General features: G+C 65.6%; 45 protein-coding genes, 1 tRNA gene and 1 other RNA gene (2 of these 47 cut by a window edge). 15 read left to right on the plus strand and 32 right to left on the minus strand.

What is annotated here, in order from left to right; translation table 11 throughout:
• The 3 genes in view from CEY11_RS11245 to CEY11_RS26165 are tightly spaced (at most 11 nt apart) and all read left to right on the plus strand, a layout consistent with a single transcriptional unit that may run on beyond the window.
• Positions 1 to 2,070, plus strand: the 3' portion of a protein-coding gene (locus CEY11_RS11245) for a TonB-dependent receptor (protein WP_158215284.1). The gene continues 336 nt to the left of window position 1, outside the view; the window shows 2,070 of its 2,406 coding nt (coding positions 337–2,406); the start codon falls outside the window, past its left edge; its stop codon occupies positions 2,068 to 2,070.
• Between the two features lie 11 nt (positions 2,071 to 2,081).
• Positions 2,082 to 3,212, plus strand: coding sequence for a PepSY-associated TM helix domain-containing protein (locus CEY11_RS11250; protein WP_088603486.1), 1,131 nt, complete (start codon positions 2,082 to 2,084; stop codon positions 3,210 to 3,212).
• Complete coding sequence (locus CEY11_RS26165; protein ID WP_456297773.1) at positions 3,140 to 3,412, plus strand: HVO_A0114 family putative DNA-binding protein; 273 nt, start codon at positions 3,140 to 3,142, stop codon at positions 3,410 to 3,412. The genes CEY11_RS11250 and CEY11_RS26165 overlap by 73 nt, the downstream gene beginning before the upstream one ends.
• Before the next feature lie 62 nt (positions 3,413 to 3,474).
• Here CEY11_RS26165 and CEY11_RS11255 read toward each other — a convergent pair.
• A tRNA-Pro gene (locus tag CEY11_RS11255) sits at positions 3,475 to 3,551 on the minus strand.
• 161 nt (positions 3,552 to 3,712) lie between these two features.
• Between CEY11_RS11255 and CEY11_RS11260 the strand changes: the two genes are divergently transcribed.
• Positions 3,713 to 5,101: a lyase family protein gene (locus CEY11_RS11260; RefSeq protein WP_088603487.1), complete on the plus strand. Its 1,389-nt coding sequence runs from the start codon at positions 3,713 to 3,715 to the stop codon at positions 5,099 to 5,101.
• Here the strand turns inward: CEY11_RS11260 and CEY11_RS11265 are convergent.
• Positions 5,064 to 6,020, minus strand: coding sequence for a LysR family transcriptional regulator (locus CEY11_RS11265; RefSeq protein ID WP_088603488.1), 957 nt, complete (start codon positions 6,018 to 6,020; stop codon positions 5,064 to 5,066). The two genes, CEY11_RS11260 and CEY11_RS11265, sit on opposite strands and share 38 nt — an antisense overlap.
• 273 nt (positions 6,021 to 6,293) lie before the next feature.
• Between CEY11_RS11265 and CEY11_RS11270 the strand changes: the two genes are divergently transcribed.
• The 3 genes from CEY11_RS11270 (at position 6,294) to CEY11_RS11280 (ending at position 8,701) form a co-directional block, all read left to right on the plus strand.
• On the plus strand, positions 6,294 to 7,115 hold the full coding sequence (locus CEY11_RS11270) for an ABC transporter substrate-binding protein (protein ID WP_088603489.1): 822 nt from the start codon (positions 6,294 to 6,296) through the stop codon (positions 7,113 to 7,115).
• A 46-nt stretch (positions 7,116 to 7,161) separates the two neighbouring features.
• Positions 7,162 to 7,896 (plus strand): amino acid ABC transporter permease, encoded by a 735-nt coding sequence (locus tag CEY11_RS11275; protein WP_088603490.1) that lies wholly within the window; start codon positions 7,162 to 7,164, stop codon positions 7,894 to 7,896.
• A gap of 124 nt (positions 7,897 to 8,020) precedes the next feature.
• Positions 8,021 to 8,701 carry an amino acid ABC transporter ATP-binding protein gene (locus tag CEY11_RS11280; RefSeq protein WP_233154853.1) on the plus strand — a complete coding sequence of 227 codons (681 nt, stop codon included), beginning with the start codon at positions 8,021 to 8,023 and terminating at the stop codon, positions 8,699 to 8,701.
• A gap of 23 nt (positions 8,702 to 8,724) precedes the next feature.
• Here the strand turns inward: CEY11_RS11280 and CEY11_RS11285 are convergent, their stop codons facing one another.
• From CEY11_RS11285 to CEY11_RS11300, 4 genes are all read right to left on the minus strand, one after another.
• Positions 8,725 to 9,702 carry a Bug family tripartite tricarboxylate transporter substrate binding protein gene (locus CEY11_RS11285; RefSeq protein ID WP_088603492.1) on the minus strand — a complete coding sequence of 326 codons (978 nt, stop codon included), beginning with the start codon at positions 9,700 to 9,702 and terminating at the stop codon, positions 8,725 to 8,727.
• Positions 9,703 to 9,766: 64 nt separating this feature from the next.
• A complete protein-coding gene (gene leuD, locus CEY11_RS11290; RefSeq protein WP_088603493.1) occupies positions 9,767 to 10,387 on the minus strand; it encodes a 3-isopropylmalate dehydratase small subunit in 621 nt (206 codons plus the stop codon).
• Entirely contained in the window at positions 10,387 to 11,793 is a 1,407-nt protein-coding gene (leuC, locus tag CEY11_RS11295) for a 3-isopropylmalate dehydratase large subunit (RefSeq protein WP_088603494.1), read from the minus strand. Before leuC ends, leuD begins: the two co-directional genes overlap by 1 nt.
• A 1-nt stretch (position 11,794) precedes the next feature.
• The gene (locus CEY11_RS11300; RefSeq protein WP_088603495.1) at positions 11,795 to 13,057 is read right to left on the minus strand and encodes an aldolase/citrate lyase family protein; all 1,263 of its coding nucleotides are present in this window, start codon (positions 13,055 to 13,057) and stop codon (positions 11,795 to 11,797) included.
• A 146-nt stretch (positions 13,058 to 13,203) separates the two neighbouring features.
• Here CEY11_RS11300 and CEY11_RS11305 point away from each other — a divergent pair, with 146 nt between their 5' ends.
• The 4 genes from CEY11_RS11305 (at position 13,204) to CEY11_RS11320 (ending at position 18,302) form a co-directional block, all read left to right on the plus strand.
• Positions 13,204 to 13,608, plus strand: coding sequence for an Hsp20/alpha crystallin family protein (locus tag CEY11_RS11305; protein WP_088603496.1), 405 nt, complete (start codon positions 13,204 to 13,206; stop codon positions 13,606 to 13,608).
• Positions 13,609 to 13,628: 20 nt separating this feature from the next.
• A complete protein-coding gene (gene lon, locus CEY11_RS11310) occupies positions 13,629 to 16,040 on the plus strand; it encodes an endopeptidase La (RefSeq protein ID WP_088603497.1) in 2,412 nt (803 codons plus the stop codon).
• A 217-nt stretch (positions 16,041 to 16,257) separates the two neighbouring features.
• Positions 16,258 to 17,253 (plus strand): Bug family tripartite tricarboxylate transporter substrate binding protein, encoded by a 996-nt coding sequence (locus CEY11_RS11315; RefSeq protein WP_158215286.1) that lies wholly within the window; start codon positions 16,258 to 16,260, stop codon positions 17,251 to 17,253.
• Positions 17,254 to 17,405: 152 nt separating this feature from the next.
• Positions 17,406 to 18,302, plus strand: coding sequence for a LysR family transcriptional regulator (locus CEY11_RS11320; protein ID WP_088603656.1), 897 nt, complete (start codon positions 17,406 to 17,408; stop codon positions 18,300 to 18,302).
• A gap of 93 nt (positions 18,303 to 18,395) precedes the next feature.
• On the opposite strand, the gene CEY11_RS11325 is transcribed toward CEY11_RS11320, so the two are convergent.
• Positions 18,396 to 20,522 carry an acetate--CoA ligase family protein gene (locus CEY11_RS11325; protein ID WP_088603499.1) on the minus strand — a complete coding sequence of 709 codons (2,127 nt, stop codon included), beginning with the start codon at positions 20,520 to 20,522 and terminating at the stop codon, positions 18,396 to 18,398.
• 79 nt (positions 20,523 to 20,601) lie between these two features.
• Positions 20,602 to 21,942 (minus strand): MmgE/PrpD family protein, encoded by a 1,341-nt coding sequence (locus CEY11_RS11330; protein WP_088603500.1) that lies wholly within the window; start codon positions 21,940 to 21,942, stop codon positions 20,602 to 20,604.
• A gap of 338 nt (positions 21,943 to 22,280) precedes the next feature.
• Between CEY11_RS11330 and CEY11_RS11335 the strand changes: the two genes are divergently transcribed.
• Complete coding sequence (locus CEY11_RS11335) at positions 22,281 to 22,691, plus strand: DoxX family protein (protein ID WP_088603501.1); 411 nt, start codon at positions 22,281 to 22,283, stop codon at positions 22,689 to 22,691.
• Positions 22,692 to 22,817: 126 nt separating this feature from the next.
• Here the strand turns inward: CEY11_RS11335 and pstB are convergent, their stop codons facing one another.
• The 5 genes from pstB to ppk1 all read right to left on the minus strand — a co-directional run bounded on the left by pstB (position 22,818) and on the right by ppk1 (position 28,853).
• Positions 22,818 to 23,624, minus strand: a complete 807-nt coding sequence (gene pstB, locus CEY11_RS11340; RefSeq protein ID WP_088603502.1) for a phosphate ABC transporter ATP-binding protein PstB — start codon at positions 23,622 to 23,624, stop codon at positions 22,818 to 22,820.
• Complete coding sequence (gene pstA, locus CEY11_RS11345) at positions 23,617 to 24,486, minus strand: phosphate ABC transporter permease PstA (protein ID WP_088603503.1); 870 nt, start codon at positions 24,484 to 24,486, stop codon at positions 23,617 to 23,619. The genes pstB and pstA overlap by 8 nt, the downstream gene beginning before the upstream one ends.
• Positions 24,486 to 25,496 carry a phosphate ABC transporter permease subunit PstC gene (gene pstC / locus CEY11_RS11350; protein WP_198958884.1) on the minus strand — a complete coding sequence of 337 codons (1,011 nt, stop codon included), beginning with the start codon at positions 25,494 to 25,496 and terminating at the stop codon, positions 24,486 to 24,488. Before pstC ends, pstA begins: the two co-directional genes overlap by 1 nt.
• 142 nt (positions 25,497 to 25,638) lie before the next feature.
• Positions 25,639 to 26,655 carry a phosphate ABC transporter substrate-binding protein PstS gene (gene pstS, locus CEY11_RS11355; RefSeq protein ID WP_088603504.1) on the minus strand — a complete coding sequence of 339 codons (1,017 nt, stop codon included), beginning with the start codon at positions 26,653 to 26,655 and terminating at the stop codon, positions 25,639 to 25,641.
• Positions 26,656 to 26,774: 119 nt separating this feature from the next.
• Positions 26,775 to 28,853 carry a polyphosphate kinase 1 gene (gene ppk1 / locus CEY11_RS11360; RefSeq protein WP_088603505.1) on the minus strand — a complete coding sequence of 693 codons (2,079 nt, stop codon included), beginning with the start codon at positions 28,851 to 28,853 and terminating at the stop codon, positions 26,775 to 26,777.
• Positions 28,854 to 29,081: 228 nt separating this feature from the next.
• Between ppk1 and ppx the strand changes: the two genes are divergently transcribed.
• Entirely contained in the window at positions 29,082 to 30,569 is a 1,488-nt protein-coding gene (gene ppx, locus CEY11_RS11365; protein ID WP_088603506.1) for an exopolyphosphatase, read from the plus strand.
• A gap of 103 nt (positions 30,570 to 30,672) precedes the next feature.
• Here the strand turns inward: ppx and CEY11_RS11370 are convergent, their stop codons facing one another.
• From CEY11_RS11370 to CEY11_RS11390, 5 genes are all read right to left on the minus strand, one after another.
• On the minus strand, positions 30,673 to 31,476 hold the full coding sequence (locus tag CEY11_RS11370) for a GNAT family N-acetyltransferase (RefSeq protein WP_088603507.1): 804 nt from the start codon (positions 31,474 to 31,476) through the stop codon (positions 30,673 to 30,675).
• Positions 31,477 to 31,542: 66 nt separating this feature from the next.
• On the minus strand, positions 31,543 to 32,895 hold the full coding sequence (gene glmM, locus CEY11_RS11375; RefSeq protein ID WP_088603508.1) for a phosphoglucosamine mutase: 1,353 nt from the start codon (positions 32,893 to 32,895) through the stop codon (positions 31,543 to 31,545).
• Positions 32,892 to 33,731, minus strand: a complete 840-nt coding sequence (folP, locus tag CEY11_RS11380) for a dihydropteroate synthase (RefSeq protein ID WP_088603509.1) — start codon at positions 33,729 to 33,731, stop codon at positions 32,892 to 32,894. Before folP ends, glmM begins: the two co-directional genes overlap by 4 nt.
• Positions 33,732 to 33,747: 16 nt before the next feature.
• The gene (gene ftsH, locus CEY11_RS11385; RefSeq protein ID WP_088603510.1) at positions 33,748 to 35,652 is read right to left on the minus strand and encodes an ATP-dependent zinc metalloprotease FtsH; all 1,905 of its coding nucleotides are present in this window, start codon (positions 35,650 to 35,652) and stop codon (positions 33,748 to 33,750) included.
• 167 nt (positions 35,653 to 35,819) lie between these two features.
• The gene (locus CEY11_RS11390) at positions 35,820 to 36,491 is read right to left on the minus strand and encodes an RlmE family RNA methyltransferase (protein ID WP_088603511.1); all 672 of its coding nucleotides are present in this window, start codon (positions 36,489 to 36,491) and stop codon (positions 35,820 to 35,822) included.
• A gap of 19 nt (positions 36,492 to 36,510) precedes the next feature.
• On the opposite strand from CEY11_RS11390, the gene CEY11_RS11395 reads away from it, so the two are divergent.
• Positions 36,511 to 37,095: a YhbY family RNA-binding protein gene (locus CEY11_RS11395; RefSeq protein ID WP_088603512.1), complete on the plus strand. Its 585-nt coding sequence runs from the start codon at positions 36,511 to 36,513 to the stop codon at positions 37,093 to 37,095.
• Positions 37,096 to 37,309: 214 nt separating this feature from the next.
• Here CEY11_RS11395 and greA read toward each other — a convergent pair whose 3' ends face one another.
• The 5 genes from greA to carA form a co-directional block, all read right to left on the minus strand.
• Positions 37,310 to 37,786, minus strand: a complete 477-nt coding sequence (greA, locus tag CEY11_RS11400; RefSeq protein WP_088603513.1) for a transcription elongation factor GreA — start codon at positions 37,784 to 37,786, stop codon at positions 37,310 to 37,312.
• Between the two features lie 532 nt (positions 37,787 to 38,318).
• Positions 38,319 to 39,650 (minus strand): solute carrier family 23 protein, encoded by a 1,332-nt coding sequence (locus CEY11_RS11405; RefSeq protein ID WP_088603514.1) that lies wholly within the window; start codon positions 39,648 to 39,650, stop codon positions 38,319 to 38,321.
• A 103-nt stretch (positions 39,651 to 39,753) separates the two neighbouring features.
• The gene (locus CEY11_RS11410) at positions 39,754 to 40,563 is read right to left on the minus strand and encodes an SDR family oxidoreductase (protein WP_088603658.1); all 810 of its coding nucleotides are present in this window, start codon (positions 40,561 to 40,563) and stop codon (positions 39,754 to 39,756) included.
• Between the two features lie 88 nt (positions 40,564 to 40,651).
• Positions 40,652 to 43,897 carry a carbamoyl-phosphate synthase large subunit gene (gene carB, locus CEY11_RS11415; protein ID WP_088603515.1) on the minus strand — a complete coding sequence of 1,082 codons (3,246 nt, stop codon included), beginning with the start codon at positions 43,895 to 43,897 and terminating at the stop codon, positions 40,652 to 40,654.
• Between the two features lie 12 nt (positions 43,898 to 43,909).
• Complete coding sequence (gene carA / locus CEY11_RS11420; protein WP_408608114.1) at positions 43,910 to 45,067, minus strand: glutamine-hydrolyzing carbamoyl-phosphate synthase small subunit; 1,158 nt, start codon at positions 45,065 to 45,067, stop codon at positions 43,910 to 43,912.
• Positions 45,068 to 45,381: 314 nt separating this feature from the next.
• Between carA and tal the strand changes: the two genes are divergently transcribed.
• A complete protein-coding gene (tal, locus tag CEY11_RS11425; protein WP_088603517.1) occupies positions 45,382 to 46,344 on the plus strand; it encodes a transaldolase in 963 nt (320 codons plus the stop codon).
• Positions 46,345 to 46,511: 167 nt separating this feature from the next.
• Here tal and CEY11_RS11430 read toward each other — a convergent pair whose 3' ends face one another.
• From CEY11_RS11430 to CEY11_RS11470, 9 genes are all read right to left on the minus strand, one after another.
• Positions 46,512 to 47,306: an ABC transporter permease gene (locus CEY11_RS11430; protein WP_088603518.1), complete on the minus strand. Its 795-nt coding sequence runs from the start codon at positions 47,304 to 47,306 to the stop codon at positions 46,512 to 46,514.
• 5 nt (positions 47,307 to 47,311) lie between these two features.
• Positions 47,312 to 48,118, minus strand: coding sequence for an ABC transporter ATP-binding protein (locus tag CEY11_RS11435; protein WP_088603519.1), 807 nt, complete (start codon positions 48,116 to 48,118; stop codon positions 47,312 to 47,314).
• Complete coding sequence (locus tag CEY11_RS11440) at positions 48,111 to 49,151, minus strand: ABC transporter substrate-binding protein (protein WP_088603520.1); 1,041 nt, start codon at positions 49,149 to 49,151, stop codon at positions 48,111 to 48,113. Before CEY11_RS11440 ends, CEY11_RS11435 begins: the two co-directional genes overlap by 8 nt.
• A 268-nt stretch (positions 49,152 to 49,419) precedes the next feature.
• Positions 49,420 to 50,028 (minus strand): recombination mediator RecR, encoded by a 609-nt coding sequence (gene recR, locus CEY11_RS11445; protein WP_088603521.1) that lies wholly within the window; start codon positions 50,026 to 50,028, stop codon positions 49,420 to 49,422.
• Entirely contained in the window at positions 50,028 to 50,354 is a 327-nt protein-coding gene (locus CEY11_RS11450; RefSeq protein ID WP_088603522.1) for a YbaB/EbfC family nucleoid-associated protein, read from the minus strand. The genes recR and CEY11_RS11450 overlap by 1 nt, the downstream gene beginning before the upstream one ends.
• Before the next feature lie 175 nt (positions 50,355 to 50,529).
• Positions 50,530 to 52,929, minus strand: a complete 2,400-nt coding sequence (dnaX, locus tag CEY11_RS11455) for a DNA polymerase III subunit gamma/tau (RefSeq protein ID WP_088603523.1) — start codon at positions 52,927 to 52,929, stop codon at positions 50,530 to 50,532.
• A 163-nt stretch (positions 52,930 to 53,092) separates the two neighbouring features.
• Positions 53,093 to 53,190: signal recognition particle sRNA small type (gene ffs / locus CEY11_RS11460), an RNA gene on the minus strand.
• Between the two features lie 69 nt (positions 53,191 to 53,259).
• Positions 53,260 to 56,781 carry a UvrD-helicase domain-containing protein gene (locus CEY11_RS11465; protein WP_088603524.1) on the minus strand — a complete coding sequence of 1,174 codons (3,522 nt, stop codon included), beginning with the start codon at positions 56,779 to 56,781 and terminating at the stop codon, positions 53,260 to 53,262.
• A protein-coding gene (locus CEY11_RS11470) for a PD-(D/E)XK nuclease family protein (protein WP_233154837.1) crosses the window boundary here: on the minus strand, positions 56,762 to 57,671 show its end. The gene runs 1,934 nt beyond the window's last position; the window shows 910 of its 2,844 coding nt (coding positions 1,935–2,844); its start codon lies off the right edge, out of view — the gene reads right to left on this strand; its stop codon occupies positions 56,762 to 56,764. The genes CEY11_RS11465 and CEY11_RS11470 overlap by 20 nt, the downstream gene beginning before the upstream one ends.

The following is a 57,671-nucleotide window of genomic DNA, read 5'->3' on the forward strand; positions in this document are numbered from 1 at the left end:
AATGGCAGAAATGTATCGCTGCGCAAAGCGCTGCAGCCTCAAGGAGCAGTGACCTTACCGGAGATACGCGTGAAGGGGCGGCACGACGGCGACACCTATTCGGCCGGCCAGTTGGCCCGATCCGCCAGTCTGGGCGCCCTGGGCAATACCGACATCATGGACGCGCCTTTCAGCGTCGTCAGCTACACCGAGTCGATGATCAATGATGCCCAGGCCCGTACGATCGGCGAAGTTCTGACCAACGACTCCTCGGTTCGTACCACCGGGCAGGCCAACGGCGTTTCCGAGTCGTTCTCGATCCGTGGCTTTCCCATCAACGAGGGCAATATCGGGGACGTGATGTTCGACGGCCTCTATGGCATCGCGCCCAACTACACCAGCTCGGCCATCTACGCGGAACGCGTCGAACTCATCAAGGGGCCCACGGCCCTTCTGAATGGCATCGCACCCAACGGCAGCATCGGCGGCAGCCTGAATATCGTCCCCAAGCGGGCCGCCGACAAGCCGCTTACCCGGCTCACCCTCGACTACGAGTCGAAATCGCAGTTCGGCGCGCTCTTCGACGTCGGCCGCCGCTTCGGTGAAGACCACGCATGGGGCATACGGGTCAACGGCCAATACCAGCAAGGCGACACGGCGCGCGACCACCAGTCGGCAAAGAGCCCCGTCGGTTCGGTGGCGCTGGATTATCGCGGCGACAAGCTGCGCGCCTCGCTGGACTATATCGATCAACGCTTCGACGTGGATGCACCGGTGCGCCAGCCTTCGCTGGCCGCCGGCGCGGCTCTGCCGGCGGCTCCGAACCCCAGCCGCAACCTGGATCAAAGCTGGGAATATTCGCGCATCCACGACCAGGCGGTCTTACTGCGCGGCTCATACGAATTCAACCCGGCATTGACCGCCTACGCGGCGGCCGGCGTCTCGGAGGAAAATCTCGAGGGCTTCTACGGCAACCCCGTCATCACGTCCGGAGCCGGCGACGTGCAGATCCAGCCTGCGCGCATCGGCTTCAAGCTGAAGAAAGAGACGGCGGAAGTCGGCCTGCGCGGCACCTTTTCCACGGGCAGCATCGACCACTCGTGGTCCCTGGCAGCCAACCGCTACCACGACCATTTCGACGTCGGCTTCAGCTTCTCGCCCACGACCTTCAACTCCAATCTTTATTCGCCCGCAAACACGCCCGCCGTCTCGCTCGCGAACCCCGAGCCGGCGCCCTATTCCAGAAGCACGCTCGAAGGTGTGGCGCTGACCGACACCATGTCCTTCCTGCACGACCGGGTGCTGCTCACGGCTGGTGTACGCCACCAGAACGTGCGCTCGGAATCGCCCTCGGCTCACACCGTCTACGACGAGAGCGCGGTAACGCCCATGGCCGGCATTGTGTTCAAGGTGGCCAAGCCCGTCTCGCTCTACGCCAACTACATCCAGGGCCTGGCCATCGGCGACACGGCTCCCACCTCGGCGATCAACGCGGGAGAGGTCTTCGCGCCCTATAAGTCCGAACAGTACGAAGTCGGCGTGAAGTACGAGGGCCAGGGCTGGATGGCCTCTGCCGCGGCCTTCCAGATCAGCAAGCCCAGCGGCCAACTGGACGCCAATGGCTACTACCGCCCCAACGCCGAACAGCGCAACCGGGGCCTGGAACTGAACGCGGTCGGCGCGATCACGCGCGGGCTGCGCACCAACTTCGGGATCACGCTGATCGACCCCGAGCTGACCAAAGGCAGCGCCGCGATCGTCGGCAACGATGCGCCGGGCGTTCCCCACCTGCAGGCCGTCCTGGGCTTGGAGTGGGACGTGCCGGCCCTGTCCGGTTTGACGCTCAGCGGCCGTCTCGTCCATTCGGGGCCACAGTACGCCGACCAGGCCAACACGCAGCGCCTGCCAGCCTGGAACCGGCTCGACCTCGGCGCCAAGTACGCCACTCGGCTGTTCGGCAAGCATGTCGTCTACCGTGCCTCGATCAGCAACGTCACCGACCGGCGCTACTGGTCTTCCGTGACCAGTTGGGGCGGCCTGGCGATCGGCGAACCGCGCACGGTGCGGCTGTCCATGCAGATGGACTTCTAAGGCAGCGCGCCATGCGATCCGGAACGCTGCGGGTGTGGAAACAGATTCACCGCTGGGCCAGCATCGTGTGCACGCTGTTCATGCTGATGCTGTGCGTGACGGGGCTGCCGCTGATCTTCAGTCACGAAATCAACGACTGGACGCTGCCGCAGCGCCCCGCTTTGCACGAGGGAGCCCCGGCCCCCAAGGTCGCGACAATCATCGAACGGGCGACTCGGGCGCGGCCCGGCGAACGCGTCAACTACGCCTATTTCGACGATACGGAACCCATGGTTCTGGTGGCGACGGCGCCGCGGGCCGACTCGCCGCCCGACGACACCTACTACCAGCTCTTCGATTTGCGCGACGGCTTCTACTATGACCGGCCCCAGCCGACCGAAGGCCTGATGTACCTCATTACCAAACTGCACGTCGAGTTGTTCGCCGGCATGAAAGGCATGCTGTTCCTGGGCGCCATGGCCGCCCTGCTGGTAATCGCCATCGTCAGCGGCGTGATGCTGTATGCGCCTTTCATGCGCAACCTGTCCTTCGGCACGGTCAGGACGGCGCGGTCGCGCCGGGCCTACTGGCTGGATCTGCACAACCTGCTCGGCATAGTGACCGCAGTATGGCTGGCCATCGTCGGGCTGACGGGCGCCATCAACACATTGGCCATGCCCATCGAGATGGTCTGGCAGGCGACGGAGCTGTCGCAAATGGCCAAGGCGCCTCCCCAGGCCCCGGACGCGCCGCAGGTGCCCGTCGACACCGTCCTCGCATCCATCGCCACGGCCACCCCCGGAAAGCGCGTACGAACCTTGGCATTTCCGGGCACCCCATTCGCCAGCCGACACCATTTCGGCGTCTACCTCATCGGCAACAGCGCCGTGACCAGCAGGCTGCTGACGCCGGCGTTAGTGGACGGCGGCACGGGAAGGCTGGTCTCGATGCGCGAAATGCCGCTGTACGCAAAGGCGCTGTTCATCTCGCAGCCGCTGCATTTCGGGGACTACGGCGGCATGCCGCTGAAGATCCTGTGGGCCGTGCTGGATCTGATCACCATCGCGGTGCTGGGCAGCGGCCTGTATCTGTGGCTGGGCAAGCCGCGCGGCCGGCGTGGCGCCAAAGCCGAAAAACCGCCGGCCCGCGTCGCTGGGAGCTGATCGCCGCGTTGCGCGAGGCAGGGCCCATGTCGATTTCAGCCCTGGCGAAGTTGCTGGGTCGCGACGACAAGAACGTGCATGGCGATGTGGCAGCCCTCACGGAATGGATGGCCATAGAAAAAGACGAACATGGCCTGATCTACGCGCCATTCTCCGACATCGCGGTGGATGTGCATCTGCCGCAACGGCGGGTGGCCTGAAATTCAGGCTACGGAAGGGAACAAGGGCTTGCAACGGTTACGTTGCAAGCCCTTGATGTTATTGGTCGGGGCGGCGGGATTCGAACTCGCGACCCTCTGCTCCCAAAGCAGATGCGCTACCAGGCTGCGCTACGCCCCGAAAAGAAGCAGCATCATAGCAGATCAAGCAGTGCCGATCCGGCACCGCGCACGAGCCCCGCCGCCAGGTCTTCGGCCCGTCTTCAAGCACCATTCGAAAAAACGGAACAGTTGTTGATCTCTTTCTAAGCCTCGGAACAGTCGCGCAAGTTACGATGCGCCATGAACTATCTGCCAGGAGGCTTGAGGGTGCGCGATCTGCCGGAAAACATCGACGAGCTGTTCACGTCCGAGAGCCTGTGGCAATCGTGGCTGGACGTCGAAGCGGCGCTGGCTCTGGCGCAGGGCGAGCTGGGCATGATACCGGCGCACTGCGCCGCGCGCATCGCCGCACAGTGCCGCCTGGCGGGTTTCGACCTGCCGGCGCTCAAGGCCGACATCGCGCTTACCATGGCACCGGTGCTGTCGCTGACCCACGCGCTGGCCGGGCTGTGCGGGCCCGAGGCGGGCGGCTACGTGCACTGGGGCGCCACCACGCAGAACGTCATGATGACGGGCCGGCTGTTGCAGCTGCGCAAGGCGCACGCGCTACTGCTGCGGCGCCTGGCCCAGGTACTGGAAGCGCTGGGCGACCTGGCCTCGCGCGGCGCAGGCCAGGTAACGGTGGGCCGTACCAACCGCAAGCATGCACTGCCCATCACCTTCGGCTTCAAGGCAGCCACCTGGATCGACGAGATGCTGCGCTGCGTGCAGCGCCTGCGCGAGGTGGAGCCGCGCACCTTCCGCCTGGTATTCGGCGGCGCCATAGGCGCCATGCAATCCTTCGGCGCACAGGGGCCAGCCCTGGCGCGGAACCTGGCCGCCAGGCTCGGGCTGCGCGATTCGCTGGTGCACTCACGCAATACGCTGGACTCCATGAGCGAATACGTGCTGGCGCTGGCGCTATTCGGCATGGCCTGCTCGCGCATCGGCAAAGAGCTCTACATCTTGATGACCGAAGAGATCGACGAGGTCGAGGAAGCCCTGGGGCCAGGGGTGATCGGCAGCAGCACGATGCCGCAAAAGAACAACCCCAAGCACGTGGTCGCCCTGCTGGCCCGCGCGGCGCGCCTGCGAGCCATGGCCGCCCCTGCGCTGGAAGCCGGGCAGCCCAGCCATGAAGGCGACGCCGCCAGCAACCAGCTGATCGCCGAACTCGTCGACCAGTCGGCCATACTGGCCTACGATCTGGCACGGCGACTGGACTGGCTGCTGCGCAATCTGCGCCTGAAGCCGGAAAACATGCTGCGCAACCTGAAGCTTTCGGCCGACGTGGTGGCCTCGGAAAACCTGATGCTGCTACTGGCACAGGGCATGGGGCGCCAGGCCGCGCACGATCTGGTGCACGAGCTGATCGCGCGCCACAAGCAGGCCGGCACTCCCGTGCTGGAGCTGCTGCTGCGCCACCCCGCCGTGGCGGGCCGTTACGACGCCGAGCAGCTGCGGCACGCCCTGGATCCCGCCCACTACACGGGGCTCAGCACTGAAATCGCCCTGGCCGCAACAGACCAGGCGCGGCACGACGCGGCCGCCATCAGGGATGCATTTCCGCAAGCGCCGTGCCCGGCTTGAGTATGCGCAGGTCATTCCTGGCGCCGGTGCGCGCCAGCGCACGCAGGTGCTCGCGCAGACACTTCAGGAACAAATCGGCTAGGGGCGACCTGCCCTGTACCGGATAGATGCAGCCGTAAGTCACCCAGCGTTCGGGCACCAGCGGACGCAGCGCCAGCTCGGCGTCGGGCACCGGGTGCAGGCAGGCCCGGTCTATCAGTGAAATGCCGTTGCCCTCGCGCACCAGTTGCTGCACCAGGATCGTGGAGGTCGATTCGATCGCGATGTGCGGCGTGATGCCGGCCGAGGCGTAGATCTCGTCCAGCCGCCGGCGCCACAGCTGGTTGCCCTGCAAGGTCACCACGGGCTCTTGTGCAAGCTGCGCAGCGGCAATGCTGGATTCGGCCGCCAGCGCATGGTTGCGCGGCAGCAGCACCCCGACACGCGCCTGGAACACCGGCTCGGCATCGAGTTCGACGATCGCATTGGTGACCGGCAGCGAAATCAGCCCCAGGCTGAAGCGCCGGCGCGCCACCTTGTTCTCGATGTCGAAGCGCCCTTCGACATGAATGCGGCACTCGAAGCCCGGATGGGCGCGGCGCATGCGGCTGATCGCCGGCACAGCCAGGCTTGCCCCCAGCGGCGGCGAGGTCACGAAGGTGAATTTTTCCGTGGTGCGGTGCCGTATGTCCGCAGCGATCTGCTGCATTTCATCGATGCCGCCCAGCACCTGCTCGACTTCCTGATAGAACATTTCGCCTTCCAGCGTCAGCACCAGCTTGCGCCGGTTGCGGCTGAACAGCGTAATTTTCAACTCGGCCTCGAGCAGGCCGATGAGCCGGCTGGCGGCCGATTGACTCATGTGCATGCGCTCGGCCGCGGCGGCCAGCGAGCCCTGCAGCACGATGGAACGGAATACGCGCAGCGCTTTGATGTTCATGGACGGTCTCCGCGCCGGCTATCGGGCCGGGCCACCGCTTTGGCCTTGGCCTTGGCTCTGGCTCTGGCTCTGGCTCTGGCTCTGGCTCTGGCTCTGGCTCTGGCTCTGGCTCTGGCTCTGGCTCTGGCTCTGCAATTGTTGCATTTTTTCGAAGGAAATATAGCTTTATTCTAATAAACGCGCATCATGGCGATGATACGATTTCTTCGACTCTTGGGAAAGCACTGATTTTGCTCCCGAACTTCACTATTCCGACAATAAAGGAGACTCGCCATGTCGCTCTCACGCTATAGCAAATTCCTGGCCACAGCCTTTGTATCGACACTCGCCATATCGTTCAGTGGCAGCGCAAGCGCCGGCGCAGATGCAAACCCCCTGCAAACCGTGGAGCCAGGGCAGATCATCTATGCCTTCCGTGCCGACGACAAGCCAGTTTCCTTCATCAAGGACAACAAACCCGCAGGCTTCATGGTCGACCTGACCACCGAAATCGCCAAAAGAATCAAGCTGAAGCCGCAATATGTCGCCACCGATTTCTCCAGCATGGTGCCTTCCGTCAGCGGCCATCGCTACGACTCGGCCGCCTTTGCCGTGCTGGTGACGCCGGCGCGAGAAAAAGTGGTGAACTTCACGACGCCCGTGAATTTTGCGCAGGCGCGACTGGTATCGCTGAAGAAGGCCCCGCTCAACACAGTCAAGAGCGCGGCAGGCAAGACGGTGGCCATTACCGTGGGCAGCGCCCTGATACCGGTACTGCAGAAAATCGAACCGGCCATTACTGTCAGGACGTTCCCGAACATCGCGGCCAGCACCGCGGCGCTCAAGACCGAGCAGGTCAGCGGCCTGTTCACCGGCTTCGAGGCTTCCTCGGGCCTGCTCAAGCGCAACCCCGATTTCATGGCCAGCGAATCCGTCATGAGCGGCAAGGGCGCACTGCCCGTGGCCAAGGACAGGCCGGCATTGCTCAAGGCCATGAATACCGCTTTCGCAGGAATCATTTCCGACGGCACCTACATGAAGCTCTACAGCAAGTGGTACCCCAACGAGGGCGAGCCTGCCGGCATGGCCCAGGAATACCCGAACTTCAAGAAGTAATCCGCGACTTCTCACGATCATCATATAGCGTCTGGGTGGGCTGACCATGCAAGGGCTAAACAATGTACTCGCAACTTTTTTCGACGTACACCTCATCGCCGAAACACTGCCGGACTTGCTGCGTATCGGCTTGCCGAACACCCTGATCCTGTCGGTGATCGGCACGTTCTTTTCCTGCGTCATTGGCCTGTTCTGCTCGTTCGGCCTGATGTCGAAGCGTTTCCTGGTGCGGCTGCCGTTTCGCATCTACGTCGACATCTTCCGCGGCGCGCCGCACATACTGAGCATCTTTCTGATCGGCGCCGGCCTGCCCATGGCGGGCCTGATGGTTTTCGGCCACTGGACATACGGCTACGCCGGCTTGGCCGTGGGGGTGGTGGAAGGCGCCTATATGGCCGAGATCTTCCGCTCCGGGTTCCAGGATGTCGACAAAGGGGTGGTCGAAGCCGCGCGCAGCCTGGGAATCTCGCTGTGGAAGACAACGCGGCTGGTGGTCATCCCCATCGGCATCCGCACAGTGCTGCCGGCGCTTACCGGCCAGTCCATCATCATCATCCGCAGCACCGCGCTGGTATACCTGCTGGGCCTGACCATAGGCCAGCGCGAGCTTTTTTCCATCGGGCACGACGGCACCATCAACAGCGCCAATTTCTCGCCGCTGGTGGCATCGGGCATCGTCTATCTGTTGATCACCATACCCCTGACGTACATCGTGAACGCCTGGGAGAGGCGGCTGCACAACGGCCCCAAGATTCGACTCGGCGCGGCTGAAGGAGGCTAAGGCGCGAATGTCTACTGCCACTGCAAATATAGTTGCCGAAGAACTGCTGCCGGCCGCGCAGGCCGCCGGCCATCCGCAGCCCGCGATCGTTTACTCGCACATCGAGAAAAGCTTCGGGCGCACCATGGTGCTGGAAGACATCAGCCTGAGCGTCGACGCAGCAGAAACCATTTGCCTGCTCGGCCCCTCGGGGTCGGGGAAATCGACGCTCTTGCGCTGCACCAACCTGCTCGAGGTGCCCGATCACGGCCAGATCAGCATCCACGGCCAGGTCATCACCGACCGGGGCGCCGATGTCGACGGCATCAGAACCCGGGTCGGCATGGTGTTCCAGAGATTCAACCTCTTCCCCCACTGCAGCGTCCTGGACAATGTCACCATGGCCTTGCGGGCCGTGCGCAACAAGCGCCGCGACGAGGCCGTGGCCATTGCGCGCGCCAAGCTCGAACTGGTCGGCCTGGATCACCTGCGCGACCGGCGCCCCGCGCAGCTATCGGGCGGCCAGCAGCAGCGCGTGGCCATCGCGCGCGCCCTGGCCATGAGCCCCGAGGTCATGCTGTTCGACGAAGCCACCTCGGCGCTGGATCCGGAACTGGTGGGCGAAGTGCTGGACGTGATGCGCGACCTCGCCAAACAGGGCATGACGATGGTGGTCGTCACGCACCAGATGCGTTTCGCAAGAGAGGTGGCCAGCCGCGTGGTGTTTCTCGATCACGGGCACCTGCTGGAAATCGCGCCGCCCGAAGAGTTCTTCGAAAACCCGCGCAGCGACAGGCTGAAACTGTTCTTGAAGCGAGTGCTGTAGCGGCAGCAAAGGCCCGCGCCGCGTCAGTCCGGCCGCACGTGGGCTTCCTTGATGACTTCCGTCCATTTTTTGATTTCGCTTTGCAGGAACGTACTGAATGCCTGGGGCGTGGTACCGGCAATTTCCAGGCCCTGGTGACGGAAGCTCTCGCGCACCTCGGGCATTTGCAGCACTTTGATAATGTCGTCGTGCATCTGCTGCACGATCGCATGCGGTGTGCCTGCGGGCATCAGGATCCCGGCCCAGTTATCCGCTCCGAACCCGGGTACGGTCTGTGCAATGGGCGGAGTATTGGGCAGCGAGCTCAGGGCGTGATCGCTTGCCACTCCGAGAGCGCGCAGCCTGCCGTTCTCTATGAAAGGCAAGCCCGACACAATGCCGGTAAACATCAGCGAAGTCTCGCCGCTGATCACACTGGTCAGCCCCGCGGCCGAGGTTCTATAGGGCACATGCACCAGCTTGATGCCCGCCAGCATGTTGAGCAGTTCCAATGCGAGATGCGGCGTGGATCCGTTGCCCGAAGAGGCGGCATTGATTTCCCCGGGCTTGCTCTTGGCCAGCCGGATCAGATCCGCCATATTCTTCACCGGCAATTTGGGATTGACTACCAATACATATGGGTTGTATGCGACCAAGCTTACCGGCGCGAAATCCTTGGCGGGATCGTAGGGGACATTCTTGAACAAAGCCCGCGTGGTTGCCAGGTTGCCGTTCGAGGCGGCCAGCATGGTGTAGCCGTCCGGTGCGGCCTTGGCCACCGCACCCGCGCCGATCATGCCCGCCGCGCCGGGCATGTTTTCAACGATGACTTGTTGGTGGGTGACCTTGGATAAATTGACGGCAATAATGCGCGCCATTGTGTCGAGCGAGCCGCCGGCGCCTGTCGGGGCAATCAGCCGGATAGGCTTTTGCATGGGATAGGGTTGCGCGCCGGCCTGCCCGTGCACCAGCACGAATGCCATGACCGCATAAAGCACCTGTCTGTATCGAAAAAGACCCATGATGTCTCCGTATGTTTTATTCGTGTACTAATCACTGGATTCCACAGATTTCATGCTGCGCGAATCAGCGGTCGGGATGCAGCCAGCTCATTTGTTCCCGGTAGCGCCGCTCGAACGCTTCGATCAGGCCCACCCGCTGCAGAGTCAGAGCGATGTCGCTCAAGCCCTCCAGCAGGCAATGCTTGGCGAAACTATCCACGTCGAAGCGATATTTCCGGCCCACGGTATCGGTGATGGCCTGATCGGGAAGATCGATCGAAAGCCGGGCTCCTACTTGCGTGTGCAGCTGCTGGCGCAGATTCGCGGTTGACTCCGCGTCCAGGCGTATGGGAAGAATGCCGTTTTTCAGGCAATTGTTGAAAAACACGTCTCCGAAGCTGACCGCAATAATGGCTCGCACTCCGAAGTCGTAATGCGCGTAGACCGCGCCCAGGCGAGACGAGCCACAGCCGTAATTGTGCGAGGCGACGAAAATCTGCGCCTGCCGATATTCGGGCCGATTCAGGACGAAGTCGGGCCTCGGCTCGTCTTGCGCGCTGAAACGAAGATCATGCAGCAAATACTGGCCGTACGCCCTGCCCTCACGCGGCTTGCGCATAAAACGCGCCGGCAGGATCTGATCCGTATTCACGTCGTCCATGTCGATCGGCGCAGCCACTGCAGTGAGACAACTGAATTTTTCCATTATGTCTCCAGCCATTCGCGTACGTCGGTGAGGCGGCCGGCCAGCGCCGCGGCAGCCGCCATCTCGGGCCCCAGCAAATGAGTACGGCTGCCCGGCCCTTGGCGCCCGCGAAAATTGCGATTCGAGGTAGATGCGCAACGCATGCCCTCGGGCACGCTGTCTCCATTCATACCGACGCACATCGAACAGCTCGCCTCCCCCCAAGTGAAGCCGGCTTCGCGGAAGATGCGATCCAGGCCTTCGGCCTCGGCATTCCGTTTGACCTGCTGCGATCCGGGAGAAACCAGGGCCGGCACGACGGCACGCCTGCCCCGAATCACGCTGGCCGCGGCACGTAGATCTGCCAGGCGGCCATTGGTACAGGAACCGATGAACACCTGGTCTACGGCAATGTCCTGCATGCGCGTGCCGGGACGAAGGCCCATGTACTGCAGCGAGCGCTCCATCGAGTTGCGGCGCTGCTCGTCAGACTCGTCTTGCGGGTCGGGCACGCGAGCTTCGATCGAAACCGCGTCCGCCGGCGTATTGCCCCACGTCACCATGGGGGTGAGGGTGCCTGCGTCCAGCACGTGTTCTTTGTCGAATAGGGCGCCCGGGTCGGTGGGCAGGGTGCGCCAGTAGGCTGTCGCGCGATCCATTTCCTCGCCCTCGCGCGGGCCGTATGGCCGGTTGCGCAGGTACTCGTACGTTTTCTCGTCCGGCCCGATGATGCCCAGCCTGGCACCGGCCTCGACCGACATATTGCAAACCGTCATGCGCTCTTCGATCGACATTGCGCGTATGGCCGGGCCATCGTATTCGACCGCGTGCTGCAGAGCCCCGCTGTGTCCGACCTGGGCGATGATGGCCAGGATTACATCCTTGGCCGACACGCCGCGGGGGCGCGTGCCCTTTACCCATACACGCATCTTGCGCGGCTTGCGTTGCCAAACCGTCTGGGTCGCCAACGCATGCGCCAGCTCGCCGCCGATGCTGAAGGCCAAGGCGCCAACCGCACTCTGCGTCGAAGTATGGGAATCGCCGCACAACACAATAAGACCGGGCTGCGTCATGCCTTGTTCGGGCCCGACCAGATGCTGGATGCCGCGCGCGGGGTGTTCCAGGCCGAAGAGCTCGACGCCGAACTCGCCGGTATTGCGTTCCAGCGTGCGTATCATGTTGCGCCGGTCGTCGCCCATCACGTCCTGCAGACGCGGGCCGCTCGTCGACGCGTAATGGTCGGCGACGCCCTTGACCTGCCCTGGCCGCCGGATGCCTACGCCTTCCTGGCGAAGAATATTGAAAGCATGAATCGAGCCTTCGCTGCACAATAGCCAATCGACATACAGAAGGCTTTGGCCGCCCTCTTCCTCAATGATGGTGTGCGACTGCCAGATCTTTTCGAATAATGTACGGGGCGTATCCATATCAGGATCCCTTGCCGTAGCGCACCGCGCTGATGCCGTATTTTCGTTGCAGCTCGATCATTTCGGGCAGCTTGAGCAGCTCGTGGCGCTCGTCATAGCCAGAGATATTTTTAAGGACTTCTTCAAGCGAGCCCGTGGATTTCAGCTCGCGCAGCACATTCTGCATGGCGGCAATGGCGGCGCGCATGATGAAGTTCGGATAAATGACCAGACGAAAGCCCAAGGCCTCGATTTCGGCTGCGGTAAGAAACGGCGTCTTGCCGCTTCCACCCATGTTGTACAAAGCCGGTACGCCAAAACGCTGCGGCACCTGCGCGAGCTGCTCGACTGTGCGCAGCTCTTCCACGAAGATCACATCGGCGCCGGCTTCGACATAGCGTGCAGCACGCTCTAAGGCGGCGTCATAGCCTTCCACCGAATACGCGTCGGTGCGGGCAATAATCATGAAATCGGAATCATGGCGCGCATCGACCGCCGCCTTGATTTTGTTTTCCATTTCTTCGGCCGGAATCAGCGCCTTGCCGGCAAAGTGCCCGCAGCGCTTGGGCCATTCCTGGTCTTCAATGTGGATCGCGGCAACGCCCGCGCGCTCGTAGGCGCGCACCGTACGCATCACGTTCAAGGGGTTGCCGTAGCCAGTATCGGCGTCGGCGATCAAAGGAATTTCGGCCGCGTCGGCAATACGTTCGGCGTTGTCGACCATTTCCGTCATCGTGAGCAGGCCCACATCCGGCAGGCCGATACGCACGGCTGCCGTGCCGCTACCCGTCATATAAAGGGCCTCATAGCCCTCTTTGGCAACAACCCGCGCGGCCATCGCATCGGCAACGCCGGGTGCCATTGTCAATTTCGAGCGCGCAACAATACTCCGCAACCTGGTGGTAGCTCTTTCCATCTCTCCTCCGTCGGCCCGCGAGCCACCGTGGAGAGGTGGCCTGAGATCTTTTGCCGATTTTAGCGTGGAATATTTCCGTTCAACCACGAAATTCCATCCAATGGAATTAGTTCTAATTAGAACAGAATCAGGCTTCTTTACCCCACCCAACCTCAACCCTTTCCCGTGTCTTTTTGCCGCAGCAGCGATCTTCTGCCACGCTTCCGTCACCCGAGGATGAGAAAAATCGCCGTTCACACCCATGGAGCCGGTGAGATCACTGGTTCCCACGGATATGACATCCACTCCCTCCGTAGCGGCGATCTCTTCGATATTGGCCAAGCCTTCTTCCGACTCGATCATGACCGTCAACATCAGCGGCTTGTTCAACGCAGCACCCAATGGCTCAGCAGGCGGCGCCCCGCCAATATGAATGCTGATATCGCCACGCCAACCGGGACATTGCCGGCTATGCCGGGAACGGAGATGCCACGCGTATAATGAATCGCACAGGTTCGGAAACAAGGACGCGATTCATGACTTTTCGCAAGCCATCCGACACGATGTGGGTCGATGCCGTCACACTGCTTGAACGGGCCGATCGCCTGCATCGGCAATTCTTTCACCTACGCCCCGACCCGGCCTCCGGCCCTGCCTGGGAACCGCCCATCGATGTATTCGAAACCGGCCTGCACCTGCATGTGCAGGTGGCCCTGCCCGGAGTCGACCCCGCGCATGTCAAGGTCGTGATCGACGGCGACGCCCTGCTGGTGGTGGGAGAACGCCCCCTGCCCGCGGCGCCCGGGTCGCGCATCCGGCGCATCGAGATTCCTTACGGCCGCTTCGAGCGGCGCATAGCGCTGCCTGCCGGCCAGTTCGAGATCCGCGAGTCGCAGCTTGCCAACGGCTGCCTGCAGCTGGATCTATTAAGACTGAGCTGACGCAGAAGGGATGAACCGCCATGGACAGTCAAACACCCAAAGCCGAATCCCGCGCCGAATCTCCCAGCCCTCCCGCCGCCGAGGGCGACAAGCCCACGCAGGCCGAAGCCCTGCCATTGCCGGCGGGCGCGCTCATCATCATTCCGGTACGCGGCCTGGTGCTGTTTCCGGGCCTGGCTGCGCCTATTGCGATCGAACACGAGGGCGCCATGCTGGCCGCCCAAGAGGCCGCGCGCGCCGGCCGGCAGGTGGGCATACTGCTGCAGAAAAACACGCAGGCCGAAGCCCCCTCCCCCGCGGATCTGTACCAGATCGGCACGGTAGCCAATATATTGCGCTATGTCACGACGCCTGACGGCACGCACCACATCATCTGCCAGGGCGAACAGCGCTTCCGGGCCGCCGAATTCCTCGAGGGCTATCCCTACTTGGTGGCCCAGGTAGAACGCCACCCCGAACCGCAAGGCAGCGGCCCCGACATCGAGGCCCGCATGCTGCAGCTCAAGGCGCGCGCCGCCGAAATCCTGCAGTTGCTGCCGCAGGCGCCGGCGGAACTGGGCGCCACGCTGCAGAACATCGCCTCGCCCGCCCTGCTGGCCGACTTCGTCGCCGGACTGATGGATCTGAAGCCCGAAGACAAGCAGAAAATACTCGAAACCTTCGATCTGCAGGCGCGCCTGGACAAGGTGCTCGATCAGGTGGTGCACTTTCTGGAAGTGCTGCGCATCAGCCACGACATAGACCAGCGCACCAAAGAACGCTTCGAAGACCGGCAGCGCGAAGTGCTGCTGCGCGAGCAACTCAAGACCATCCAGAACCAGCTCGGCGAAACCGAGGGCAACGGCGCCGAGATTGCCGAGGTCGAGGCGCGCATCGCCAAGGCCGGCATGCCGCCGGATGTGGAAACGCACGCACGCAAGGAACTGAAGCGGCTGCAGCACATGTCTGACGGCTCGGCCGAATACTCCATGCTGCGCACCTACCTGGACTGGCTCACCGAACTGCCGTGGTCGACACAGACCGAAGACAGCATAGACATCGCCCACGCCCGCGCCATTCTGGACGAAGACCACTACGGCCTGGAAAAGATCAAGCGCCGCATCCTGGAATACCTGGCGGTGCGCAAGCTCAACCCCAAGGGCAAAAGCCCCATACTGTGCTTCGTCGGGCCGCCGGGGGTGGGCAAGACCTCGCTGGGCCAGAGCATCGCCCGCGCCACCGGCCGCAAATTCGCCCGCGTCAGCCTGGGCGGGGTACACGACGAGGCCGAGATCCGCGGCCACCGCCGCACATACATAGGTGCGCTGCCCGGCAACATCATCCAGGCCCTGCACAAGGCCGGGGCGCGCAACTGCGTGATGATGCTCGACGAAGTCGACAAGCTGGGTTCGGGCATACAGGGCGACCCGGCCTCGGCGCTGCTGGAAGTGCTCGACCCCGAACAAAATTCGAGTTTCCGCGACAACTACCTGGGCGTGCCCTTCGACCTGTCGCAGGTATTCTTCATCTGCACCGCCAATATGCTCGACACCGTGCCGGGGCCCCTGCGCGACCGCATGGAAATCATTGCCCTCACCGGCTATACCGAACAGGAAAAGCAGCAGATAGCGCGACGCTACCTGGTCGGGCGCCAGCTCGAGGCCAACGGGCTCACGGCGCAGCAGTGCGAGATCACCGACGCCGCGATACAGGCCATTATCCATGGCTACACGCGCGAGGCCGGGGTGCGCAATCTCGAACGCGAAATCGGCAGTGCCTTGCGCCATGCGGCAATGCAAATCGCCGAGGGCTCGGCGCAGCACGTGCGCATCGACGTCGGCGACCTGCAGGCCAGCCTCGGCCCCGAGAAATACGAAAGCGAGCTGGCGATGCGCACCAGCATGCCGGGCGTGGCCACGGGCCTGGCCTGGACGCCGGTGGGCGGCGACATACTGTTCATCGAGGCCAGCCGCACGCCGGGCAATGGCAGGCTGATGCTCACCGGCCAGCTGGGCGATGTCATGAAGGAAAGCGCCCAGGCCGCGCTGACGCTGCTCAAGGCGCACGCCGCCGAATTCCAGGTCGACCAGCAGATGTTCGAGCACAGCGACATACATGTGCACGTGCCGGCCGGCGCAGTACCCAAGGACGGCCCCAGCGCCGGCGTGGCGATGTTCGTGGCGCTGGCCTCCATGGCCCGCAACCAGCCCGTGCGGCACGATTGCGCCATGACAGGCGAGATCAGCCTGCGCGGCCTGGTGCTGCCCGTGGGAGGCATCAAGGAAAAAGTGCTAGCCGCCATGCAGGCCGGCATCAAGACCGTGCTGCTGCCCGCGCGCAACCGCAAAGACCTCGAAGACATCCCCGAGCAGGCGCGCGCGTCGCTGCAATTCGTCTGGCTCGAGAAAGTGGCCGATGCCATTGCCGTCGTGTTCGACCAGACGCCCGGCTGACCGGCGGCACGCGCTGAATCCCCTTCCCATGCGCAGCGCCAGGCGCTGGCGGCGTGGCGCGTGCCCGCAAGACGGCTAGCGCTGACACGCGCGGCGCGCCGTTCAGCTTGTCGCTCGTTTTCTATATTTGGAAACCATAGGTTCAGTATTTATAAAAACCATGCCGGCCGCCGGTTCTAGACTGGGAACCCTGATCAACACACAGGAGACGGACAGCATGCGTATCCCCACGCACAGTATCACGAATGTACTATTTGCCAGCCTGCTGGCCATCGCCGGCGCGGCGCTGCCCGCAGCCGGCCAAGCCGCGGACTACCCGACATCCAGGCCGATCAACATTCTGGTGGGCTTTCCGGCAGGCGGGCCATCCGATCACGCCGCCCGCATCCTGGCCGCCGGCCTGGAGAAAGTCTGGCCCCAGGCCAAGTTCATCGTCATGAACCAGGGCGGCGCCAATGGCACCATTGCCATCAACAATGTGGCGCACGCCGCCCCCGACGGCTATACCTTGCTGCTGGGTACCCAAAGCATGGTCAATATCCAGTACCTGCACAAGAAAGTACCTTACGACACGGCCAAGGATCTGGTGCCTGTCGCGATGCTGCTGAAGATGCCCAACGTGCTGGTGGTCGGCCCGTCGGTCAAGGCCAAGAACTATGCCGAATTCATGCAGCAGGTCAAGGCGGCGCCGGACAAGTACACCGTGTTTTCTTCCGGCATCGGATCCGATCCGCACCTGGCCGCAGAAGAATTCATGGAAAAGACCGGCTATAAAATGCTGCACGTACCCTACAAAGGCGGCGCCGCCGGCCTGATGGATATGCTGGCGGGCCGTGTCGACTGCTCGTTTGCCACGCTGGGCACGGTGCAGGGCCAGTTGCAAAAAGGCAAGGTGCGCGCGTTCGCGGTGGGTAGCGAGAAGCCCTATCCGCTGCTGCCCGGCGTGCCGACCTTCGAGCAACTGGGGGTGAAAGGCTTTGCCCCCTCTGCGTGGTATGGCGTGCTGGCTCCCAAGGGCACGCCGGCCGCGATCGTCGACAAGCTGAACAAGGCCATCACTCAGGCCATGAACTCCAAAGAAGGGGTCGACCAGCTCGCCTCCATGGGCGCGGAACCGACGCGCCTGACGCCCGAGGAATACAACAAGGTCTATCAGCAGGACATCGTCGAAAGCGGCAAGCTGATCAAGGGCCTGGGCATACAGCCAAGCTGATACCCGCAGGCAGGCGGGGCCTGGAAGTCTTGCCCATGCGGCAGACATAGCCCTACAAGCCCCCGCTCCGTCAGAATCTTCCCAGACTGCTTATACTTATGGAATTCATGTACAGCCGGCCGCGCAGCCGCGGCCGTCGCCACGTAATTCCAATGAAAAAACTGGACACCGCCGCGCTCGAGATTTTCGTCGCCGCCGTCGAAGAGCAAAGCCTGTCGAAAGCCGGCGAACGCGAGAACCTCGTCACCTCGGCCATCAGCAAGCGCATCAGCGATCTCGAAAAACATCTCGGCAAGCGCTTGCTGGAACGCCACGGCCGGGGGGTGGAGCCTACCGCCGTAGGCGACATGCTGTACCAGCGCGCCAAGCTCATATTGCGCAACCTGCACCAAACCGAAGAAGCCGTCGCCGCCTATGCCAGCGACGGTACGCCGCGCATCCGCCTGCTGGCCAACCCTTCCACCAGCCTGCAGTTCCTGCCCGGGCCGATCGCCTCGTTTCTCGCGGCGCGGCGCAACACCAGCATAGACCTGCTTGAAAGCCACAGCTACGACATACCGCGCCTGATCGCCTCGGGCGGCGGCGATATCGGCATCTACCACGCCGAACAGCCCGCTACCGGCGTCATTTCGTACCAATACAAGAAAGACCGCGTGGGGCTGGTGGTGCCCAATGGCCATCCGCTCAGCCATTACGATCAGCTCCATTTCGAAGAAGCGCTCGACTATGACCTGCTGGGCTACTTCCCGCGCCACTCGCTGGAACAGTTCCTGTCGTACATAGGCCCCGGCCTGTCCCGGCCGCCCAATGTGAAGCTGCAGGTGTCGAACTTCGAGACCCGCTGCAACATGGTGCGCGAGGGCCTGGGAATTGCGGTGGTGCCGGAACGCATCGCAGCCAATTATCTGGGCCCCATGGGGCTGACGCTGATCAAGCTGCTGGACGACTGGGCCGTACGCCAGTTCTACATCTGCATATCGCCCACATCAGGCGGCAACGGCCACGCGGGGAAGCTGCTGGAACACCTGCTGCACGAAATGCAGGAATAAGCGCGGGATTGGCCTTTCGGCCAGACCCGCGATCCCGTCTTAATGATCATGCCTCGATTCGAGGCTCTGCTCATAGGGCAAACAGGCTCGCGGCTATGCCGCCGGCTGTACGCCCTCCGCGACGCCGCCAGCCTCTTCGCGCCACACTGCCACCGCGTCCACGGCCACCACCGCGTCGCGCTGCACGAACAGCGGATTGATCTCGGCCTCGGCCACGGGCTGGCCGGGCAGGCAGGCCAGGCGGGAAAAAGCCGCCACGGCGTCGGCCAGGGGGCCGAGTTCGGCCTGCGGCAGGCCACGATAGCCGCGCACCAGCTGGATGTGGCGTACCTCGTTGATCATTTCCATGGCTTGCTCGCGGCTTACCGGCGCCAGGCGCAAGGCGTAATCGGGCATCAGCTCGGCGGTCACGCCGCCGGCGCCCAGCAGTACCGTCGGGCCGACCAGCGGGTCGTGGCGATAGCCCAGTATCAGCTCGATCAGGCCCCGCTCCATGGCCTGCACCAGGAAGCCTTCCAGGCGCGCCTGCGGGCAGGCCCGGGCCACGTCCCCGGACATGCTTTCCATCGCCGCGGACAAGGCCTCGGCATCGGCCAGGCCGATACGCACGCCGCCTGCATCGGTCTTGTGCAGGATGTCGCGCGACACCACTTTCACGGCCACGGGATAAGCCACGTCATGCGCCTGCCCCGCCTGCCGCAGCCACTGCGAGCGCGCCATGGGCATGCCCAGGGCACGGAACAGCAGGCCGGCCTCGGCCTCGTTCAGCGGGCCGTGGCGCGGCAGCTCGTCGGGCAGGGACACGGCCGCCTGCGAGCCGCAGGAAATCGGTTCGTCGGGCGACTCGAAGAACGCCGCCAGCGCATCGGCGCAAGATTCGGGCGTACGGAAAGCCGCGATGCCATGGCCCAGCAGGATGGACAGCGACTCGCCGGCCTCGGGAGCGAGGAATGCCGCCAGCGGCCGCCCGGGCGGCTTGGCGCATTCGAGTATGGGGCGTACCGCCAGTTGCGGGTGGAACTGCGCCGACGAGCCCACCACGCTCAATACGGCATCGCACCAGTCGGCCTGCAGCAACTGTTCGAGCAGATCCAGGTACTGCGCGCTGCTGGCGGCCAGGGTCAGGTCGATGACGGGTGTGCTGCGTATGTTCAGGCCGCGGCCGGCCATGTGCGTGACGAATTCCGCGGGCGGCGCCACGGCGGTGAAGCCGCGCAGGCCCAGGTTGTCGACCACTGTTGCGGCCCCGCCGCCGGTGGTGGTGATGACCGCGATGCGCCGCAAGTTCGCGGCCCCGCGCCGGGGCCGTGCGGCGGCATAGGCGCGCGCCAGCGGCGCCAGTTCCAGCAGCGCCTCCAGCACATTGACGCGCATGACGCCATGGGCCGAGAAAAACGCGCCGATGGCCCCGTCGTTGCCCGCCATGGCGCCTGTATGCGATTGCGACAAGGCGTCGCCCTGCTCGGAGCGCCCCAGCTTGTAGGCGATTACCGGCTTGCCGGCCGCGCGCGCACGATCCAGTGCCGTGCCCAGGGTCTGCGCGTCGCGCAAGGTTTCCAGGAACAACAGGATCACCCGGGTATCCGGGTCGTCCACCAGGCTGTCCACCACCTCGCCCACGGAAATATCGCTCTCGTTGCCCACCGACACCGACTTGGCGAAGCCGAAGCCGCGCGCCGCGGCGCGCGACAGCAGCGAACCCATCATGGAGCCGCTCTGCGAGACCAGGCTGATGTCGCCGCGCGGCAGCACGTCCATCTCGAACACTGCATTGACCGACACCACGCCGCCGGTGTGCGCATTGGCGGTACCGATGCTGTTGGGGCCGAGCACGCGCAGGCCGTCGCGGCGCGCCTGCTCGATCAGCTCGCGCTGCGCCTGCGCGCCCTGCTGGCCGATCTCGGCGAAGCCGTCCGAATAGATCGAGGCCACGGGCACGCCCTTGCGAGCACAGTCGGCCAGCACTTGCGGGACGTGCCGGGCTGCCGTCATGACGAAGGCATGGTCGATCGGCTCGGGAATGTCCAGAACGGACGGGTATACGGTCTCGTCGCCGACGCTGCCGCCGCGCGCATTGACCAGGTACACCCGGCCCTGGAAGCCATGCTTGCGCATGAAGCGCATCGGCCTGGCACTGTTCTTGCTGAGATCGGTGGAAGCGCCTATCAGCGCAACAGAGCGCGGCGACAACAAGGCAGCCGATACGTTGGGACTAAGCATGAAACCATCCAATATTGTTTCGATGAGGGTATGTGCGGCTCGGGCAGGAGGCGGGAAGTGCGGCGCGCGGGCGCGCCTGTCAGCCCAGCGCCAATTCGCGCACGGGCAAGCGCTCGAGCGCGCGCACCTGCTCATTGAGGCGCTGCGCAGCCTCGGCCCCCAGCACCGGCGCGACCAGCTCGCGATACTTGGCCTCGAGTTCGGCATCGCTCAAGGGACACTGCGGATCCCCCTTGCGGTATGGGAACAACTGTTCATGCTCGGCGCCCGACGCGGTCTCGATGCGCACGCGCGCCCCGCGGCCGGCGGGAAATGCCGCCGTCAGGGCCGGATCGGCATGCAGCTCGATCTTGGCCATGAGTTCGCGCAGGGCGGCGTCGCCCAAATGATCCGGCCCGAAGGCGTCGAGCCGTACCGAACCGTACAACAGGCCATGCGCCACGACATAGGGCAGGCTGAACTTGGCCTCGAATACCGTGGTCGGCGAGAAATTGCCAGTGACGTCCAGCGCCACCTGATAGGTATCCACACGGATCTTGCGCATGTCGCGCGGCGCCAGGCCATGCTCGTCGCGCACCGCCAGCGCGGCGTCGATGGCGGCGAAAGTATGGCCGCAGCAGGCGTAGTTCTTCTGGGTGATGCGGGTGATGTTGTATTCCGTGCCCAGGCCCTCCAGGGCCCGGCTCCAGTTTGCCCCGTCCGACAGGGCCGCGCCGAAGCCTGCCGCCCCTTCCAGGATGTCGGGCGCCCCGGTGACCCCGGCCCGTGCCGCGAGCCCCGCTCGCACCCCTACTTCGGCCGCGTGGCCCGCGTGCAGCGCCTTGGTCATGGACTCTGACCGGAACGCCTGCTGCAGGCCCGAGGCGAAGGTGGCGGCGGTGGCGATGGCGTGCCCCATGACTGCCGCATCGCCCGGCGCGCACAGCGCCGCCGTGGCGGCCGCGGCTCCCAGGCAGCCCACCGTGCCGGTGGTATGGAAGTAACGGTAATGCGAGGGCTGAACCGCCGCGCCGATGCGCGTGGAGATTTCGTAGCCGGCCACGATGGCCCGCAGCATGTCTTCGCCGCTGGCGTCCAGCTGGTCGGCCACGGCCAGCGCGGCGGAAATCACCGGGCAGCCCGGGTGATAGACGGCGTCCTTGAAAATGTCGTCGAATTCCACCGCGTGCGAAGCACTGCCGTTGATCCAGGCGGCAGTGGCGGCGAAGACCGTGGCGCCACGCCCCGGCAGGCGGGAGCGGCCGCTGCCCAGCTCTTCGGCGCACGACTGCACCAGCTGCAGCGCCGGGGCGACGCGGGTGCCCGGGTACAGGGCCGACAGCCAGTCCAGCACGGCCCGCTTGGCGTGGTGCAGCACCTCTGGCGGCAGCGCCTCGCGGCCCTGCCATGCACCATAACGCGAGATTTCTTCCAGCAGCATGGTTACCCCCTTAAGATTATTGAGCCGGCGGCCGGCGCCCGCTGTAGCGGCATTGCGCAGCCGGCCCTCTGCGGAATGCCGCGTTTGCTCAGCCCGCGAGAGCCGCGCAAAGGGCACCAAACCGCTAAAACCACATGATTCCACGGGCTCGGGCGGGAAAGTTTGAATTATTGCGACACCATCCTTGAAACATAGAGCAAGCTCGTCGCGCGCACCTATGCCATGCGGCCGCGTACCCTTGCTCACACTCCGTAGCGGCCTGGCTTCGTATGGCTCTATATAATGGGCCGCCTGCCGCCGGCGGCGGCTTCCCTGTATTCACAATGGAGAACCAAGCAATGTCCGCAAGCTCGCAAGACGACCTGGGTAAACTGGTGCTGCGCCTGACCGTAGGCATTTTGCTGCTATTCCACGGCATATCCAAGATAGTGCACGGCGTAGGCGGCATAAGCGGCATGGTGGCCGCGCACGGTCTGCCGCATTTCTTCGGCTGGGCCGTCTATCTCGGGGAGGTGCTGGCTCCCATTCTAATGATATTGGGCGTGTATGCGCGCCTGGGAGGCCTGCTTGCGGTCATCAATATGCTGGTGGCCCTGTCCCTGGTGCATTCGGCCCAGCTCTGGCACCTGGCCGGCAACGGCGGCATGCAGCTCGAAACGCAATATTTCTACCTGTTCTGCGGTCTGGCCGTGGCGCTGCTGGGCGCGGGGCGCTACAGCATCGGCGGCAGCGGCGGCAAGTGGAATTAAATCAAGCGCTGCGGCCCTTCCGGCCGTGGCACCCTTAGCCAGGCCGGCGCAACGAACCCGGCCGGGGTCGGCCCCCCGGGCCCAACCACCCGCCGCGGTCTCGGGGCGCAGCCACGGCGACGGCCTTCAGCCGAAGCGCCCGGTGATATAGTCTTCGGTTTCCTTGCGCGCGGGCTTCATGAAGATCTGGTCGGTCAGGCCGAACTCCACAAGTTCGCCCAGGTACATATAGGCCGTGTAGTCCGAGCAGCGCGCCGCCTGCTGCATATTGTGGGTAACGATGACGATGGTGTACTGGTGCTTCAGTTCCTCCACCAGCTGCTCGATGCGCGTGGTGGCGATCGGATCCAGCGCCGAGGTCGGCTCGTCCAGCAGCAGCACCTCGGGCCTGAGCGCAATACCGCGCGCTATGCACAGGCGCTGCTGCTGGCCTCCGGACAAGCCCAGCGCACTGCGCCCCAGCTTGTCCTTCACCTCGTCCCACAAGGCCGCCGCGCGCAGCGCCTGCTCTACGCGGATCGACATATCGGCCTTGGACAGCCGCTCGTGATGGCGGATGCCGTAGGCGACATTCTCGAAAATCGTCATGGGAAACGGCACCGGCTTCTGGAACACCATCCCCACCTTGCTGCGCAGGCGGTTCAGGGAGTAGGACGGATCCAGGATGTCTTCGCCGTCCAGGGCCACCGAGCCGGTGGCGTTGAGCCGCGGATAGATGGCGTAGATGCGGTTGAAGATGCGCAGCAGCGTGGACTTGCCGCAGCCCGAAGGCCCGATGATGGCGGTGACCTTCTTTTCGGGAATGTCCATGTCGATGCCCCGCAGGGCATGGTAGCCGTTGTAGTAGAAGTTCAGGTCGTGCACCGAAATCTTGGTGCGCGTCTCGGCGGCTGCGGCCTTGCCTGCCGCACGGGCGGCGACGTGATCAATCATGATGTACCTTATTGCGCGAAAACAGCAAGCGCGTCGCCAGGCTCAGCAGCAGCACGAACAGCGCAATCAGCAGCGCGCCCGCCCAGGCGATCGCGTGCAGCGAAGGGTTGGGATCGTTGGTGTATTGGTAAATGGCCACCGGCAGGCTGGCCATCTTGTCCAGCGGATGCAATGCCATGAAGTTGTTGCCGAAAGCCGTGAACAGCAGCGGCGCGGTCTCGCCGGCCAGCCGCGCCAGCGCCAGCAGCACGCCGGTGACGATGCCCGAAGCGGCGGCGCGCATCAGCACCTGCACCGTCATTTTCCATTGCGGTATGCCCAGCGACAGCGCGGCCTCGCGCAAGGTGGTCGGCACCAGCTGCAACATTTCGTCAGTGGTGCGCACGATCACCGGCAAGCCGATCAAGGCCAGCGCCACCGCACCCGCCACGCCCGAGAACGAATACGCACCGCCGCTGAGATTCGACATCGGCAGCACCACGATCACGTACACGAACAAGCCCAGCACGATGGACGGTGCCGACAGCAGTATGTCGTTGAGGAAGCGGATCGTCGCGCCCAGCTTCGAGCGATGCGCGTATTCGGCCAGGTAGGTGCCCGCCAGCACGCCTATGGGCGCGCAGATCGCCAGAGCCATCGCGTCCATGATGAGGCTGCCCACTATGGCATTGGCCAGGCCGCCCTGATCGCCATAAGCCGTGATCTTGGTGAACAGCCGCGGGCCGATCGCCCCCAGGCCGTTCTTCAGCGTCACCCACAGGATCCAGGCCAGAAAGGCCAGGCCCAGGGCGGTCGCGCAGCCGCTCAGCAATAGCGCCAGCAAATTGACGCAGCGGCGCCGCAGATAGATCGAGGCGGCCATCAGTTGCCCTCCCGTTTCGACAGTTGCCGCAGCATCAGGCGCGCCACCAGCAGCACCACGAAGGTCACCACGAACAGCAGGAAGCCCAGGGCGATCAGCGCCGAGCGGTGGACACCCACCGCCTCGTTGAATTCGTTGGCGATGCTCGATGAGATCGACGTGCCCGGCATCAGCAGCGAGCTGGTGATGTCGTAGGAATTGCCCAGCACGAAGGTGACCGCCATGGTCTCGCCCAGTGCCCGGCCCAGCCCCAGGAAGATGCCGCCTATCACCGCCGAACGGGTGTAGGGCAGCACGATGTCCCACACCACCTCCCAGGTGGTCGAACCGAGCGCGTAGGACGATTCCTTCAGTCGCGTCGGCACTGTCTGGAACACCTCACGCATGACCGAGCAGATGAAAGGCAGGATCATCACCGCCAGCACGATGCCCGAGGTAAGCAGCCCCAGGCCCAGCGGCGGCCCCTGGAACAGGCCGCCCACCAGCGGCAGGCGCCCCAGCGTGGCGCTGAGCGCCGGCTCGACGCGCGCCATGAACGGCACGAAGACGAACAGGCCCCACATGCCGTAGATGATCGAGGGAATGCTGGCCAGCAGCTCGATGGCCATGGCCACCGGGCTGCGCAGCCAGGCCGGCGCGATTTCGGTCAGGAACAAAGCGATGCCGAAACTCGTGGGCACCGCCAGCACCAGGGCGATCAGCGAGGTCACCAGCGTGCCGAAGACCGGCGCCAGCGCGCCATACTCGTCGGTAACCGGGTTCCATACGCTGCTGGACAGGAAGCGCAGCCCCTGCCCGAACAAGACTTCGCGTCCGCCCCACAGCGTGGACAGCGCGGCTCCCAGCAGCGCCGCCAGCACCAGCAGCGCGCAGCCGCGCAACACCCGCCGGAACAGCGCATCGTGCCGCGCATCGGCGCGCGTACGGTCTTCGTCCCCGCCGGCCGGCAGCCGGGCGCGGGGGTGCCCGTCCAGAGGAGGGGCCAGTGTATCGGCTCTTGCAGCTTGCATACAGTAGTCAGTAGTCGGAAGGGGGCTTGCGGGCATTGCACAAGCCGTGCGATGCCGCGCGCCGAACCGCCATGGCGCCGAAACCGGCCGCTGCTCGTACTACCGCGCAGCGGCCCGTCACCCGGCGGCCCGGATATTGCCTTTACTGCTGGTACTCGGACTTCCAGTAGGCCTCGATCTGCCCGACCAGGCTGGCCGGCAGCGGCACGTAGTCCAGCGAGCGCGCCTGATCCTGACCGTGCTCGTAGGCCCACTTGAAGAAGTCGAGGGCGACCTTGGACTTTTCCTGGTTCTTGGGCTGCTTGTACATGATCACCCAGGATGTCGCGGTAATGGGCCAAGCATCGTCGCCCGGAGCATTGGTCATGAGCAGATTGAAGTTCTTGGCATGCGCCCAGTCGGCCGTGGCCGCGGCGGCCTGGAAGCTGGCAGTCATGGGCTTGACCACCTTGCCGGCGGCGTTCTTCATGACCGCATAGCCGATGTGGTTCTGCAGGGCGTAGGCATACTCGACATAGCCCAGCGAATTGGGCATCTGCTTGATGTAGGCCGACACGCCCTCGTTGCCCTTGCCGCCGATGCCGGCCGGCCAGTTCACCGCGGTGTTCTCGCCGACCTTGGATTTCCACTCGGGGCTGACCTTGGACAGATAATTGGTGAAGTTATAGGTGGTGCCGGAACCGTCCGAACGGTGCACTACCGTGATCTTGGTAGCGGGCAGTTTCAGATCGGGGTTGAGCTTGCGTATGGCCGGGTCGTCCCAGCTGGTGATCTTGCCCAGGTAGATGTCGGCCAGCGTCGGGCCGTCCAACACCATCTTGCCGGCCTCCACGCCCTGCACATTGAAGGCGGGCACGATGCCGCCGATCACATCGGGGAACTGGCCCAGGCCGAACTTGCCGAGCGTGGCCTCGTCCAGAGGCATGTCGGAGGCGCCGAAATCGACCGTGCCGGCCTTGATCTGGGCGATGCCGCCGCCCGAGCCGATAGACTGGTAGTTGACGCGATTGCCCGTTTTTTCGGCGTAGCTGGCCGACCACTTGGAAATCACCGGATACACGAAGCTGGAGCCGGCGCCGGTAATGTCGGTGGCGTGCGCCATTGCGGAGCAACCGAGAGCGATGGCGGCCAGGGCTTGCGTGAATACATATTTGGACATCGGGGATCCTTGATTAGATGGACTGTCGTGCGGGCTTTCCGCCCTGCACAGACGCCATCCTAGACGCCCGATATGACATGCTTGTGACAAGCTTGCGGCCGCAACGCCGCGCCGCGCGCTCAGGGCCCGAGCGTTTTCATCAAGTACTGATGCAGGTTGAATGCCGCGCCACGGCTGCGCGCGCGCACATAATTGCCGTCGGGCTCTTCGCGCCAGGCCAGCTGATTGTCGCGCAGCGAGTAGCGGAAGGCCTCGGTGATCACACGCTTCTTCAGTTGCGCATCGAGCACCGGGAAGGCCACTTCCACGCGCCGGAAGAAATTGCGATCCATCCAGTCGGCCGAGGCCAGGTAGACCTGCTCGGCGCCGTCGGCATGGAAATAAAAGGCGCGGGAATGCTCGAGGAAGCGCCCGATGATCGAACGCACCTGGATGTTTTCCGACAGGCCCGGCACGCCGGCCCGCAGCGCGCAGGCGCCGCGCACGATCAGGTCGATGCCTACGCCCGCCTGGCTGGCCTTGTAGAGCTCGTCGATGACCACGGGCTCGAGCAGCGAGTTCATCTTGGCCATGATGCGCGCCTTCTTGCCCGCCCTGGCGTTGATCGCCTCGGCGCGAATCAGCGCCACGATGGTCTCGTGCAGGGTAAAGGGCGACTGCAGCAGCGTCTTCAGCGGCCGGCGCGCGCCCAGCCCGGTCAGCAGCGAAAACACCTTGTCCATGTCTTCGCAGATTTTAGGGTTGGCGGTAAGCAGCCCGAAATCGGTGTACAGCGTGCTGGTGCGCAGGTGATAGTTGCCGGTGCCCAAGTGCCCATAGCGGCGGATGCGGCCCTGCTCGCGGCGCAGCACCAGCGCCATCTTGGCGTGCGTCTTGTGCGCCACCACACCGTAGCTGACGTGGGCGCCCACGGCTTCGAGCTTGGCCGCCCAGTTGATGTTGGTCTGCTCGTCGAAGCGCGCCATCAGTTCCACCACCACCGTGACTTCCTTGCCGGCCTTGGCCGCGTTCAGCAGCAGCAGCATGAGCTCGGAATCTTCGCCGGTGCGGTAGATGGTCTGCTTGATGGCCACCACGTCAGGGTCGCGCGCGGCCGCCGTCAGGAAGCTGATCACCGGCTGGAACGACTGGTAGGGATGATGCAGCAGGTGGTCGCGCTGCGCGATGATGCCGAACAAGGCCTTGGGGTCGGGCGGCTCGCCCAGTCCATCGAAGGGCGCCGGCACCTTCGGCCGGTATTCCGGAAACAATAGATCGGGGCGCCGCACCGCGCTGCACAGCTGCACCAGGCGCGACAGATTCACCGGCCCGATGACGCGGTAGGTGTCGCGCGCCTCGAGCGAAAATTCACGCTGCAGAAAGCTTTCGAGATCTTCGGGCATCAGATGGTCGATCTCGAGACGTACCGCGGCGCCGAAGTTGCGCTGCGACAGCTCGCCCTGCAGCGCCTGGCGCAGATTGGTGATTTCTTCCTCGTCGACGAACAAGTCGCTGTTGCGCGTGACCCGCCACTGGTGGCAGCCGCGGATCTCCAGGCCCGGGAACAGCTCACCGACGAAGGCGCCGATCAGGGCCGTCAGCAGCACATAGCCGTCGGGGATGCCGGCTATGTCCGGCGGCACGCGGATCAGGCGCGGCAGCGCCCGCGGCGCCTGCACCACGGCAATCGAGGCGCGCCGCCCGAACGCGTCCTGGCCGGACAGCGAGACGATGAAATTCAGGCTTTTGTTGTAGACGCGCGGAAACGGATGCGCCGGATCCAGGCCTATGGGCGTGAGCATGGGCATGACGTCCTGCTCGAAGGTCTGGTGCGCCCAGGCGCGCAAGGCGTCTGTCCAGCCGGCCGGTTCGAGCAGGCCTATGCCCTCGGCCAGGAGACACGGCAGTATTTCGCCCATCAGCAGCAGGTTCTGGCGCTCTACCAACTGGTGCGCGGCACGCTGCACCAGGTCGAAGGCTTCGTTGGGCGTATGGCCGTCGCCGCCCACCAGCGTCGAATTCTGGCGCTGCTGCTCTTTCAGGCTGGAAATACGGATCTCGAAGAATTCGTCGAGATTGGAGCTGACGATGCACACGTAGCGCAGCCGCTCGAGTAGCGGCGTGCCGTCGCTCTCGGCCTGGGCGAGCACCCTATCGTTGAATTTCAGCAGGGACAGTTCGCGGTTCAGCAGGCTTGGTTCGGAAACATCCGGAGACATACAGCTATCCTATACCTCAGTACATTACACCATCTTCGAGGTTTTTCCTTTTACGCCCTATTTTCTTCACTATTGTGACAGTCTAAGAGATTACGCGGCTTCTGCCCACTTTCCGCACACTTCTTGACTCAGGCACGGCTATTTTGCGTGTCGGCAAGCCGACACCGCCCGCGCGGCGGACGCAGATCCTTATAATTGCCGCATTTCCGCCACCGGACTCCGGAAGACATGGATCAATTACTCGCCGCGGTCGACCTCGGCTCGAACAGTTTCCGACTGTCCATAGGCCGGGTCGTACAGCACGAAGGCAGCGCCCAGATCTATGCCGTCGACCGCCTCAAAGAGTCGGTGCGCCTGGCCGCCGGCCTGGGCTCCGACAAGATGCTCGACCAGGACGCCATGGATCGCGCCGTCGCCGTGCTCAAGCGCTTCGGCGAACGCATCGCGGGCTTTCACCCGAACCGCGTGCGCGCCGTGGCCACCAATACTTTCCGCGTGGCGCGCAACGCCGCGCAATTGCTGCCGCGCGCCGAGGCCGCCCTGGGCTTTCCCATCGAGGTCATTTCGGGGCAGGAAGAGGCGCGGCTGATCTTTTCCGGCGTAGCCAACGAACTGCCGCCCTCGCCCAACAAGCGCCTGGTGATCGACATCGGCGGCGGCTCCACCGAAGTGATCATCGGCCGCGGCTACGAGCCGCTGCGCATGGCGTCCTTGTACCTGGGCTGTGTCAGCTATGCGCAGGCCTATTTTCCCGACGGCCGCGTAACGGCCGCGCGCATGGAGCAGGCGCAACTGGCCGCACGCCGCGAGTTCGAGACTATTTCGTGGCCGTACCGCAAGACCGGCTGGCAAGAGGCCTACGGATCTTCGGGCACGGCCAAGGGCCTGTATGCCGTCCTGACCGAGGGCGGCATGTCGAGCAAGGGCATCACGCAGCAAGGGCTGGAAAAGCTGCGCGCCAAGCTGATACGCGACGGCCGCGTGCTGATCGACGAACTGCCCGGGCTCAAGCCGGATCGCGCGCCAGTACTGGCCGCGGGCCTGGCGATCATGCTGGCCGCATTCGACGAACTGCACATCAAGCTGATGCGCACCGGCGACGGCGCGCTGCGCATGGGCGTGCTGTACGACCTGCTGGGCCGCGATTCCGACCAAGACAAGCGCGAACAGACCGTCCATCAATTCATCAAGCGCTACCACATCGACATGCTGCAGGCCAACCGCGTGCGCGGACTGGCCCTGCATTTCTTCGAACAGCTCGACCTACCCGAAGACGAACGCCCCGACCTGGCCCGCGCGCTGGAATGGGCCGCGGAGCTGCACGAAACCGGCCTGTCGATCGCCCACGCCGACTATCACAAGCACAGCGCCTACATCCTCGGGCATGCCGACATGCCGGGCTTCTCGAATGACGGACAGGCCCTGCTGGCGTGGCTGGCGCTGGGCCACCAGGGCAAGCTGAACAAGCTGCGCGCGCACGAATCCACGCGCGCGCAATGGCTGACGCTGCTGTGCCTGCGGCTGGCGGTGCTCTTGTCGCGGCGCCGCGTGGATCTGGAAAAACCGCCCCTGGCCATCGCCGCCGACGCGCGCTGCATACACATACGGGTAAACGGCTCGTGGCTGGCCGAGCATCCCTTGTCGGCCTATACGCTGCGCGGCGAAGTGGCGCAGTGGAACAAGGCCGGATTCGAAATGGCGCTGCAGGAAGCCTGAGAACGATACGGCCGCCGCCAGGGGCTGCGCGCCATGGCAAGGGCCGGCATGAGGCAAAGGGCTGCTTGCGGCAAGGCCGGGCCGCTGCGCCGCGTAGGCAAGCTCAGGCCGCCACGGCCTGCCGGACGTCGAGCCCGAAATGGCGGCGGTAGCGCGCGTCCATGCTGCGCATGTCGAGCAGCACCGGGAAGTCGGCGGTGTTGAAGTCGGGATCCCAGGCCGGCTCGCCGCAAATGGACGCCCCCAGCTTGAGATAGCCCTTGATGAGCGGCGGAATGCGCGCCGGCAGCGCACTGTTCAGGCGTTCGACCGGGTAGCGGCAGCGCGGCGTCACGCGCCGCAGCGCCGGGTCGCCCTGCAGGCGTTCGCGGGCGGCGCGCCAGACTTCGGCGGCCGTCACGCCGTCGTCGCGCAGGCTGACGCTGGCGCAGCCCAGCACATGGCGGGCCCCCACGTCGCGCATCAGGCGGGTAATGCCCGACCACAGCAGCATGATGACCGCGCCGTTGCGATAATCGGCATGGATGCAGGAGCGCCCGACCTCGGCCAGGGAGCCGCGCAGGCGCGCCAGGCCGCCGATGTCGAATTCGGACTCGGAATAATAGCCGCCGGCCTTGCGGGCGTTGGCCGGAGTCAGCATGCGGTAGGTTCCCACCACCCTTCCGGAGGCAATCTCTTTGACCATGAGGTGTTCGCACCAGGCATCGTAGCGGTCGCAATCCAGCCCGTCGACGGAATCGGGAAAGACCGCCGCCATTTCTTCGGTAAAGATGTTGTAGCGCAGCCTCTGGATCGCCTCGAGTTCCTGGCCGGTGCGCGCCAGGCCCATGGCCAGCCCACCCGGGCCGGGCCTGGGCCACGCGGCCCCGCTGGCGGTTTTCTGCGGTAGACGTGCAAGTTCAAGCATAGGAATGACTCCGACAACAATGCACTATTTTGTCCGTCAGATATTACAAGCCATCGACGCTTTACCTTACGCTTTAGCCAGATCCACCGCAACCAGCTGCCGCACGCCACGCTCGGCCAGCGCCGCGTCCTCGGCCTCTACCATGAGGCGCAGCTTGGGCTCGGTGCCCGAAGCGCGGATCAGCACGCGGCCACGGCCGGCCAGTTGGTCTTCGACCGCCGCACGCGCGCGCGCCAGCCCGGCGTGATCTTGCCAGCGCATGCCCGGCGCCAGCGGCACGTTGACCATTTTCTGCGGATACATCTTTAGCTCGGCCACCTGCTCGGCCAGCGTGCGGCCGCTGCGCCGCAGCGCCGTCAGCACCTGCAGCGCCGCGATGATGCCGTCGCCCGTGGTGTGGCAATCCAGGCAGATCAAGTGCCCCGAGCTTTCGCCGCCGTACAGCCAGCCGCGCTCGAGCATGGCCTCCAGCACGTAGCGGTCGCCCACCTTGGCGCGCTCGAAGCTTATGCCCATGTCGCCCATGCGCTTCTCGAAGCCGAAATTGGTCATCAGCGTGCCGACCACGCCTTCGACCCGTTGGCCGTCATCGATGCGGCCGCGCACGATGGCGTAAAGCAGCTCATCGCCGTTGTACAGCCGTCCCGAGCCATCGACCACCTGCAGGCGGTCGGCGTCGCCGTCCAGGGCGATGCCGATGTCGGCGCCGCGGGCCTGCACCTCGGCGGCCAGGGCCTCGGGATGCAGGGCGCCCACGCCCTCGTTGATATTGAAGCCGTCGGGCTGGCAGCCTATGGCGTAGACATCGGCGCCGAGCTCACGAAACACGTGCGGCGCGACGTTGTAGGCGGCGCCGTGCGCCGCATCCACCACGATCTTCATGCCCGACAAGTCGAGCTCATTCGGGAACGTGCTCTTGCAGAATTCGATATAGCGGCCCGCGGCGTCGTCCACGCGCCGGGCCCGGCCCAGCGCCTCGGAGCCGACACAGCCCAAAGGTTCGCTGATGGCGGCCTCGATCTGCTCTTCGATCTCGTCGGGCAGCTTCATGCCCTGGGCCGAGAAAAATTTGATGCCGTTGTCCTGATACGGATTGTGCGAAGCGCTGATGACGATACCCGCAACCAGGCGCAAGGCGCGCGTCAGGTAGGCGATGGCGGGCGTGGGAATAGGCCCGGCCAACAGCACGTCTATGCCGGCGGCGGACAGGCCGGCCTCGAGGGCCGATTCCAGCATGTAGCCGGATATGCGGGTGTCCTTGCCGATCAGCACCGCGGGGCGGCCGCGTTCCGGCGGGCTCAGCCGCGACAGCACGCGCCCGGCCGCATAGCCCAGGCGCAAGGCGAATTCGGCATTGATGGTGGCGCCGCCGACCTCGCCGCGCACGCCGTCGGTGCCGAAATATTTGCGCTGGCTCATGATGACACTCCAAGTTCTACAGCTTTCCAGATTTTGACGGCATCGACCGTGGCCGCCACGTCGTGCACGCGCAGGATCTCGGCGCCGCGGGCCACGGCCGCCAGGGCCGCGGCAATGCTGGCGGCCACCCGTTCGGCGGGCTGGCGGCCGATCACGTGGCCGAGCATGGATTTGCGGGACAGGCCCAGCAACAGGGGGTATTGGCCTATGCGCAGCTCGGCCAGCCGGTTCAGCAGCAGATAGTTCTGCGCCGCGGTCTTGCCGAAGCCGAAGCCGGGGTCGAGCGCGATGCGCTTGGGCTCGATGCCCGCGGCCAGCAACGCATCGAGCCGTTCCTGCAGGAAGCCGCGCACTTCGGCCACCACGTCGCCGTACTGCGGCGCCTGCTGCATGGTGCGCGGCTCGCCCTGCATGTGCATGGCGCACAGGCCGCAGCGCGAGGCGGCCACGGCCTGCAAGGCGCCCGGCTGGCGAAACCCGTAGATGTCGTTGATCATGTCGGCGCCGGCATCCAGCACGCGGCGCATGACCTCGGGCTTGAAAGTGTCCACCGACAGCGGCACGCCCGCGTCGCGCAGCGCTTCCAGCACGGGAAGCAGGCGCCGCAGCTCATTTTCGGCGGACACCGGCTGCGCGCCGGGCCGGGTGGACTCGGCGCCCAGATCGAGCATGTCGGCGCCTTCGGTCACCAGCGCGCGCGCGTGGGCGATGGCGGCGTCCGCCTCCAGGTAGAGCGAACCGTCGGAGAATGAATCGGGGGTCAGGTTGACGATCCCCATGACCAGAGGGCGCTCGAGCCGCAGCTCAAAGCGCCCGCACAGCAAGCTGTTCCCCATCTGGAAGGACGCGTCCTTATACGGGATTGGCCGCCGCGCTGCTGTTGCCGCCCGCCGAGGACAGGCCGGTGGGAGGCGTGGCGCTGTCGGAGGCGTCGGCCGAGGCCTGCGGAACCTTGGGCGGACGGGGCGGCCGGCCGTCCATGATGTCCTGGATCTGGTCGGCGTCGATGGTTTCCCACTCGAGCAAGGCAGCCGCCATGGCTTCCATCTTGTCGCGGTTGTCTTCGATGATCTTGCGCGCCACCGCGTATTGTCCGTCGATGATGCTGCGGATTTCGTGATCAACCTTCTGCATGGTCGCCTCGGACACGTGCGTGGTCTTGGTGACGCTGCGGCCCAGGAAGACCTCGTTCTCGTTTTCGGCGTACACCATGGGGCCGAGCGAATCGGTCATGCCGTAGCGGGTGACGATGTCGCGCGCAATGGCCGTGGCGCGCTCGAAGTCGTTCGAGGCGCCGGTGGTCATCTGGTGCATGAAGACTTCTTCGGCGATGCGGCCGCCGAACAGCACCGCGATGGTGTTGAGCAGGCGCTCTTTATCCATGCTGTAACGATCGCCCTCGGGCAGCTGCATCGTCACGCCCAGCGCGCGGCCGCGCGGAATGATGGTGACCTTGTGCACCGGATCGGTCTTGGGCAGCATGCGCGCCACCAGCGCGTGGCCGGACTCGTGGTAGGCGGTGTTCTTGCGCTCTTCCTCGGGCATGACGATGGAGCGGCGCTCCGCGCCCATGATGATTTTATCTTTGGCCTTTTCGAAGTCGCTCATGTCGACGGTGCGCCCGTTACGGCGCGCCGCGAACAGCGCCGCCTCGTTGACCAGGTTGGCCAGGTCGGCACCCGAGAAGCCGGGTGTGCCGCGCGCCAGCACCATGGCGTCGACATTGGTGGCCAGCGGCACCTTGCGCATATGCACTTTAAGGATCTGCTCGCGCCCGCGTATGTCGGGCAGGTTGACCACCACCTGGCGGTCGAAGCGGCCGGGACGCAACAGCGCCGGGTCGAGCACGTCGGGACGGTTGGTGGCGGCGATGACGATGACGCCCTGCCCCGACTCGAAGCCGTCCATTTCCACCAGCATCTGGTTCAAGGTCTGCTCGCGTTCGTCGTTGCCGCCGCCCAGGCCGGCGCCGCGCTGGCGGCCGACCGCGTCGATTTCATCGATGAAGATGATGCAAGGCGCCTGCTTCTTGGCGTTTTCGAACATGTCGCGCACGCGCGCCGCGCCCACGCCGACGAACATTTCAACGAAGTCGGAACCCGAGATGCTGAAGAACGGCACCTTGGCCTCGCCGGCAATGGCCTTGGCCAGCAGCGTCTTGCCGGTACCGGGCGAGCCCACCATGAGCACGCCGCGCGGAATGCGGCCGCCCAGGCGCTGGAACTTGGTGGGATCGCGCAGGAAATCGACCAGTTCCTGCACGTCTTCCTTGGCCTCATCGCAGCCGGCGACGTCGGCGAAGGTGATGTGGTTGGTGTTTTCGTCGAGCATGCGGGCGCGCGATTTACCGAAGCTGAACGCGCCGCCCTTGCCGCCGCCCTGCATCTGGCGCATGAAGAAGATCCAGACGCCGATCAGCAGCAGCATCGGGAACCAGGAGATGAACAGGCTGGTCAGGAAGGAAGGCTCTTCGCGCGCCTTGCCCGAGACCTGCACGCCGTACTTGACCAGTTCGGGCACCATCCAGAGGTCGCCCGGCGAGGTCAGACTGTAGGGCCTGCCGGCATCGGGCGTGACGTATATGGTATCGCCCTGGATGTCGACCTTGCTGATGCGGCCATCCTTGGCGTCGGTCATGAACTGGGTGTACGTGACCGTGTCGGCCGTGGTGGGGTGGCCGTCGAACTGCTTGAAGACCGTAAACAGCACCAGGGCGATCACCATCCAGATCGCGACCTTGGAAAATGAGTTGTTCAAAGCCAACCTCCTACATATAACTGCGACCCGCCGGGCGCTCTGCGCCCCTGCGGCAACGGGCAAGCGGCACGCAGCCGCACCGGACGGGGACGGCGGCCCGGCACCGCGCCACGAGCGCCACCGCGGCCCCTGGCGCGCAGCGGACACTTTTGCCCATGATCAATGACTCATTCTAACCCGATAGACAAAATCTTGTTCGCCGCACCGGGCTTGAGCCGCTGCCCCACCAGAAAGGTTTCCGCCGACTTGTCGCGCGATGCTTTGGGCTTGCGCTCGACCACCCGTTGGAAATGCTGCTTGAAAGCCTCTACCACTTGTGAAAACCCGCTGCCGTGGAACGCCTTGACCACCAGCGCGCCCTGTGGATCGAGGTGCTGGCAGGCAAATTCCAGCGCCAGTTCGCAAACGTGCTGGATGCGCGCGGAATCCGCCGAGCTCACACCGGACAAGTTGGGGGCCATGTCGGAAATCACAAGGTCGACCTGCTGGCCGCCCAGGCGCCGCTGCAATTCGGCCAGCACTTCGTCCTCACGGAAGTCGCCCTGGATGAACTCGACCCCGGCAATGGGTTCCATGGGCAGCAGATCCAGGGCGACGATGCGCCCGTCCAACTGCCCGCCCGGCCCGACCAGGCGTTCACGCGCCACCTGCGACCAGCTGCCCGGCGCAGCGCCCAGATCCACCACCACATCGCCGCGGCGCATGAGCTTTTCCGTATCGAGGATCTCGATCAGCTTGAAAGCCGCCCGCGCCCGGTAGCCCTTCTGTTGCGCCAATTTGACGTATGGGTCGTTGATATGCTGCTGCACCCACTCTTTCGAGAATTTTTTCTTGGCCATTCCCGTACAATCTCTATATATGGCAAAACTCGACATCACATCCCGGGAGCGCAGCGCCTTGCGCGCGGCTGCCCACCCCTTGCGGCCGGTGGTTCTGATCGGCGACCGCGGCCTGTCGGACTCGGTTCTGAAAGAAATCGACCGCAGCCTGACGGCGCATCAGCTCATCAAGATACGCGCCGGCGGCGAAGACCGCGAGGCGCGCGACGCCATGCTCGAGGCGATCTGCGACGCGCTGTCCTGTGCGCCCGTGCATCACCTGGGCAAGACCCTGATCCTGTACCGGCCCGAACCCGGGGCGCAGGCCGTGCCGGCCCAGGCCGCGCCCGAACCGGCCACACGCGCGCAGCGCAAGCCCTCGCAGCCGCATACGCCCAAGAAGCAGGCGGCCGCAGGGCAAACCCGCACGCGCAGCGCCGAAAAGGCGGAACGCGCCGCCCGCAAGGCGGGGCGCGCCGACACCGCCGCGGCGCCGCCCAAGGCGCGCCGGGCTTCCGCAGCCGCGCAAGCGCCCTCGCACGGCATTCCGCGCCGCCCCGGCAGCGCCTTGTCGCTGCGCGCCGGCGCCCGCCGCGGCCTGAGCCGCAGCGGCCCCAAACGCTGATACGTCCGGCACTGATACGTCCTGCGCCGATACACCTCGCCTGCCGTCCGGCAGGCGTTTTTTTATACAGTGCCCCGCCAGGGCGGATTTCGCCGCCGGCGCGCTATGGCGGCCGCCCACATGACCAGGGCCGGTACGGACGCTTGTGCCCGCACCGGCCCTGGCTTCGCGTCCGGACGCCCGCGCGTCCGGCCGTGCAGCCGTGGATCGGGATTCAGATATAGCTGACCCCCAGCACTTCGTACTCGCGCACACCGGCGGGCGCCTGGACTTCGACGACATCGCCTTCCGCCTTGCCGATGAGCGCGCGAGCCACAGGGCTGGACACCGAGATCTGGTTGGAGCGGATGTCGGCCTCGACATCGCCCACGATCTGGTAGGTGACGCGCTCGCCCGACTCGAGATCTTCGATTTCGACCGTAGCGCCGAAAACCGCCCTGCCCTCGGTGTCCAGTGCCTTGGGATCGATGATCTGGGCATTGGACAGCGTGCCTTCGAGTTCGAGGATACGGCCCTCGATGAAAGCCTGGCGCTCGCGAGCGGCATCGTACTCGGCGTTTTCGGACAGATCGCCCTGGGCGCGGGCCTCGGCTATAGCATTGATGACCTCGGGGCGCTCGACGGTTTTCAAACGATGTAGTTCGGCTTGCAAACGCTCGGCGCCGCGTGCGGTCAAGGGGATCGCAGACATAGCATTCCTGATTCAAAAGTAAAAAGACGCTTCCCACAGAAGCGCCTGGTGAGCTGCATGAGATGGGCAGCGGCATGCGCGGCCCGTTTCGGTATGTGAACGAAGGCTTGGACTTGGCCTGGCGCCTGTTTGCCCGGCTTATGAGCCTGAAGCGAACAGGCCGCCGGGTATGGCGACTAGTTTTCTTTCGTTCAAAATAAATCCCCGGCTCGGTCAGACCCGGGGTTTGAGCCTATTGTCGGCAAAGTTCAAGCAAATTGCAAGCCGCAACAGGGATGATTAGGGTTTTCCCTTATTATATTTAAGTTTTTGAAAAAAAACAAATTTTTTGTCGCTGGGCCACTATTCAGGCACTGGCGAGACACTGGCGGAACCCCGTTGCCGTCTCGCCGGCCGACGCCTCGGGCCGAGCCGGGCCGGGCCGGGCCGGGCCAAGCCACGTCGGGGTACGGCATGCCAATCGAGCGCGGCACGTCAGTCCGGGCCGCGCAGCCTTCCCGACAGGCCGCCGGGCCGAATCGCCATGCCCGGATCAGGAGGCCGCGCGCGCTACGCGGCGTCCCAGGCCCAGCAGCGCGTACAGAATGATGGATCCGAAAGTGGCCGTGCCAATACCGTCGAGCTTGAAGGCGCCGAACTGCAGCGAGAAATTGCCCGCGCCCAGGATCAGGGTGACGGCGGCCACGATCAGATTGCGGTTCTCGCCGAAATCCACCTGATTGACCACCCAGATGCGGGCGCCGGCCACGGCGATCAGGCCGAACACCACCACCGACATGCCGCCCAGCACCGGCGCGGGTATGGTCTGGATCAGCGCGCCGAACTTCGGCGAGAAGCCCAGCAATATGGCGATCAGGCCGGCGATCACGAACACCAGGGTGGAATAAATGCGCGTGACCGTCATGACGCCGATGTTCTCGGCATAAGTGGTGACCCCGGTGCCCCCGACCGAGCCCGAGATCATGGTCGCCACCGCGTCGCCCAGGAAGGCCCGTCCCAGGTAGACGTCGAGGTTGCGGCCGGTCATGGCGCTGACCGCCTTGATGTGGCCCAGGTTCTCGGCCACCAGTATCACCGCCACGGGCGCGATCAGGCCGATGGCGTGGCCGCTGAACACCGGCGCCTCGAAGCGCGGCAGCCCCAGCCATGGGGCGGCGGCGACCGCGGCGAAATCCATGGGCCGGCCCAGCCCCAGCCCGTTGGCGCACACCGCGTACAGCACGCAGGCCAGCAGCAGGCCGATCAGAATCAGCAGGCGCTGCGCCGTGCCGCGCGTATAGACCGCGACACCGCCCACGCACAGCACGGTTACCAGCGCCATCACGGCATCGAAGGTGCTGCCGCCCATCGCGCCCTTGGCGGCAATCGGCGCGAGGTTCAGGCCGATCACGGCGACGATGGAGCCGGTGACCACCGGCGGCATCCAGGCATCGATCCAGCCGGCGGCATCGCCCGCGCGCGAATTGACCCACCAGACCACGCCGCCGATCACGGCGTAGACGGCCCCGCAAACGATGATGGCGCCCAGCGCCACGGGAATATTGGCGTTGTGCCCCGCCCCCGTGTAGCCGGTGACGGCGATCACCCCGCCGATGAAGGCGAAGCTGGAACCCAGGTAGCTGGGCACGCGTCCGCCTACGAACAGGAAGAAGATCAGGGTGCCGATGCCCGACATCAGGATGGCGACATTGGTGTCGAAGCCCATCAGCAGCGGCGCCAGGATGGTGGAGCCGAACATGGCCACCACGTGCTGCGCCCCCATGGCGATGTTCTGCGGCCACGACAGGCACTCGTCGGGCTGAACCACCAGCCCCGTTCCCCCGCCCTGCACCCGGCGCCAGCCGGAAAAATAGCTGTTCGACATGTGTTGTCCTGTTCTTGTTGATGTCTGGCGCCCGGAAAACCGGGCGCAGGCGCAAGTGTACGTTTCGCCCGGGGACGCGGGCAAGGGCTTTGCGGGGCCGGGCCTACGATTGCCGCGGCTTGCGCCCGCGCTGCGCGGCGTAATGATCGTACAGGCGGTCGGGCACCAGGCGCAGCAGGCGCGCCACCCAGGCCATCTGCCAGGGCAGCACAATGTACGAAACCTTGCGGTCTATGGCGCGCACGGCCAGCTCGGCGAAGCGCTCGGCCGGCATGAGGAAGGGCATCTTGTAGGGATTGTGCGCAGTCATGGGCGTGCGGATGAAGCCCGGCGCCAGGGTCACGACGCCCACGCCGCTGCCGTGCAGCTCCACCCGCAGGCTTTCGCAGTAATTGCGCACCGCCGCCTTCGAGGCGCAATACGCACCGGCGCCCGGCAGGCCGCGCACCGCCGCCACGCTGGCGATGCCCACCAGGCGGCCGGAGCCGCGCGCCTTCATGGCCGCAACGAAGGGCTCGAAAGTCGCCACGGTGGCGTTCAAATTGGTGGCGATGATGGCTTCGAAGACCGAGTAGTCTTCGGGCTCTTCGGTCAGGGTGCCGACGCTGATGCCGGCGCTGGCGATGACCACGTCGACCGGCCCGCCCGCAAGAAAATCGGCGGCGGCGGCATGCAGCGCGGCGCGCTCGCGCACGTCGACGGCATAGACGCGGTGGCGCCCCGGCAGCGACTGCGCCAGGGCCTGCAGCGCTTGCTGCCTGCGGCCCAGCAGGCCGAGTTCCGCGCCGCGGCGCGCATACACGGCGGCCAGCGCGGCGCCGATGCCGCTGCTGGCGCCCGTGATGAAGACGCGGCCGGCAGACGGGCCGCGCCCGGCCGCCTCGGCGGCAAAGGCTTCAGCGGCAGCGCCCATGTTCAGCGCCCTGGCCCGGCCCGCCGCAAGGCCGGGCCATAGGAACACAGGAACGAGCCGGCGCCTGCCATTCCGACGGGCCGGCCGGCTAGTGCGCCCGCCGCAGCGAGGCGTGCAGTTCCTGCAGCGGATAGACCTTCAGGCCACCGCCCTGCAGCAGGTACTGCATGCCTTCGACGGCGGCGCTGGCACCGGCGATGGTAGTGAAGAAGGTAACCCGCGATGCCAGCGCATGGGTGCGGATCAGGCGCGAATCGGCAATGGCGTTGCGGCGCTCTTCGACGGTGTTGATGACCAGCGAGATCTCGCCGCTCTTGATCATGTCGACGATGTGCGGACGGCCCTCGGTGACCTTGTTGACCACCTGCACGGGCAGGCCGGCGGCCTCGATCGCCGCGGCGGTGCCGCGCGTAGCCACCACCTTGAAGCCCATTTCCACCAGGCCGCGCGCCACTTTGACCGCACGCGGCTTGTCTTGCGGCTTGACGCTGATGAAGGCCACGCCCGATTCGGGCAGCAGCACGCCGGCGGCAAGCTGCGACTTGACGAAGGCCTCGCCGAAGCTTTCGCCGACGCCCATGACTTCGCCGGTGGACTTCATTTCGGGCCCCAGAATGGTATCGACGCCGGGGAACTTGACGAAGGGGAAGACTGCTTCCTTGACCGCGAAGTACGGCGGGTGCACTTCCGCGCCCAGGCCCTGCTCGGCCAGGGAGCGGCCGGCCATGGCGCGCGCGGCGATCTTGGCCAGTTGCATGCCGGTCGCCTTGGACACGTAGGGCACGGTGCGCGAGGCGCGCGGGTTGACCTCCAGCACGTAGACCTCGCCGTCCTGGATGGCGAACTGCACGTTCATCAGGCCCTTGACCTGCAGGGCGCGGGCCATCAGCGCGGTCTGGCGCTTGATCTCGGCCACGATCTCGGGCGACAGGGAATACGGCGGCAGGCTGCAGGCCGAGTCGCCGGAATGCACGCCGGCCTGCTCGATGTGTTCCATGACGCCGCCGATGAAGACCTGCGCGTCGTCGGCCAGGCAGTCCACGTCGACCTCGGTGGCGTTGTTCAGGAAGCGGTCGAGCAGCACCGGCGAATCGTTGCTGACCTTGACCGCCTCGCGCATGTAGCGCTCGAGGTCTTGCTGCTCGTGCACGATTTCCATGGCGCGCCCGCCCAGCACGTAGCTGGGGCGCACCACCAGCGGGTAGCCGATCTCGGCCGCGTGCGCCAGGGCCTCGCCCTCGGTGCGCGCAGTGCGGTTCAAGGGCTGGCGCAGGCCCAGTTTGTTCAGCAGCTTCTGGAAGCGTTCGCGGTCTTCGGCGACGTCGATGGATTCGGGGCTGGTGCCGATGATGGGCACGCCATTGGCCTCGAGGGCGCGCGCCAGCTTCAGCGGCGTCTGGCCACCGTACTGCACGATCATGCCCACCGGCTTTTCCTTGTGCACGATCTCGAGCACGTCTTCCAGCGTCAGCGGCTCGAAGTACAGGCGGTCGGAAGTGTCGTAGTCGGTGGATACGGTTTCGGGGTTGCAATTGACCATAATGGTCTCGAAACCGTCTTCGCGCAGGGCCAGCGCCGCGTGCACGCAGCAGTAGTCGAATTCGATGCCCTGGCCGATGCGGTTCGGCCCGCCGCCCAGCACGATGATCTTCTTGCGGTCGGTGGGCGCGGCCTCGCATTCCTCTTCATAGGTGGAATACATATAGGCCGTGCGCGTGGGGAATTCCGCGGCGCAGGTGTCGACCCGCTTGTAGACGGGGCGCACGTCGAGCTGGTGGCGCAGCTTGCGCACCTCGGCCTCGGAAGTATCCAGCAGGAAGGCCAGGCGCCGGTCGGAAAAGCCGCGGCGCTTGAGCTGCCAGACCGTGTCGCGGTCGAGGTCGGCCAGCGTCTTCTGTTCCAGGGCCAGTTCGATGTCGACGATTTCCTTGATCTGCGCCAGGAACCACGGATCGATGCGCGTCAGCGCGTGCACTTCTTCAAGGCTGAAGCCCTGTGCGAAGGCATCGCCCACGTACCAGATGCGCTCGGGGCCGGGTTCGCCCAGTTCCACCTGCAGCTTCTCGCGGTCGGTAGTCTTCTGGTTCAGGCCGTCGACGCCGACTTCCAGGCCGCGCAACGCTTTCTGGAAGGATTCCTGGAAGGTGCGGCCGATGGCCATGACTTCGCCCACCGACTTCATTTGCGTGGTCAGGCGCGAGTCGGCCTGCGGGAATTTCTCGAAGGCGAAACGCGGCACCTTGGTGACCACGTAGTCGATGGTGGGCTCGAACGAGGTCGGGGTGGCCCCGCCGGTGATTTCGTTGCGCAGCTCGTCCAGCGTGTAGCCCACGGCCAGCTTGGCCGCCACCTTGGCGATGGGAAAGCCGGTGGCCTTGGAGGCCAGGGCCGAGGAGCGCGACACGCGCGGGTTCATTTCGATGACGATCATGCGCCCGTTCTGCGGATTGACCGCGAACTGCACGTTCGAACCGCCCGTGTCGACGCCGATCTCGCGCAGCACCGCGATCGAGGCGTCGCGCATGATCTGGTATTCCTTGTCGGTCAGCGTCTGCGCCGGCGCCACCGTGATCGAGTCGCCGGTGTGCACGCCCATGGGGTCGAGGTTCTCGATCGAGCAGACGATAATGCAGTTGTCGGCCCGGTCGCGCACCACTTCCATTTCGAATTCTTTCCAGCCCAGCAGCGACTCTTCGATCAGCAGCTCGTTGGTAGGCGAGGCGTCCAGGCCGCGGCGGCAGATGGCCTCGAATTCTTCGGGGTTGTAGGCGATGCCGCCGCCCGTGCCGCCGAGCGTGAAGCTGGGGCGTATCACCACCGGAAACCCGGCACCCGAGATCTGCTCGGCAATGCGCCGCTGCACCTCCCAGGCCTCGTCCATGGTGTGCGCCACGCCGGACTTGGCCGATTCCAGGCCGATCTCGGTCATGGCCAGCTTGAATTTCTGGCGGTCTTCGGCCTTCTCGATGGCGTGCTCATTGGCGCCGATGAGCTCGACGCCGTACTTTTCCAGCACGCCGTGGTGCGCCAGGTCGAGCGCGCAATTCAGCGCGGTCTGGCCGCCCATGGTGGGCAGCAGCGCGTCGGGACGTTCGCGCTCGATGATCTTTTCCAGCGCCTTCCATGTGATGGGCTCGATGTAGGTGACATCGGCCGTCTCCGGGTCGGTCATGATGGTGGCCGGATTGCTGTTGACCAGAATGGTGCGGAAGCCTTCGGCCTTCAGGGCCTTGCAGGCCTGGGCCCCGGAGTAATCGAATTCGCAGGCCTGGCCGATGATGATCGGCCCTGCGCCGATGATGAGTATGCTTTTTATGTCTGTACGCTTGGGCATGATGCGGAAATTTCAGTGCTGGCCGGCCATAAGGCTGATGAACTTGTCGAACAACTCCAGGATGTCGTGCGGGCCCGGGCTGGCCTCGGGGTGGCCCTGGAAACAGAAGGCCGGAGCGTCGCTAAGCTCGAACCCTTGCAGCGTGCCGTCGAACAGCGACACATGAGTGGCCCGGGCATTGGCCGGCAGCGTCGCGGCGTCGACCGCGAAACCGTGGTTCTGGCTGGTGATGAACACACGCTTGCTGGCCAGGTCTTGCACCGGGTGATTGGCGCCGTGGTGGCCGGCCTTCATCTTGACGGTACGCCCGCCCAAGGCCAGGCCCATGATCTGCTGGCCCAGGCAGATGCCGAACAGCGGCACCTTGCGATCCATGGCGACCCGCGCCGTTTCCACTGCGTAGTCGCAGGGTTCGGGGTCGCCCGGCCCGTTCGACAGGAAGATGCCGTCGGGCTTGAGGGCCAGCACCTCGGTCACGGGCGTCTGCGCCGGCACCACGGTAACGCGGCAGCCGCGCTCGGCCAGCAGCCGCAATATATTGAACTTGACGCCGAAATCGTAGGCCACCACGTGGTACTTGCCGCCCTGCTGCTGCGAGTAGCCCTGGCCGAGCGTCCAGGTGCCCTGCTGCCATTCCTGAGGGCTGGTGATGGATACCACCTTGGCCAGATCCTGGCCGGACATGCCCGGAAAGCCGCGCGCCAGTTCGACGGCGCGCTGCGCGTCTTCGGAGCCGGCCAGAATGCAGGCGCCCTGGGCGCCGCCGTCACGCAGTATGCGGGTGAGCTTGCGCGTATCGACGCCGGCTATACCCACCACGCCCTGCGCTTTCAGGTATTCGGACAGTGTCTGGGTGGAGCGGAAGTTCGACACGCGCAGGGAACAGTCGCGCACCACCAGGCCGGCGGCGTGTACGCGCGCCGATTCGACGTCTTCGACGTTGATGCCGGTGTTGCCGATGTGAGGATAGGTCAGGGTAACGATCTGGCCGTTGTAGCTCGGGTCGGTCAGGATTTCCTGGTAACCCGTCATGGCGGTATTGAAGACAACCTCGGCGACGGAATAGCCATCGGCGCCGATAGAGACACCCTTGAAGATGGTACCGTCCGCCAACGCTAGAATTGCAGGAGAAAGCCCCTCGGCCCTCTCTGGGAAAAGTGACGGCAGCAAGATAAACCCCGGTTTCGATTTCAGAAAGTAAACCTTGGGATTATACCTTGAGAGCCGACGCCGGCCTGGCAGGCCCCCTGGCCGAACGATAACCCCGAGCCGCGAAGCGGCCCGCGGCCGACGGTGAAAAGTGCCGCTGCCCATGCGGCAGCAAACGATCACGCCGGGGTCGGCCCGGGTGGGCACGGTTGTATTTATCTGCTGCCCATGCGGCAGCAAACATGGAAATAGTTCGCGGCGGCCGGCTGGACGCAGCCCGCTCCGCGGTTCGCTGCCATAATGGCGGTTCCTCAACTACGCCTTCCGCCCGCCCCATGCCCAGCCAGCTCGACGCCTTGCGCCAGTACACCACGGTCGTCGCCGACACCGGCGACTTCGAGGCCATGCGCGCGCACCGCCCCACCGATGCCACGACCAACCCGTCCCTGATACTGAAGGCCGTCCAGAAGCCCGCCTACCGTCCGCTGCTGGACAAGCTGCTGGCCGGGCACCCCGGCGCCGCCACGGCCGAGCTGGCCGAACGCCTGCTGGTGGCCTTCGGCCTGGAAATCCTCGGCATCGTGCCCGGCCGCGTATCCACCGAAGTCGACGCCCGCCTGAGCTTCGATACCCAGGCCACCATCGAGCGCGCGCGGCGCCTGGTGGCGCGCTACCGCCATGCGGGCATCGACCGCGAACGCATACTGATAAAGATCGCCTCTACCTGGGAAGGCATACAGGCCGCGCGCGTGCTGCAGCGCGAAGGCATACGCTGCAATCTGACCCTGTTGTTTTCGCTGCCGCAGGCCGTGGCCTGCGCCGACGCCGGCGTACAGCTTATTTCGCCCTTCGTGGGCCGCATCTACGACTGGTACAAGAAGGCGGCCGGCGCGCAATGGGACGAGGCCGCCCATGCCGGCGCGCAAGACCCGGGCGTGCAGTCGGTGGCGCGTATCTACAATTACTACAAGGCGCGCGGCATCCAGACCGAGATCATGGGCGCCAGCTTTCGCAACAAGAGCCAGATCTTGGCGCTGGCCGGCTGCGACCTGCTGACCATCAGCCCCGAACTGCTGGGCGAGCTGGCCGCCGCCGACGCCCCGATCGAGCGGCGCCTGGATCCGGCCCACGCCGCACAGGCCGCCGGCGACACCCTGCCCTGCGACGAAATTTCCTTCCGCAGCCTGCTCAACCAGGACGCCATGGCCACCGAGAAGCTGGCCGAAGGCATACGCGTGTTCGTCGCCGACGCCATCAAGCTGGAAGCGCTGATCGATGCAGCGCGACGGCCGGCCTGAAGCCGCGCCGGCAATAATCGGCAGGCCGCCTCACAATTATGAACAAACCCTCCGTTTTACGGGAGGGTTTGTCAGCATTCCGGAGACTGGCGCCCCGCGAGGCGCCAGTCTCGTTTCAGGAAGAGAGCGTGCCGGCCCGGCACGCGGCCTATAGACCCGCGGCCAGGTCAGATCTTCTCGGTTTCCCCCGCCCTGGGCTTCCAGACCAGCAGGCGGCGCTCGATCAGGGCCACCAGGCCGTCGAGCAGCAGTGCGAATATCGTCAGCACCACGATGCCGGCGAATACGGTGTTGACATCCAGCGTGCCTTCGGCCTGCAGGATCAGGTAGCCGACGCCGCTGGCCGAACCCAGGTATTCGCCCACTACCGCGCCCACGAAGGCCAGGCCCACCGAGGTATGCAGGCTGGAGAACACCCAGCTGGTCGCCGAGGGGATGTAGACGTGGCGCAGCAGCTGGCGCTGGCTGGCGCCCAGCATGCGGGCGTTGTCCAGCAGCGTGGTGCTGACTTCGCGCACGCCCTGGTAGACGTTGAAGAACACGATGAAGAACACCAGCGTAACCGCCAGCGCCACCTTGGACCAGATGCCCAGCCCGAACCACATGCCGAAGATTGGTGCCAGGATCACCCGGGGCATGGAGTTGGCCGCGGTGATGTACGGGTCGAGCAGCGCGCTGGCCGAACGCGACAGCCCTAGCCACAGCCCCATGGCCAGGCCCGTGACGGTACCGATCACGAAGGCCAGTACGGTCTCGATGAGCGTCACCCAGAGATGCGGATAGATGTCGCCGTTGCCGATGAACCAGGCCCAGATCACCTTGGCCACCTCGACCGGCTGGCCGAAGAAGAACGCGAAATTGACGTTGCGCGACGCCAGATACCAGCCCACCAGAATCAGCAGCAGCAGCAAGACCTGCCAGAAGCGCAGCATGCGCGGTGTAAGCATTGAGGATTTGGACATGTTATTTACGCCCGCTTCTGTTGGGCATAGCCCTTCAAGACTTCTTCGCGCAGCACGTCCCAGATCGCCTGGTGCAGTTCGACGAACCGCGGATGCGTGCGCACTTCGGCCACGTCTCGCGGACGCGCGATGTCGATCTCGAACTGGCCGATCGGATGGGTGGCCGGGCCCGCCGACAGCACCACCACGCGGTCGCTCATGGCGATGGCTTCGTCAAGGTCGTGAGTGATGAACAGCACCGCCTTGCGCTTGGCCATCCAGAGGTCGAGAACCTCGTTTTCCATGAGCTGGCGCGTCTGGATGTCGAGCGCCGAAAAGGGCTCGTCCATGAGGATGATGTCGGGATCGCGTATCAGCGTCTGCGCCAGCATGGCGCGCTTGCGCATGCCGCCCGACATCTGGTGCGGATAGCGCGACTCGAAGCCGCCCAGCCCCACGCGCTTGAGCCAATGCAGCCCCTGCTCGCGGGCCTCGGCGCGCGGCACGTGGGCGAATTCCAGGCCAGCCACCACGTTGTCCAGCGCATTGCGCCATGGCATGAGCGCCTCGCCCTGAAACATGTAGCCGGCCCGCTCGTTAATGCCCTGCAATGCCTGGCCGAACACCTTGACCTGGCCCGAGGACGGAGCCAGCAGCCCCGCGCCCACGTTCAGCAGCGTCGACTTGCCGCAGCCCGTGGGGCCCACCACCGAGACAAACTCGCCGGGCGCGATGGACAGGGTCGCATCGCGCACCGCCGTATAGCCCTGGCCGCCGTCACGCGCCGCGAAGCGGCACGTGATATCTTCCAGTAACAGCGCGGCTTCAGGCATGGGGGTATTTCTTGTTGGCCTTGATCGCGAACTGGTTGGTCCAGATCTTGGAGATGTCGATCTTGCTTACCGGGAAGTTTGGAATGTAGGCCGCCTGCGCCTTGAGGGCGGTTTCGGGGCCGTCTTTCGCCACCATGCCGTCGGGCGAGATAGCTTCCATATTGCCCTTCAGGGCCAGCTTGTACAGCTCCGCATCGCCCAGCAGGTAAGACTGGGGAACCGTCTTGGCGATGTCGTCCAGCGATGCCGCGTGGATCCATTTGTCGGCGCGCACGATGGCGTTGGCCAGAGCCTGAGCGGTGTTCGGGTTCTTGTCGAGGAAAGATTGCGCGGCGTACAGGCAGCCCGATGGCATATTGCCGCCGAACACCTCGTGGGTGTCCTTGAGCGTGCGGGTGTCGGAAATGATGCGCAGTTCCTTGGCATGCACCAGGGTGCTGATGACCGGATCCACATTGCACATGGCGTCGATCTGGCCGGTGCGCAAGGCGGTAATGGCGCCGGCGCCGGCGCCCACGCCGATGATGGAGACATCGGTGGGTTTCAGGCCGTGCTTGGTCAGGAAGAAGCTGACCATCATGTTGGTGGACGAACCGGGAGCGGTCACGCCGACTTTCTTGCCTTTCAGATCGGCGGGGCTCTTGTAGCCGGCCATGGTCTTGGTGGACACGCCCAATACCATCATGGGCGCCTGGCCCTGCTGCGCGAAGGTGCGGTAGAACTGGCCCTTGGACTGCAGCATGATGGTGTGCTCGAAGGCGCCCGAGACCACGTCGGCGCTGCCGCCCACCACGGCCTGCAGGGCCTTGGAACCGCCGGCGAAGTCGATGACCTGGGCATCGAGCCCTTCGTCCTTGAAGAAGCCGCGGCGCTGCGCGATGGTCAGGGGCAGATAGTAAATGAGCGCCTGGCCGCCCACCGCGATCTTGACATCTTTCTTCTCGATACCCTTGGCGCTGGCCAGGCGGGGGAACACCGTTGCGGCGCCAGCCATGCCGGCAAGCTTGATCAGTTCACGACGGGATAAAGACATACTCGACCTCCTGAGTCGGTTATCTGCTTGTTGGGGACGCGAGTGAGCGTCTGGTCTAGATATCTCAGGCCACAGCGGCCGGGAATGCCCAGCCGCTGCGGCCTGTAAAAGCTTCCCGATAATACCCGAGAACCAGGCCCCGGCTTATCAGGTATTGCACTATGTCGGCGACAAAAACAGGGCTGTCGCTGCGCATGGCGCGAACGCCGGCCTTACCGCCATCCAGGCCGGCGCGCCACGTTCAGCTTGCGTTCATCGCAGCCGCGGTTCAGGTGCTGCGCCGCTCCATCAGCGCCCAGGCGATGGTGCCGGCGTCGACGTACTCGAGTTCGCTGCCGGCGGGCACGCCGCGCGCCAGGCGCGTCACCGCGAGCCCGCGGGCTCGCAGCAGCTCGGACAAATAATGCGCCGTAGTCTCGCCCTCGGCGGTGAAATTGGTGGCCAGGATTACCTCGCGCACCACGCCGTCGCAGGCGCGCGCCAGCAGGCGGTCGAACTGCAGGTCGCCCGGCCCCACGCCTTCCAGCGGCGCCAGGCGACCCATCAGCACGTAGTACAGGCCGCGATAGCCGTGGCTGGACTCGATCATGTTCTGATCGGCCGGGGTTTCCACCACGCACAGCACGGCCTCGTCGCGCTTGGGGTTGCGGCAGGTTGCGCAGACCTCGTCCTCGGTGAAGCCATTGCAGCGGGCGCAGTGGCGTAGGCCATGCACCGCGCCGGCCAGAGCCCGGCTGAGCAGGTCGGCGCCGGCCGGGTCGTGCTGCAGCAGGTGATAGGCCATGCGCCGTGCCGAGCGCGCACCCACGCCCGGCAGGTGGCGCAAGGCTTCGATCAAAGCCCTGAGAGGCTCGGGCTCGGGCAGCAGCTCGTCCATCAGAACGGCAGTTTCATTCCCGGAGGCAGGGGCATGCCGGCCGTGACCGCAGCCATTTTTTCCTGCGATGCGGCCTCGGCCTTGCGCAGCGCATCATTGAAGGCCGCGGCCACCAGATCCTCGAGCATGTCCTTGTCATCGGCCAGCAGGCTGGGGTCGATCGCGACGCGCCGTACGTCGTGGCGGCAGGTCATGGAGACCTTGACCAGGCCGCCGCCCGAGGCGCCTTCGACCACGATATCGGCCAGCGCTTCCTGGGCCTTCTTCATGTTTTCCTGCATTTGCTGGGCTTGCCGCATCAATCCGGCAATCTGGCCTTTCATCATGATGAACTATCCTGTCTGAATAAATAAAAACCGCAACATGGGCGGGAAGCCTCGGGATCCGCCCGCATCAAAAGGGGGAATCCCCTTTTGCGTGTACTTGCTTCAAATTTTCGTGGTGCATTGCACCGCCCGCGGCGCGAGAAACGCTGGCCGATTGGAGCGATGAGGTTTCATTTCAGGCTGCCTTAGGTTCGGAAGCCTCGGCCCGGATGGATCCGGCCACCACCGTCGCCCCGAAATCGTCGATCAGCTCGCGCACCAGCGGGTCAGCCTGCACCGCCTGCTCGGCTTCTTTCTGGCGTGCGGCGCGGCGCGCCTGCTCTACCGCATGCGCGGTGTCCTCGCCGGTTCGGCCGTATTCCACGTCGAGTTCGACCACGGTACCAAAATGCTCGGACAAGACCGTGCGCAGGCGTGATTTACCCGGGCTTTCGGCCAGGGAGCGCACGGCGACCCGCAGCCGCACCCGCTCGCCCTGGGAGCCGAGCCATTCGCTTTGGCGCGCCAGTTCCGCGGCCAGACCGGTCAGCGGCAGCTTCGCCGCCAGCTCGGGCCAGGCCCCCGCAGTCATGTTGGCCAGGCGAGGCAGGTCGGCGCGCGGCGCCGGCTCGGCAAACATCGGGCCGGATCCGCCCATGACTGGCTCGGGCGGCACATCGTCGGGGTCGAAGGCGGCATCGTCGATCTCGGCGTAGCCCGAGGCATCGGCCAGCGGCCCGTCTTCCCAGGCGGGAATATCGTCGCCGTAATCCGGCGGCTCGTCGAAAGCCGTACTGTCCTGCGAGCCGGTATCTTGAATAGCAGTGTCTTGAGCGGCGGTGTCCCGAGCAGCCGTGTCTTGAGCGGCGGTGTCTTGAGCAGAGGCGCCCGAGGCGCGGCCGTCGAGTGCACTATCCGCGTAGTGATCGGTTGGGGCGCCAGCTTCGGCTGCCGCATCGGGCCGATCCGGCGTAGCGCCGGCCGAGCCGGCCACGGCATGCCCGGTGCCATCAGCCCTCTTGCCAGACGGTGTGGCCATTGTTGCACCGGCACCTGGCTCAAGTGCAGCACGCGCGGCAAGTATGGCAGCCACCGCGGGGCTGGGCTGGGGCGCCACCGCGGGCTCGCGCTGGCCATCTTCCGAGGGCATTGCCGGCACCGACTGGGCCGCGGCCGCTTGTCCGGCCGGAACAGCGCCGGCATCAGGCGCAGCCGAGGCCGGGGCTGAACCCGCGGCCGCAGGAGCCGGAGCCGGGGCCGCAGGAGCCGAACCCACAGCGTGCGGCATCGGTGCGCCGGACGGGCCTGCCTGAGTCATAACTGCGGCGCCGACGGCGTCCACCGAGCCAGCCGGCTCGGCATTGCTGCGCTCGACAGGCGCGGCAGAGCCGGCTGGCCCGGCACCGCTGTGCTCGGCCGATACGGGCGCCGCGGCCATGACGGCCTGGCCCGGTGCGGCCGCGCTTTGGGCTGCGGGCGCAGGCAGCGCCGCACGCGCGCCATCTTCAGGCGCGGGCGGCGCCACCGCCAGCATGCGCAGGCAGGCCATGACGAAGCCCGCGTACTCGTCCGGAGCCAGCGCCAGTTCCTGGCGGCTGTGCACGGCGATCGAATAGAAAAGCTGCACCAGATCGGGATGCAGGCGCCCCGCCAGGGCGCGCAAGTCGGCGGCCAGGGGGTCGTCGTCGGGCAGCACGGCGCCGACGCGCTGTTCGATTGCAACGCGCGACAGCAGCACGGCCAGGTCGGCCAGCGCGCCCGAATACGACAGGCCGCGCGCAGCCAGTTCGTCGGCCACGCCCAGCACCTCGCGCGCGCTGGAATCGGCCAGGGCCTGCAGCAGGCGCAGCAAATGGCGCTGGTCTATAGTGCCCAGCATGCCCTGCACCGCCTCGGCGGTGATGCGCCCGGCGCTGTAGGCAATGGCCTGGTCGGTCAGCGACAAGGCATCGCGCATCGAGCCCGCGGCGGCCTGGGCCAGCAGGCGCAGGGCCGGGGTCTCGGATTCTATGCCTTCCTGTTCCAGCACGCCCTGCAAGTGGGCGACGATGGATTCGGCGGCCATCTGCTTGAGATTGAACTGCAGGCAGCGCGACAGCACCGTGACCGGAATCTTCTGCGGATCGGTGGTGGCCAGTATGAACTTGACGTGCGGCGGCGGCTCTTCCAGGGTCTTCAACATGGCGTTGAAGGCATGCCCGGTCAGCATGTGCACTTCGTCGATCATATAGACCTTGAAGCGGCCCACGCTGGGCGCGTACACCGCCTGCTCCAGCAACTGCGTCATTTCTTCGACGCCGCGATTGGAAGCGGCGTCGAGTTCCAGGTAATCGACATAGCGGCCGGCGTCGATCTCGGTGCAGGCCCGGCAGGTGCCGCAAGGGGTCGGCGTAATACCCGTCTCGCAATTCAGGGACTTGGCGAGAATGCGCGACAGCGTGGTCTTGCCCACGCCGCGCGTGCCGGTGAACAGCCATGCATGGTGCAGGCGCTGGGTCGACAGGGCGTGCGTCAGCGCGCGCACCACATGGTCTTGGCCGACCAGAGTGTCGAACGTGCGGGGACGCCATTTGCGCGCCAGTACCAGATATGTCATGCCTGAGGGTCTACCCAAAAACCTGGAGGATAAACGAAAAGTTTACCGGATTCGGCAGGGAGCCGGGACACGCGGGCGCACGGAAAGAAATGGAGCCGGCCTGCCGCCGGTGCCGCCCGCCGCGGCCAGGCGCGCGGGCGCAAGCAAAGAATGAGGAAATGAAAGAGGCGAGCCTTACTTCGGCACTGACCCTGCACGGCTGTGGCTGCTTCGTTCCCGACCTGACCAGGTTCACCGCCGGGCCATGCGAAGGGACCCGCCCATCCGAAGTTTAACAGGACTGGCGCGCCCTGTCCCCGGGCAGGCGCCGCGCGGCACAGGCGCCCTGCGTCAGCACTCTACCCATAGATCGGCCCGCGGGAAATACAGCGCGCCACGCGCCGGCCTGCCGTCCAGCGCCTCGACCTGGCGGCAGTAGCGCTGGATCTGCCCGGCGTAGCGCTCGGCCATGCGGTCAGCGTAGGCGCCCGGGCTTTCGCCCTCTTGCGGGACGCCGGTCTTATAGTCGACCACCAGCCAGCCGCCCTCTTCGGATATGGCCAGGTCGATCACCGATACCCGGCCCGAGACATCCAGCAGCGACCATTCGCGATGCGCACCCGCCGCCTGCAATAGCCAGCGGCCGCGCTCGCTGGCCAGCGTGGCCAGCAGCGTCCCGCTCACCGCGCGGGCAGCCTCGTCCTGATCCGCCTGTGCCACGCCGGCGCGGCTCAACTGGCGGCGGATCACCTCCAGACTGGCCTCGATGCGGGCGGCCGGCCACTGCGCCAGGCCGTCGCGGCCCAGGCGTTCCAGCCAGGCATGGGCCACCGTGCCGGCCAGGGCCTCGTAGCCGGCCTCGGCCGGCCAGACCCAGGCCCCCGAACCTTTACGTACAATGGCCGCAACGGCCGCGAATGCGCCGGCCGGAGAGACACCGGGCGCCCACGCCTCAGCAGCCTCGGAGCCGATGGCCGGGGTGCCAGCCACCGGGGTACCGGCCACCGGGGTGCCGGCCACCCGAGCGCCGACCGACGGGGCGCCGACCGTCTCGAAATCATGCACGGCGCCCAGAGCGACGGGACGCGGCAGCCCCGCATTGCGCAAGCGCAGCAAGCGACGCGGCGGCGCGGCCGCGGCCAGCGGCAATTCGCCTTGCGGCTCCGCCACCCGCGGCGGCAGTTGGGGGATTTCCAGCTGATCCCACAACCGCCCCAGCAGGCTCGTGGCGGGCGGCCTTTTCAGGCCCTCGTCCCCCGGCGTCACGGTGGCGATCAAGTGCAGGCGGTCACGTGCGCGCGTGGCGGCCACGTACAGCAGCCTGTCGGTTTCATGGGAGGCGCGCTTCTTCTCGCGCTCGGCCAGGTAGGCCGACACCGGGTCGGACTGCTCCGATGCCTTGGCGCGTATCGGCCCCAGCAGCAGGCGGCCTTCGCTCTGCTCCAGGCGTATCAGCGGCGCGGTATCGCCGCGCGGCCTGCGGTGCAGGCCCATGAGGATGACCGTACCGAATTCCAGGCCCTTGGACTTGTGTATGGTCATGACGTCGACGGCGCGCCCCGCCTCGTTGGGCGCAGCGTAAAGCCGCTGCAGCTGCCGATCCAGCTCGGCCGGATCCAGCCCGCCATAGGGCGCCAGCGTCTCGATCAGGCGCAGCACGCTTTCGACGTCGGCACGATCGCCGGCCGCCGGGTAGGCGGCCGGGCCGCCCAGCCGGCGCCAGCAATCCTCCAGCCATGCGGCAAAAGGCATGGCCCCCGAACGATTGCCGCCATCGAGCAACACCGCCGCGGCAAGCCGCAGGCGCGCGGCTTCGCCCGGCTCGAGGCCGGACGCCCCCTGCGCATCGCGCCGCCGCCATTGCTCGAGCACGGCAGCCGGGGCGCGGCCGTGCTCGTCTCCGAACAAGGCATGCAGGCTGGCCAGCGTCAAGCCGCACATGGGTGCGCGCAGTACCGACAACCACGCCAGCCGGTCGCCGGGATGCGCCAGCGCACGCGCCAGTTGCACCAGGTCGCTGACCACCTGGCGCGAGGCCAGCGGCACCAGCTCCACCGCGCGGCAGGGAATGCCGGCCTCGCCCAGGCGGCGCACCAGGCTGCCCAGATGCGAGCGGGCACGCACCAGCACGGCCACCGGCGCGGCGCCGTCCGGATCCTGCTCCAGCGCCTCGCGCGCCAGACGCACGGCAATCGCCTCGCTGTCCTCGTCGGGCGGGCCGGAGTCCTCGTCTTCATCACCTTCGTCCGGCGCCGTGCCCGCGCCCTCGGCCGGCATCACGGGATGAAACTGCATGGCCGGGCCGGCCAGGGCCACGTTGAAGGCCACGGAAGGCGTATAAGGAATGGCGCCCATGGCCGCGTCGGGCACGGCCGGGAACATGGGGGCGAACACCCGGTTGACCCAATCCACCACGCCCGCCTGCGAGCGGAAATTGTCGGTCAGGCGCAGCGCTTCGAGCTCGATGCCGCCCAGGCCCTGTTCCTGCACCTTCAGGAACCAGCCCACCTCGGCCTTGCGGAAGCGATAGATGGACTGCATGGGGTCGCCCACCAGGAACAGCGTGCGCCCATCGCCCGGCTCCCAGCCCGAGGTCAGACGCTCGAGCAGGTCGATCTGCGACTGGCTGGTGTCCTGGAATTCGTCGATCAACAAGTGGCGTATGGAGGCGTCGAGCCGCAGCAGCAGCTCGCCCGGATCGTCGGCCTGGCCCAGCGCCCGCAGGGCGCGCTGCGAAATCTCGATGAAATCCACCTCGCCGGCCTGCGCGAAGCGCAGGCTGAGCTGGGCGCAGGCCAGCCACAGCACCGCGATGAGCGCCTGCAAGGTCTCGATCTGCTGAGCGTCGTAGCCCTGGCCCGGCACGAGCCGCACGGCGGCAAGGCGTTCGACCCAGGGCTCGCCTTCATCATGGCTCTGCAGCCACTGCAGGAACGGCTCTTTATGCGCGGATTTGGGCGGGAAGCCCTGATTCTTGTTGACGCTGCGCCGCAGGCCACCGGTGGCGGTGAGCAGCAGGCGGGCAAGCGCCTGCCACCTGGGCAGATCGGGCATGCGCGCCTCGAAGGCCTGGCCGTCCCAGTCTTCGAGCGCGGCCAGGTCGAGCATCCCGCCCTGGGGCGGCGTGGCGTTGCGCGCCGCCTGCACGGCCCAGGGCGCAAGCTGCTGCGCCCAGCCCGCGGGCATGCAGCCGCGCAGGCCGCTCAGGTCTTCCTCGATGGCATCGTCCAGGTGTTCAAGCAGCGTCTGCGCGTCGGCGCCCTGGCCCAGCAAGGGCAGCCACTGGTCGCGATTGCCCAGCATGCCGGCAATGAGGTCTTGCGCCGCCCGCAGGTCGATATCCATGTGCGCCAGGAAGCGCTGCACCGCGTCCTGGTCGTCGGCCAGGGCCAGCGTGGCGCGGGCCGCCGCGGCATAGTGCTCGCGAGCATCGTCGCAGATCGCCGGCATGCCGCCCAGCGCGCTGGACCAGGGCATGCAGCGCACCAGCCAGGCGCAGAACGAATCGATGGTGCGTATGGCCAGGCGCGCCGGATAGCGCAGCAAGTCCCAATGCAGTTCGGCGTCGCGCTGCATGACCCGGTGCGCCAGTTCCCAGCTGCGCAGCTTGTGTTCTTCCCCAGCCTCGGGGCGCGGGCCATCGCCGTCGCGCAGCTTCTTCATGACACGCGCATGCATTTCGCTTGCGGCCTTGCGGGTGAAGGTGATGGCCACCACCTCTTCGGGCCGCTGCACCGTCGCCAGCAGGGCCAGGATGCGGTCGGTCAGCAGCTCGGTCTTGCCCGAGCCGGCCGGCGCCTGAACCACGAAGGAGCGGCGCGGATCGAGAGCAGCGGCGCGCGCCGCCGCATCGCTAGGCGCTCTGGCCGGCATGGCCGGGCTCCTCTTCTTCAAGACGCAGGAAAGGCAGCACGTCGCAATACTGCATATCGTCGCGGCGCAGGAATTCATTGCGGGCGATGCCGCAGGCATACTCTTCGGCCAGTTGCTCCACGGCCGCGCGCCAGCGCCGCAGCAGATCGCCCCATGACAGGCCGGCGCATTCCTGCCAGTCGTGGATACCGCTCAGGCCGGCCAGCCCGATATCGCCATCGCACAAGCCCTTGGCCTCGACCTGGCGCGCGTGCAGGCGCACCAGCGCCAATGCGCCTACCTGCGCACCCTCTTCGCCCACCACGGCCGCGTACAGCGGCAACTGCAGCTCGACGGGCCGGCTGCGCGTCCAGCTGGCCTTGGGATCCAGGCGCCCCGCGCCGGACTTGTAGTCGATGATCACACGGCTGCCATCTTCCAGTTCGTCGACGCGATCCAGGCGCAGCGACAGATCGAGCGCCCCGTGCGACCAATGCTGCGTGTCTTCCCTGCCCAGCACGCGGAAAGGACGGCGCTGCCGCTCCAGCGCCAGCCAGTCCAGCAAAACCTTGCGGGCACGTTCCATCTCCAGGGTGCGCAGCGCCGGGCCATAGGCTTGCAGACAGTCGTCGGCCGCCTGGCGGACAGCCTCGTCGACCAGCGCGGCCAACCCGCCTTCGTCCGCCAGCCGGCACAATGCGGCGTGGCTGCCCAGCGTGCCCCAGGCCACTTCCAGCGCGCGGTGCAGGAAATTGCCGCGCGCATTCAAATCGGCCAGCTCGGCGTAGCCGTCCAGTTGCACGGCGCCCAGGCGGTACTTCACATAGGCCCACAGCGGATTGCGCGACTGGGTGTCCAGCAGTGCGCTGCCGCCGCGCGTGATCTCGCCCGCGGCCAGCCCGGGGCCGCGA

Origin of the sequence: Candidimonas nitroreducens (assembly GCF_002209565.1) — a bacterium.
In the GTDB taxonomy this organism is placed as follows: Bacteria; Pseudomonadota; Gammaproteobacteria; order Burkholderiales; family Burkholderiaceae_B; genus Candidimonas; species Candidimonas nitroreducens.

Excerpts from the sequence above, each read along its gene's own strand:
- CEY11_RS11250 (WP_088603486.1), top strand. The coding sequence starts at position 2,082 with ATGCGATCCGGAACGCTGCGGGTGTGGAAACAGATTCACCGCTGGGCC.
- CEY11_RS11260 (WP_088603487.1), top strand. The coding sequence starts at position 3,713 with ATGAACTATCTGCCAGGAGGCTTGAGGGTGCGCGATCTGCCGGAAAAC.
- CEY11_RS11265 (WP_088603488.1), bottom strand. The coding sequence starts at position 6,020 with ATGAACATCAAAGCGCTGCGCGTATTCCGTTCCATCGTGCTGCAGGGC.
- CEY11_RS11270 (WP_088603489.1), top strand. The coding sequence starts at position 6,294 with ATGTCGCTCTCACGCTATAGCAAATTCCTGGCCACAGCCTTTGTATCG.
- CEY11_RS11275 (WP_088603490.1), top strand. The coding sequence starts at position 7,162 with ATGCAAGGGCTAAACAATGTACTCGCAACTTTTTTCGACGTACACCTC.
- CEY11_RS11280 (WP_233154853.1), top strand. The coding sequence starts at position 8,021 with ATGGTGCTGGAAGACATCAGCCTGAGCGTCGACGCAGCAGAAACCATT.
- CEY11_RS11285 (WP_088603492.1), bottom strand. The coding sequence starts at position 9,702 with ATGGGTCTTTTTCGATACAGACAGGTGCTTTATGCGGTCATGGCATTC.
- leuD (WP_088603493.1), bottom strand. The coding sequence starts at position 10,387 with ATGGAAAAATTCAGTTGTCTCACTGCAGTGGCTGCGCCGATCGACATG.
- leuC (WP_088603494.1), bottom strand. The coding sequence starts at position 11,793 with ATGGATACGCCCCGTACATTATTCGAAAAGATCTGGCAGTCGCACACC.
- CEY11_RS11305 (WP_088603496.1), top strand. The coding sequence starts at position 13,204 with ATGACTTTTCGCAAGCCATCCGACACGATGTGGGTCGATGCCGTCACA.
- lon (WP_088603497.1), top strand. The coding sequence starts at position 13,629 with ATGGACAGTCAAACACCCAAAGCCGAATCCCGCGCCGAATCTCCCAGC.
- CEY11_RS11315 (WP_158215286.1), top strand. The coding sequence starts at position 16,258 with ATGCGTATCCCCACGCACAGTATCACGAATGTACTATTTGCCAGCCTG.
- CEY11_RS11320 (WP_088603656.1), top strand. The coding sequence starts at position 17,406 with ATGAAAAAACTGGACACCGCCGCGCTCGAGATTTTCGTCGCCGCCGTC.
- CEY11_RS11325 (WP_088603499.1), bottom strand. The coding sequence starts at position 20,522 with ATGCTTAGTCCCAACGTATCGGCTGCCTTGTTGTCGCCGCGCTCTGTT.
- CEY11_RS11330 (WP_088603500.1), bottom strand. The coding sequence starts at position 21,942 with ATGCTGCTGGAAGAAATCTCGCGTTATGGTGCATGGCAGGGCCGCGAG.
- CEY11_RS11335 (WP_088603501.1), top strand. The coding sequence starts at position 22,281 with ATGTCCGCAAGCTCGCAAGACGACCTGGGTAAACTGGTGCTGCGCCTG.
- pstB (WP_088603502.1), bottom strand. The coding sequence starts at position 23,624 with ATGATTGATCACGTCGCCGCCCGTGCGGCAGGCAAGGCCGCAGCCGCC.
- pstA (WP_088603503.1), bottom strand. The coding sequence starts at position 24,486 with ATGGCCGCCTCGATCTATCTGCGGCGCCGCTGCGTCAATTTGCTGGCG.
- pstC (WP_198958884.1), bottom strand. The coding sequence starts at position 25,496 with ATGCAAGCTGCAAGAGCCGATACACTGGCCCCTCCTCTGGACGGGCAC.
- pstS (WP_088603504.1), bottom strand. The coding sequence starts at position 26,655 with ATGTCCAAATATGTATTCACGCAAGCCCTGGCCGCCATCGCTCTCGGT.
- ppk1 (WP_088603505.1), bottom strand. The coding sequence starts at position 28,853 with ATGTCTCCGGATGTTTCCGAACCAAGCCTGCTGAACCGCGAACTGTCC.
- ppx (WP_088603506.1), top strand. The coding sequence starts at position 29,082 with ATGGATCAATTACTCGCCGCGGTCGACCTCGGCTCGAACAGTTTCCGA.
- CEY11_RS11370 (WP_088603507.1), bottom strand. The coding sequence starts at position 31,476 with ATGCTTGAACTTGCACGTCTACCGCAGAAAACCGCCAGCGGGGCCGCG.
- glmM (WP_088603508.1), bottom strand. The coding sequence starts at position 32,895 with ATGAGCCAGCGCAAATATTTCGGCACCGACGGCGTGCGCGGCGAGGTC.
- folP (WP_088603509.1), bottom strand. The coding sequence starts at position 33,731 with ATGGGGAACAGCTTGCTGTGCGGGCGCTTTGAGCTGCGGCTCGAGCGC.
- CEY11_RS11390 (WP_088603511.1), bottom strand. The coding sequence starts at position 36,491 with ATGGCCAAGAAAAAATTCTCGAAAGAGTGGGTGCAGCAGCATATCAAC.
- CEY11_RS11395 (WP_088603512.1), top strand. The coding sequence starts at position 36,511 with ATGGCAAAACTCGACATCACATCCCGGGAGCGCAGCGCCTTGCGCGCG.
- greA (WP_088603513.1), bottom strand. The coding sequence starts at position 37,786 with ATGTCTGCGATCCCCTTGACCGCACGCGGCGCCGAGCGTTTGCAAGCC.
- CEY11_RS11405 (WP_088603514.1), bottom strand. The coding sequence starts at position 39,650 with ATGTCGAACAGCTATTTTTCCGGCTGGCGCCGGGTGCAGGGCGGGGGA.
- CEY11_RS11410 (WP_088603658.1), bottom strand. The coding sequence starts at position 40,563 with ATGGGCGCTGCCGCTGAAGCCTTTGCCGCCGAGGCGGCCGGGCGCGGC.
- carB (WP_088603515.1), bottom strand. The coding sequence starts at position 43,897 with ATGCCCAAGCGTACAGACATAAAAAGCATACTCATCATCGGCGCAGGG.
- tal (WP_088603517.1), top strand. The coding sequence starts at position 45,382 with ATGCCCAGCCAGCTCGACGCCTTGCGCCAGTACACCACGGTCGTCGCC.
- CEY11_RS11430 (WP_088603518.1), bottom strand. The coding sequence starts at position 47,306 with ATGTCCAAATCCTCAATGCTTACACCGCGCATGCTGCGCTTCTGGCAG.
- CEY11_RS11435 (WP_088603519.1), bottom strand. The coding sequence starts at position 48,118 with ATGCCTGAAGCCGCGCTGTTACTGGAAGATATCACGTGCCGCTTCGCG.
- CEY11_RS11440 (WP_088603520.1), bottom strand. The coding sequence starts at position 49,151 with ATGTCTTTATCCCGTCGTGAACTGATCAAGCTTGCCGGCATGGCTGGC.
- recR (WP_088603521.1), bottom strand. The coding sequence starts at position 50,028 with ATGGACGAGCTGCTGCCCGAGCCCGAGCCTCTCAGGGCTTTGATCGAA.
- CEY11_RS11450 (WP_088603522.1), bottom strand. The coding sequence starts at position 50,354 with ATGATGAAAGGCCAGATTGCCGGATTGATGCGGCAAGCCCAGCAAATG.
- dnaX (WP_088603523.1), bottom strand. The coding sequence starts at position 52,929 with ATGACATATCTGGTACTGGCGCGCAAATGGCGTCCCCGCACGTTCGAC.
- CEY11_RS11465 (WP_088603524.1), bottom strand. The coding sequence starts at position 56,781 with ATGCCGGCCAGAGCGCCTAGCGATGCGGCGGCGCGCGCCGCTGCTCTC.